The sequence below is a fragment of the Streptomyces sp. NPDC046203 genome, from assembly GCF_040646255.1.
In the GTDB taxonomy this organism is placed as follows: Bacteria; Actinomycetota; Actinomycetes; order Streptomycetales; family Streptomycetaceae; genus Streptomyces.
The window spans coordinates 1-55,123 of sequence record NZ_JBEYZX010000006.1 but is presented as its reverse complement, the minus strand read 5'-3'; the positions used below and the strand labels follow the sequence as shown (position 1 = coordinate 55,123).

The following is a 55,123-nucleotide window of genomic DNA, read 5'->3' as shown; positions in this document are numbered from 1 at the left end:
GGCCTGGCGGTGCGCCGCCTCGCGATCCCGGACACCCTCGACACGCCTGACATTTCCGGCGCATCCGACACTCCGGACGCGCCCGGCACGCCCGGCGCTCCGGGCACCTCCGCCACGCCGGGCCTCACCCGCCCCACTGGCCCCATTGGTCTCACCAGCCTCACTGGTCCCATTGGCCTCACTGTCGACGTGCTCGCCGCAGGCGTCGGCCCCGCGGCCGCCGCCGCCGCGACCGCCACGGCCCTGGCCGTCGCGGCCACCAGCGCCTCCCCCGCGAACAGCGGCCCCGACGGAGGCCTGAACGACGCTCCGGACGGCCGCCCGTACGACCTCGTGATCTCCGCCGGGATCGCCGGCGGCTTCGCGCCGCGCGCGCCCCTCGGGAGCGTCGTCATCGCGGACCGCGTCGTCGCCGCCGACCTGGGGGCCCAGACGCCCGACGGCTATCTCGCCGTCGAGGAACTCGGTTTCGGACGGTCCGCCCACCCCGTCGCGTCCGCGCTGACCGACCGGATCGCCCAGGCCCTCGCGGACGCGGGCCGGCCGGCCGTCGTCGGCCCGGTACTCACTGTCTCGACCGTTACCGGAACCGCCGCGCGCGCCGCCGAGCTGGCGGCCCGTCACCCGGGTGCCGCCGCCGAGGCCATGGAGGGCTTCGGGGTGGCGGAGGCCGCCGCCGCGTACGGCGTGCCCGTCGCCGAGATCCGCGCCGTGTCCAACGCCGTCGGCCCGCGCGACCGCGCCGCCTGGCGGATCGGCGAGGCCCTGGCCGCGCTGCGCGACGCCTTCCAGCTGCTCAGCCGCACCGTCTTCGTGGACCCCGAGGGAATCCCGCAGTGAACCTGAAGATCGCCTACTCGCCCTGCCCCAACGACACCTTCGTCTTCGACGCCTGGGCCCACGACCGCGTCCCCGGCGCGCCGCGCCTCGACGTGACCTTCGCCGACATCGACCTCACCAATGGGTGGGCCGAGCGCGGCGACGGGGCATATGACGTACTGAAGGTCTCGTACGCCGTCCTGCCGTGGATCCTCGACGAGTACGCGCTGCTGCCCTGCGGCGGCGCGCTGGGCCGGGGCTGCGGACCGCTCGTCCTCACGCGCGAGACGACCGATCCGGCGGAGCTGGCAGGGAAGACGATCGCGGTGCCGAGCGAGCGCTCGACCGCGTATCTGCTGTTCCGGCTGTGGGCCGCCGACACCATCCCCGGCGGGGTCGGCGAGATCGTGGTGCTGCCGTTCCACGAGATCATGCCGGCCGTACGGGACGGCAAGGTGGACGCCGGGCTCGTCATCCACGAGGCACGGTTCACCTATCAGGATTACGGGCTGCACGCGCTTGCCGACATGGGCGCGCACTGGGAGCTGACCACCGGCCTGCCGATCCCGCTCGGCGCGATCGTGGCCCGGCGCTCGCTGGGCGAGGACACCCTGCGACTGCTCGCCGACTCGGCGCGCGCCTCGGTCCGGATGGCCTGGGACGACCCGGCCGTCTCCCTGCCGTACGTACTGGAGAACGCGCAGGAGATGGACCCCAAGGTCGTCGATCAGCACATCGGTCTCTACGTCAACGAGTTCACCGCCGACCTCGGCGAGCACGGCTACGCCGCCGTCCGCGGGCTCCTCACGCGCGCGGCGGCCGAGGGCCTCGTCCCGGCACTCGCCCCGGACGCGCTCCGCTTCCCGTAGGGGACACCTTCCCGTAGGGGACATCCCCTCGGGCGGTCCCCCTACGGGAAGCCCCGGGGACGGCGAAGGGCGCACACCCGTAGGGGTGCGCGCCCTCGCGTCACAAAAAGGGGAGCCGGCAGGATCCGTGGAATCGGTGGTGCCGGCAGCGCCGGTGGCGTGTGAACCCCCAGGTCACCAGCCCGTACGGGTCACACGTCGAGCTGGTCGGCGACCGCCCGCAGCAGGCCGGCGATCTTCGCGCCGTGCGCCTTGTCGGGGTAGCGGCCGCGCTCCAGCATCGGGGTGATGTTCTCCAGGAGCGTGGTCAGATCCTGGACGATGGACGCCAGTTCGTCGGGCTTGCGGCGCTGCGCCGCGGCGACGGACGGGGCCGGGTCGAGGATGACCACGGAGAGCGCCTGGTCACCGCGCTGACCCGCGACGACACCAAATTCCACGCGCTGCCCCGGCTTGAGGGCGTCGACTCCGGCGGGGAGCACCGACGAGTGCACGAAGACGTCGCCGCCGTCGTCACGGGAGAGAAAGCCGAAGCCCTTCTCACTGTTGAACCATTTGACCTTGCCGGTAGGCACGTCCGTCCTCGTCCTCGTACTCGATGGGGGCGCCGGGAGCCCGGCTCTACGGAAAAGTTCTTGTAAGAGACAGAGAGCGGGTCGCGATGACGACCCGCCGGGGACCAAGGCTAATGGCCTCAGGGCCGCTGACAAGACGCCACCGGCGCGTTCCACCCGGCCAGGGAACTACCCTGGCCGAATGCGTAGTGAAACCCCCTCGGCCCCGGCTCCGGCCCCGGCGGACGACAGCGCCGCCGGAGACGGTCTGGTCCGCGCCGGTGTGATCGTCTTCATCGTGGGCGCGGTCGCGACCCTCGTCACGGTGGCGCCGCTGCTGCTCGGCACCGCGCCGTTCCCGACGGTCGCCTACCTCGTCTCCATGCTGATGGGCGTCGGCTTCCTCGTCGCCGGCGCCGGCGTGCTGCGTTCGATCGCCGTGCAGCGCCGCCGGGCGCGGGCCGTCCAGGCCGCCGCCGCTCAGCCCCGGTAGCCCTCCCACCAGGCACGGAAGTCCGTCAGGTCGCTCAGCACGACCTGCGCGCCCGCGTCCCGCAGCTCCTCCGCGGCGCACGGTCCGGTGGCCACCGCGACCGACAGGGCGCCGGCCGTGGCCGCGCCGCGCACGTCGCCTATGTGGTCGCCCACGTACACCTTCGCGCCGTGCGCGCGCAGGGCCTCCGCCTTGCCCTCGGCCCACAGTCCGCCGACGACCTCGTCGGCCTCGATGCCGAGGTGGGACAGGTGCAGCCGCGCGAGCGGCGCGTTCTTCGCGGTGACGACGATCGCCCGGCCGCCCGCCTCGCGAACGGCTTGAATCGCATCCTTCGCACCGGGCAGCGCCGGGCTCGGCTCGATGGCGTGCACCGGGTACAGCGTGCGGTAGCGCTCCGCCATCTCCGTCACCCGCTCCGCCGGGAACCACTCCGCCAGCTCCCGCTCCAGCGGCGGCCCGAGCCGGGAAACCGCCAGGTCGGCGTCGATCGGAACGCCGGTCTCGGCGGCGATCACCAGGTAGGTCGCCTTGATGCCGGGGCGCGAATCGACGAGCGTCATGTCGAGATCGAAGCCGACGGTGGGTGCCGCGTACATGCTCTGCATAGGGCCCATTGTGCCCGCGTACGCGAAAACACCGGGGTCTAGACTTAGCCAAGCCTTACCAAACCTCCCCCTCTTTTCAGCCCTGCGCGGCCCCACCCGGCCGTGGACCGTCGCACCATCGAACGGTCCGCCAGTTCGTCTGTCCGCAAGCTTCACCAGCCTGTCTGTTCGTCAGTCCCGAGCCTCCGGTGGGTGCCGATGACCGCCACGTCCCCCTCGTCCGCCATACGCACCCGGGGCGCGCCCCGGCGGGTCGTCGCGATCACGGCGGGGGTCGTCGCCCTGCTGCTCGCGGTCGTCCTCAGTCTCGCGGTGGGCGCCCGCGCCATCGCGCCGTCGACGGTGTTCGACGCCCTGACGCACAGCGGCCCCGGCGCGCTGAGCCCCGACGCCGAGGTCGTACGGGAGCTGCGCCTGCCCCGTACGCTCATCGGCCTGATGGTCGGCGCGGCCCTCGCCCTCGCCGGAACCGCCCTCCAGGGCATCACCCGCAACCCGATCGCCGACCCCGGCATCCTCGGCATCAGCCAGGGCGCGTCGGTCGGGGTCGTCCTCGCGATCGCCTTCGCCGGGGTGCACACCCTTACGGGTTACGTGTGGTTCGCCTTCGCGGGCGCCGCGCTCGCCTCCGTCGCCGTCTACGCCATCGCCGCCGCCGGACGCGGCGGCGCCACGCCGGTGAAACTGGCGCTCGGCGGAGCGGCGGTCAACGCGCTTCTGCTGTCGGTGACGACCGGCGTTCTGACGACGAAGGCATCGGCCCTCGACGAGTTCCGGTTCTGGCAGATCGGTTCGCTGGACGGACGGGACGCCCAGATCGTCGGCCAGGTCTGGCCGTTCCTGCTGCTCGGCGCGGTCCTGGTGCTGTCGGTGGCGCGCGGGCTCGACGCGCTCGCGCTCGGCGAGGACGTCGCCCGGGGGCTCGGGCAGCGGGTCGCCACGGTGCGGATCGTGGGCGGGCTCGGCGCGACCGTGCTGACCGGCGCGGGGGTCGCGGCGGCCGGCCCGATCGCGTTCGTGGGGCTCGCCGTACCGCACATCGCCCGCGCGGTCGTCGGCTCCGACCACCGCTGGGTGCTGCCGATGGCGGCGCTCATCGGGCCGGTGATGCTGCTGGTGTCGGATGTCGTCGGCCGGGTCCTCTTCCCGCCGGGCGAGGTGCCGGCCGGGGTGATGACGGCGCTGATCGGGGTGCCGTTCCTGGTGACGCTGGTACGGCGCAAGGCGGTGCCCGCGTGAGCGCCCCCGAGAACACCACCCCCGCCCCGGCGACCACCCCGGAGGCCGCCCCTGAGACCGCCCCGGCGACCTCCGCGAAGGCCGGGAGCGCCACGGCGAAGGCGGGAAGCGTCGGCGCCAGCGCCGATCCCCGCGCCCGCGACGACCGCCACGCCCCCGCGCGCGTACGTCCGTACGGCCACGCGCTGGTGCGCGCCGGCCGTTTCTCCTTCCTCCTGCACCGGCGTTCCGTCCTCGTCGGGGCGGGCCTGCTGGTCCTGCTGGCCGCCGCGTCGGTCGCGTACCTCTGCGTCGGCGAGCGGTTCACCGCCCCCTCCGAGGTACTGCGGATACTCCTGACCTCCGAGCGCTCGCCCGCCCGTTTCGCCGTCGAGGAACTGCGGCTGCCCCGGCTCGTGACCGGTCTGATGGTGGGCGCCGCGTTCGGGATCGCGGGCGCGCTCATCCAGACCGTCGCCCGCAATCCGCTCGCCAGCCCCGACGTCATCGGCATCAGCCAGGGCGCGGGCGCGGTGACGGTCGCCGCGATGACCTTCGGGCTCGTGTCGTACGACCTGATCCCCTACGTGTCGATCGCGGGCGGGCTGCTGGCCGCCGGCCTCGTCTACGCGTTCGCGTGGCGCGGCGGGCTGCACGCCACCCGGTTCGTGCTCATCGGCATCGGCTTCGCGATCGCGCTGCGCTCGCTGATCCATCTCTTCATGACGAAGGGCGACTACCTCGTCGCCCAGCAGGCCCAGATCTGGATGACCGGCTCGCTCAACGGGCGCGGCTGGGACGAGGCGGCGCCGCTGCGCTGGGCGCTGCTCGCGCTCCTTCCGGCGCTCGCGTGGGCGGCGCGGGCCCAGCGGACGGTGTCGCTGGACGACGACACGGCGACCGCGCTCGGCGTACGGCTCGGGCGGGTCCGGCTCGGCCTTGTGGCCGTCGGCGTGACGCTCGCGTCCGTCGCGACGGGAGTGGCCGGGCCGGTGGACTTCGTGGCGCTGCTCGCCCCGCAGATCGCCCGCCGCACCACCCGTACCGCGCAGATCCCGCTCTTCGCGTCGGCGCTGCTCGGCGCGCTGATCGTGGTGCTCGCCGACCTGCTGGGCCGGCGTTTGTTGTCCCCCACCGAACTGCCGGTGGGTGTCCTGACGGCGGCGGTCGGCGCCCCGTACCTGATCTGGCTGATCGTGCGCGGCCGTGGAGTGGGAGGCAGGTCATGAGCGTTCGGACGGCACGGACGGCACAGTCCGTGGAGAAGACGGGCGAGGCGAGTGGGGCAGATGGGGCAGGCGGGACGAGCCGGCTCGCGGCGCGCGGGCTGACGCTCGCGTACGAGGAACGCACGGTCGTCGAGGAACTGGACCTCGCGATCCCGGACGGGCGGGTGACGGTGATCGTCGGCCCGAACGCGTGCGGCAAGTCGACCACCCTGCGCGCCCTCGGCCGGCTGCTCAAGCCGAAGGGCGGGGCCGTCCTGCTCGACGGCGAGGAGCTGGCGAAACTCCCGACGAAGCGGATCGCCCGCTCCATAGGGCTGCTGCCGCAGACCCCGGTCGCACCGGAGGCCATCACGGTCGCGGACTTGGTGGCGCGCGGCCGGCAGCCGCACCAGGCGTGGTGGAAGCAGTGGTCGGAGGAGGACGAGCGGGCCGTCGTCGACGCGATGGAACGTACCGATGTCACCGCCCTCGCCGACCGGTCGGTGGACGAACTGTCCGGTGGTCAGCGCCAGCGGGTCTGGATCGCGATGGCCCTGGCCCAGGAGACCGATCTGCTCCTCCTGGACGAGCCCACCACCTATCTGGACATCTCCCACCAGGTCGAGGTCCTTGACCTGGTCCGCCGCCTCAACCGGGTCCGGGGCCGCACGGTGGTCGTCGTCCTGCACGACCTCAACCAGGCCGCCCGGTACGCCGATCACCTGGTCGCCATGAAGGCGGGCCGCGTGGTGGCGGAGGGATCTCCGGCCGAGGTCGTCACGGCGGAGCTGGTACGGGAGGTCTTCGGCCTGGAGTCGGTGGTTGTCCCGGACCCGGTGACGGGGTCGCCGCTGGTGGTGCCGGGAGCGCCCTGGGCGGAGGAGGCCGAGGCGAGGGACGAGGACGACGGGCCCGGGGCCGGGGTCTAGGAGTGCCCGACGAACGAAGGCCGCCTGGCATATGCCGGGCGGCCTTCGTCGTACAAACAGGTCCCCCGCCCTCGGCTCGGGTCGGCTCGGGTCGGCTACGCGACCTTCAGCAGGAGCTTGCCCGTGCTCGTACGGGAGCCCATCAGGCGGTGCGCCTCGGCCGCGTCCGTGAGCGGGAACTCGGCGGTGACGGGGAGGACGACCGTACCGTCCACGACCCGGGCGAAGGCCTCTTCGGCGAGGGCGCGCAGGGCGTCCGGCGCGGTCTGGGCGAGGGACAGGACGGAGAAGCCGGAGACGGAGATCCCGGTCGGGTACAGCTCGGGCTGGCCGACCCGCCACGGCTCGGCGGAACTGGCGTTGCCGAAGGAGACCAGGCGGCCGAAGACGGCGAGGGAGGCGAGCCCGGCCTCGAACACCGCGCCGCCGACCGGGTCCAGGACCAGGTCGACGCCACGCCCGCCGGTCGCCTCGCGGACCGCCTTCTCCAGGGCGCCCGGGTCCTGCCCGAAGTCGCCGGTGAACAGCTCGTCGTAACCGTGTTCGCGCGCGTACGCGGCCTTCGCGGGCGAGGACACCGTCCCGTACACCGCGCCCGCGCCCGCCGCCTTCGCGAGCCGGCCGGCGACGGTGCCGATGCCGCCCGCCGCGCCGTGCACGAGGACGGTCTCGCCCGGCTGGAGCCGGCCGACCGCGTGGACCAGGGCCTGGGCGGTGGGCAGCACGGTGGGCAGGGTCGCGGCGGTCCGCAGGTCGATGCCCGCCGGGACGGGGAAGACGGTCGCGGCGTCGGCCACGGCCACCTCGGCGTAACCCCCGCCTCCCAGCAGGGCGGCCACCTCCTGGCCCACGGCCAGGCCGGTGACCCCCGCGCCGACGGCGCGGACCCGGCCGGAGACCTCCAGGCCGGGGCAGAAGGGCAGGGCCGCGACGCGGTAGCCCTCGGCACGGGCCTTGAGGTCGGCGAAGTTCACTCCGGCATATGCCACATCGATGCTCACCTGCCCGGCGCCCGGCTCGGGGACATCGGCGTCCACCGTCTTCAGCACCTCCGGGCCGCCGAACTCCCCCGCCTCGATCGCACGCATGACACACCTCCGGTTCGGCGGAGGGCATGCCGCCGACCACCTCGACTGTTCAACGAAAAGCGAACACTGCCGACTGTATGATCGCCATCGAACACTCCGCAACCCCTTGGATCCGGTTCGATCCGGCGGGTCGCCGGGGTCGACGAAATCGCCTGGCCGCGTCCGGCTCCGGGAGGACAGCGTGACGACAAGCAGCTCAAGCAGCCATCGGGCCGCGCCCGAGCACACCCACCCCGACGACGTCCCCGTCCTCACCGCCCTCGCGGCCCTCGCCGACCCGGTGCGGATCGCCCTCGTCCGCGCGCTCGCGGGCTCGGAGGAGTGGACGCGCGCGTGCGGCAGCTTCGACGTACCCGTCGGCAAGGCGGCGCTCAGCCACCACTTCGCGGTGCTGCGCGCGGCGGGGCTCGTCGAACAGCGCGACCAGGGGCCCAAGCGGGTCAACCGGCTGCGCCGCGCCGAGTTCGAGGCCCGCTTCCCGGGCCTGCTGCACCTCGTCCTGCGCGACGACGACGGCCGGCCGGACCCCACGGAGGGGTAAGGAGCGGGCGGGCCGCCACCCGGCGAGGACCGGGCGGCCCGGCAGAAAAGTCCGCCCGCCGGTCCGGACGGTCAGGCGGTCAGGCGGTCAGGCGGTCAGGCGGTCAGGCGGTCAGGCGGTCAGGCGGCCGGATAGAACCCGAACCGTACGGCCCCGGCCGGGACTCAGGCAGCCCTGCGGCGGGCCCGCCAAAGAAGGAAAAGCGCCGAGGCGACCGCCGCCATCCGCAGGATCCACGGCCAGCTGTCGCCGAGCGCCGTGCTCAGCCCCGCGTCCCGCGCACCGGCCGCGCCCTGCGTGAGCGGCTCGCCCCAGTGCCCCATCGCGCGCCCCCACAGCCAGACGAACCCGCCGCCCACGACCATGCCGGGCACCACGAGAGCGGCGCCCTTGCGTTCGCGGGAGAGGTACGCGAGGACCCAGCCCGCGGCGAGCGGGATGAGCGAGCCGAAGGCCGCGCCCACCAGGAGCAGGCCGGCGGCGGCCAGCAGGACCAGGGAGCCGGGGCCGAAACCGGTCCACCCCCGGCGTACCCGAGCGCCTTCCTCCGCGCCCTCCCCCGCCGCGTACTCCCCTGCGGCCTGCGCCCCGGACTCGGCGTCGTTCTCCTCGGAGTCCTCGTCGCCCTCGGTCTCCTCCGGGTCCTCAGTACGCGGCGGCCTCAGCAGATCGGCGATCTCCACGCCGCCCACGAAGCCCGGCACTCCGCCCGTCTCCCGGTCCCAGTCGCCGTCCGGGTCCGCGAACGTGGCGTTCTCACGCCACCACCCGCCCGGCACCCCCGGCGCCCCCTCCTCGCGCGGCGCGGGAACGGACGGCGTGGACGGCGCGGACGGCGCGGCACCGGCACCGTCCCCCCGGCGGGAAGCGGACGGCGCCTCGGACCCGCGGGGCCGGGGCAGCTCCACCGGCTCCGGTACGGGGCCGGTGGCCTTCGCGAGGCGCGAAGCCGAGCCCGCGCCCGAATCCCGGCCCGCACCCCGGTCCCGGCCCGCACCCGGGTCCTGCCCCGCGCCCGCACCCCGGTCCCGCCCCGCGCCCGTATCCGGGTTCGCGGCCGGTGCGACCCGCCCGACCAGCGCGTCCGGTTCCCCCAGCGCGCGCAGGATCCCCGGCACCCGCTCGCCCTTCACCGCGCGGCGCCGCTCGATCTCGTCCCGCAGCCCCGTGACAAGCTCACGGCGCTCGGCGGCCGGTACCTGGCGCTGCTGTGCCAGGTCGCCGACCCGGCTCAGATAGTCGAAGACCAACCGGTCGTTCTCGATCCCCTCGTTCCCCACGGCACGACGGTAGCGCCTGCGCAGGGGCTAACGTGGTGCGGATGGGGATCGGTGAGCTCGACCGGGAGGCGCACGTGCCCGTAGGAACAGACGGCGGCGACGCCGGCCAGGGGCCGCACGAGGCCCCTGGCCGGGGGCCGGGCGGCGCACCCGCGTCCGGTCAGACCCCGCGCACCCTCGCGGAGGCGCTGCGCGCCGGGGGCGACGACGCGCTCGGGGCCCTGCTGCGGGCCCGCCCTGACCTGCTCGCGCCGGTCCCGAACGATCTGACCCAGCTGGCCACCCGGGCCGGTACGCGCGCGTCGGTCGTCCGGGCCCTTGAACGGCTCGACAGGTTCGCCCTGCGTACCGCCGAGGCCCTCGCCGTGGCCCCGGACCCCGCGCCCTATCCCGTACTCCTCGGTCTGCTCGCCGGTGACACGCCGGACCCCGCCGTCGAACGGGCACTGCCCCGCGCGGTGGGCGTGCTGCGCGCGCAGGCGCTGGTGTGGGGCGACGACGAGCGGCTGCGGCTGGTGCGCACCGCGCGCGAACTCCTCGCGCCCTCCCCGCAGCACCCCTCGCCCACCGGCCTCGGCCCCACGGTCGCGGAGGCGACGGCCGGGATGTCGCCGGGCCGGCTCCAGGAGATCATCGCGGCGGCCGGGCTGCCCGCGACCCACGATCCGGTGTCGGCGGTGGCGGCACTGACGGACCTGTTCACGGACCGTACGCGGATGGCGGCGCTGCTCGACACCGCGCCGCCCGAGGCGCTCGCCGTACTCGACCGGCTGGTGTGGGGACCGCCGTACGGCGAGGTCACGGCCGACCCGGCGCCCCCGGTCCGGTGGCTGCGCGACCGGGGTCTGCTGCTGCCCGCCTCGACCCGCACCGTGGTCCTGCCGCGCGAGGCCGCCCTGCATCTGCGCGGCGGGCGGGCGCACCGCGCGGCGGAGCCGGACGCGCCGGTGGTGACGGCGGCCCGCGAGTACCGTCCACAGGTGGTGGACAACGCGGCGGCCGGTCAGGCATATGCCGCACTGGCGACCGTCGGCGAGCTGCTGAAGTCCTGGGACCTCGGCGGCCCGCCGGTGCTGCGCGCGGGCGGTCTCGCCGTCCGCGACCTCAAGCGCACGGCGGCGGCGCTCGACGTACCGGAGCGGATCGCGGCGTTCTGGCTGGAGCTGGCGTACGGGGCGGGGCTGCTCGCCTCGGACGGCGAGGCGGACGAGCGGTACGCCCCCACTCCGGCATATGACAGCTGGCTCGACCAGCCGCCCGCCGAACGCTGGGCCGGTCTCGCCACCACCTGGCTGGCCGCCACCCGTACCCCCGCCCTGGCCGGCGGCCAGGACGCCAAGGGCCGTACGCTCGCCGCCCTCGGCCCCGGCCTGGACCGCTCGGCCGTCCCCGAGGTCCGCCTCCGGGTCCTCGCCCTCCTCGCCACCCTCCCGCCGGGCGCCGCCGCCGATCCGGAGACGGTCCTCGCCCGGCTGCGCTGGGACCGCCCGCCGCGCGGTGACTCCGCCGGTGCGGCGCGGGCCATGGGAGGCGCGGGCGGTACGAGCGGTGCGGGAGGTACGGGAGGGGTGGCCGATCCTCGGGAGCAGCTCGCCCGCTGGGCCCTGGAGGAGGCCGAACTCCTCGGCATCACCGGCCGAGGCGCGCTCGCCGCCCCCACCCGCGCGCTCCTGAACCTTCCGCTCGCCGAGGCCGTACCCGACATCCCGGGTGCCCCCGGCGCTCCCGGCGCCTCCGCCGCGCCCGACCCGCTCGGCGTCCTGACCGAGGCCGCCCAGGCGTGCGAACCGGCCGTCGCCGCCTCGCGCGCCGCCACCCTCCTCGCCCCGCTGTTCCCCGAGGCCGTCGACCACGTCCTGCTCCAGGCCGACCTGACCGCCGTCGCCCCGGGACCGCTGCTGCGGCCGCTCGCCGACATGCTGTCCGTCCTCGCGGACGTCGAGTCCAAGGGCGGGGCGACCGTCTTCCGCTTCACGCCCGGCTCCGTACGCCGCGCCCTCGACTCCGGACGCACCGCCTCCGACCTGCACGCCTTCCTCGGCGCGCACTCCCGCACCCCGGTGCCGCAGCCGCTGTCGTACCTGATCGACGACGTGGCGCGGCGGCACGGCCATCTGCGGGTCGGCGCCGCCTCGTCGTACGTCCGCTGCGACGACGACACCGTGCTCGGCGAGATCCTCGCCGACCGGCGCGCGGCACCGCTGGGGCTGCGCCGGCTCGCGCCCACGGTCCTCGCCGCGCAGGCGGACCCGGCGGCGCTGCTCGACGGGCTGCGGGCGATGGGGTACGCGCCGGCGGCCGAGTCCGCCGAGGGCGACGTCCTGATCACCCGCGCCGACGCCTACCGCACCCCGCCCCGTACCGCCCCGACCCCCGTCCCCGAGGGCCCGCCCGCACCCGACGCGACCCTGCTCGCGGCGGCCGTCCGGGCGATCCTCGCGGGCGACCGGGCCGCGACCGTCGCCCGCAAGGAGCCGACGGGCGGGGCTGCGGACGCGGGCGCGGGTACGGGTACGGACTCTGCGGCCCCCTGGGCGGACGGCGGCCTCCCCCGCACCTCCGCCGCCGAGACCCTGGCCACCGTCCAGGCCGCCGCGATGACGGGCACGGCGGTCTGGATCGGCTACGTCAACGCGGAGGGCGCGGCCAGCCAGCGCGTGATCGCCCCGGTCCGCGTCGAGGGCGGCTTCGTGACGGGCTACGACCACACGGCCGACGAGGTCCGCACGTACCCCTTGCACCGGATCACGGGGGTGGCGGAGCTGGCGGAGGAGGACGTCTGACGTCTAGGGGGCGTCTAGGGGACGTCCGGGCGGTTCGTACGGTCCGTCCGCTGGGTGCGCGGGCGGACGAGCCGGCCCGGGTCGAGCTTCAGCGGGAACGGCGCCTCGATCGCCGTCTCCCGCCCCGCCTCGGCCACCGCGCGCTCGACGTACCGCCGCCCGTCGCCGCTCAGCTCGGAGACGATCAGCGCGGGTACGGGTCCGAGCTCCAGGCGCCACAGGTGCGCGATGCCCGCCTCGGCGTAGTACGGCGGCTTGAGCAGCCGGTCGGTGCGACGGCCGGAGGACGACGGCGAGACGATCTCGACAACGAGGAGGACCGCCTCGGAGTCGACGGCGATCGGATCCTCGGCGGCGGCGGATGCCTCGACCACGGCGATGTAGGGGACGAAGAGACCGTCGGGCAGGGAGACGTTCACCGCTCCGACACCTCGGCGGGCGCACCGGCCCGCCGCACGGCGTCGTCCAGCAGCCGCCGAAGGCGCGAGAGCGCCCGCTGGTGCGCGATCCCCGGGGCGGGCGAGAGCAGCAGCGCCTCGCCCACCCGCTCGCGCCGCTGCCCCCGGTCCTCGCCCAGGGCGAGCACGCGCTCGGTCGTCCAGGGTCCGGCATACGCATACGGTTCGCCATACGGCTCGTCCCAGGCGGCCATCCCGCCACCTCCCACTCGGCTCGGTTCGGTTCGGCGCGGCTCGGTTCGACTCGACTCGGCTCGACTCGGCGGTCCGACGTGCGTCGGCCGGCGCGCGCCGCCCGCCGTGCCGAGACTGGCAGAGCCGAGACTGGCAGAGCCGACCGACATCGCCCCGTTCCTCGCCCGACCCCGCCCCGTACCCCTCGCCCATCAGGCAAACTGGATGTTTGGCCGCGTTCGGCCGCGTGGAACGCGTGGAAGGGAAAACACGACACGTGAACGGTCCACTCATCGTCCAGAGTGACAAGACGCTCCTGCTGGAAGTCGACCACGAGCGGGCCGCCGACTGCCGGCGCGCCATCGCCGCGTTCGCCGAGCTGGAGCGGGCGCCCGAGCACATCCACACCTACCGTGTGACGCCGCTCGGCCTGTGGAACGCGCGTGCCGCCGGGCACGACGCCGAGCAGGTCGTGGACGCGCTCGTGGAGTTCTCCCGCTACCCCGTCCCGCACGCGCTGCTCGTGGACGTCGCCGAGACGATGGCCCGGTACGGGCGGCTGACGCTGTCCAAGCACCCCACGCACGGGCTCGTCCTGACGACCACCGACCGGCCCGTCCTGGAGGAGGTGCTCCGGTCGAAGAAGGTCCAGCCGCTGGTCGGCGAGCGGATCGACCCGGACACCGTGGTCGTTCACCCCTCCGAGCGCGGGCAGATCAAGCAGACGCTGCTCAAGCTGGGCTGGCCGGCCGAGGACCTCGCCGGTTACGTGGACGGCGAGGCGCACCGGATCGACCTCGCCGAGGACGGCTGGTCCCTGCGTCCGTACCAGCAGCAGGCCGTCGAGGGCTTCTGGCACGGCGGCTCCGGTGTCGTCGTACTGCCCTGTGGCGCGGGAAAGACGCTGGTCGGCGCCGGTGCGATGGCCCAGGCGAAGGCGACCACGCTGATCCTCGTCACCAACACGGTCTCGGCCCGGCAGTGGAAGCACGAGCTGATCAAGCGGACCTCGCTGACCGAGGACGAGATCGGCGAGTACAGCGGCGCGAAGAAGGAGATCCGGCCGGTCACCATCGCCACGTACCAGGTGCTGACGACCAAGCGGAAGGGCGTCTACCCGCACCTGGAGCTGTTCGACTCCCGTGACTGGGGCCTGATCGTGTACGACGAGGTGCACCTGCTGCCCGCGCCCGTCTTCAAGTTCACCGCCGACCTCCAGGCCCGCCGCCGGCTCGGGCTGACGGCGACGCTCGTACGGGAGGACGGACGCGAGTCCGACGTCTTCTCGCTCATCGGGCCGAAGCGTTTCGACGCGCCGTGGAAGGAGATCGAGGCGCAGGGCTACATCGCGCCCGCCGACTGCGTGGAGGTACGGGTCGACCTCACGGACGGCGAGCGGCTCGCGTACGCGACGGCCGAGGCCGAGGAGAAGTACCGGTTCTGCGCGACGACGGCGACCAAGCGCAAGGTCACCGAGGCGCTGGTGAAGAAGTTCGCCGGGCAGCAGATCCTGGTCATCGGGCAGTACATCGACCAGCTCGACGAACTCGGCGCGCACCTGGACGCCCCGGTGATCAAGGGCGAGACGTCGAACGCGCAGCGCGAGAAGCTGTTCGACGCCTTCCGCAGCGGGGAGATCAACGTCCTCGTCGTGTCGAAGGTCGCCAACTTCTCCATCGACCTGCCCGAGGCCACCGTCGCCATCCAGGTCTCCGGCACCTTCGGTTCCCGGCAGGAGGAGGCCCAGCGCCTCGGCCGGGTGCTGCGACCGAAGGCCGACGGCCACCAGGCGCACTTCTACTCGGTGGTCGCGCGCGACACCATCGACCAGGACTTCGCCGCCCACCGGCAGCGGTTCCTGGCGGAGCAGGGGTACGCGTACCGGATCCTCGACGCGAGCGAGCTGCTGAGCGGTGGGAACGGGGAGACGGGGGCGGAGGCCCCGTAGGGGGACTGAGGGCCGTAGGGGACCTGGGGCTGCCGGTCCCGTAGGGGACCTAGGGACCCGTAAGGGACCTAGGGGACCTAGGGGACCTAGGGGACCTAGGGGACCTAGGGGCTGTAAGGGACCTAGGGGTCCGTACGGCCCCTTACGGGCCCCAGGGGTCGCCGGTCCCGTAGGACCCGGAAGGGCCGTACGGGACCGACGACCCTACGGGCCGGCCCGTATCCGCCAGCCGCCCCGGCGTCAGTCCAGCAGGGCCAGCACCGGGGCGGCGAGAGCGAGAGCGTACTGGGCGATCAGCAGGGCCTTGCGGGGCAGGAAGAGGACGGCCAGTCCGGTGACACCGGACAGCACGAGGGCCCAGCCGGCGGCACTGGCGAAGCCCCCGGCGACACCGTCACCGCTGACGGCGTCGCCGAGGACGACGGCCCCGGTGCCGAAGGCGCAGACGAAGAGAAGAACGAACCCGAAGCCGGCGAACACCCGCAAGGCGCGCGCGTTCGCGGCAACGGTCCCGGCCCCCTCCCCTCCGGCCCCGGCCCCGTTCCCGGGCTGGGGTGCGGTCGCGGGGCCCTGCGGCTCGTTCTGCGGCGGCGTCGTCATCGAGGTCATGCCCTCATCACAGCAGCGCGGGCCGGGCCCCCGGAGGCGTCGCCGTACTCAACCCGCCCCCGCTCCCATACTCACCTCCCCCGCTCTCACCACCCGTCCGTACGCAGCCCCGCCCGCACCGCCCACACCCACCGCACACCCGTGCGCACCGCCTTCCCGCACTCACCCCACCCACCCCGCGCACCCCGCACGCCCCAGGGCTCCGCCCCGGAACGCGTTCGCCCCGACCCTTCGCCCGGCGCTACACTCGCCAGCTTCCCCGCCTCCCGCCCGGTCCCTGCCGCGGACCGTGTGAGGAGCGCGCCGCCGTCCGGTCGGAAACCGGCGGCCACTCGACGTGTCCGCGTACCCCTGCCGGAGGCAGCACCGTGTCCGTGTCCGTGTCCCCCACCGATTCCGACCCGATGTCCGACCCGCTCGCCCGCGAGCGCGCCCACCTCGCCGCGTCCCGCGCCGCGCTGCGCGCGATGCGCGAGGAGGCGGAGTCACTCGACATCCGCGACGTCACCGCGAACTGGGTCAACTCGCTCATCCTCACCGCCCAGATCGAGGAGCGCATCAAGGCGCTCGCCGATCTCTCGGACACGCCGCTCTTCTTCGGCCGGCTCGACTACCTGCACACCACGCAGGAGGGGCAGCGTTTCTACATCGGCCGCCGCCATGTACACGACGCGGCGGGCGACCCGATGGTGATCGACTGGCGTGCGCCGGTGTCGCAGCCGTTCTACCGGGCGTCGAAGCGGGATCCGCAGGACGTCGGGCTGCGCCGCCGCTTCGGCTACACGGGCGGCGACCTGACCGCGTACGAGGACGAGCACCTGTCCGACCCGGCGGAGCTGGAACACACCAGCCGTCTCCTCCAGGCGGAGATCGAGCGGCCGCGCGTCGGTCCGATGCGCGACATCGTGGCCACCATCCAGCCCGAGCAGGACGAGATCGTCCGCTCCGATCTGTCGGGCACGGTGTGCGTGCAGGGAGGCCCCGGTACCGGTAAGACGGCCGTCGGTCTGCACCGTGTCGCGTATCTGCTGTACGCGCACCGGGAGCGGCTGGCCCGGACGGGCACGCTGGTGATCGGGCCGAACCGTTCCTTCCTCCACTACATCGAGCAGGTGCTGCCCGCGCTCGGCGAGTTGGAGGTACGGCAGGCGACGGTGGACGACCTGGTCGCGCACGTCGAGGTACGGGGTGTGGACGAGGCGCCGACCGCCGTCGTCAAGGGCGACGCCCGGATGGCGGAGGTGCTGCGGCGCGCGGTGTGGTCGCATGTGAAGGTGCCGACGGAGCCGCTGATGGTGGTGCGCGGTTCGCGGCGGTGGCGGGTACCGGCGTACGAACTGGAGGAGATGGTCCGGGAGTTGAAGGACCGCGACATCCGGTACGGGGCGGCCCGCGAGGCGCTGCCGCAGCGGATCGCGCACGCGGTCCTGGTCCGGATGGAGCAGGCGGGCGAGGCGCCCGACGACCGGGTGCAGAACGCGGTCGCGCGCAACACGGCGGTCAAGGCGGTCGTGAAGGAGTGCTGGCCGGCCATCGATCCGGCGAAGCTGGTGCTGCGGCTGCTCGGCGATCCCGCGTTCCTGGCCGAGCATGCGGACGGGCTCCTCGACGAGGACGAGCAGAAGGCGCTGTTGTGGGCGAAGCCCGCGCGCAGTGTAAAGACGGCCAAGTGGTCTGCCGGGGACGCGGTGTTGATCGACGAGGCGCGGGACCTGGTGGAGCGGACGCATTCGCTCGGCCATGTCGTCCTCGACGAGGCGCAGGATCTGTCGCCGATGCAGTACCGGGCGGTGGGGCGGCGCTGTACGACGGGTTCGGCGACGGTCCTCGGCGACCTCGCCCAGGGCACCACTCCCTGGGCGACGGCGAGTTGGGCGGAGGCACTGAAGCATCTGGGCAAGCCGGAGGCGATCGTGGAGGAGCTGACGGCCGGTTTCCGTGTGCCGCGCGAGGTGATCGCGTACGCGTCGCGCCTGCTGCCGCACATGTCACCGGGGCTCGCGCCGGTGGAGTCGGTCCGTGAGAACCCGGGCTCGCTGGCCGTACGGCGGGTCGACGGCGAGGAGCGGGACGCGGCGGTCGTCGCCGCGTGTGTCGAGGCGCTGGCGCACGAGGGCTCGATCGGTCTGATCGCCGCCGACGCGCGCATCGCGCCGCTCGCGGAGGCGCTGGAGGCGGCGGGGCTCGCGTATCTCTCCCCCGGCGAGGAGACCACGGCCGAGTCGCGGCTGACGCTCGTACCGGCGTCGCTCGCGAAGGGTCTGGAGTACGACTACGTGGTCCTCGACGAGCCGGCGGCCGTGGTGGACGGCGAGCCGGACGAGCGGACCGGCCTGCGGCGGCTGTATGTGGCCCTGACGCGTGCGGTGTCCGGTCTGACGATCGTCCATCTCTCGGATCTGCCGGAGCAGTTGGCGTAGCGGCCCGCCGCACGGTGATGGTGCGCGCGGACCGGACCGGCCAGAGTGGCGCGGGGCGGGCCGGGCCGGGGCGGCACGAGGCGGGCCTCGCCGGATCGGGTCGGAGCGGGTCCGGGCTCTAGACGATCTCCCCGAGCCACTCGGCGCAGGTCGTGACCTCGATGCCCCGGCTGGGGAAGACGACGTCCATGAAGAAGTCGTGCACGGCCGGGTCGCCGTCGCCGCAGCCGTCGCGGAGCACCGTCAACTGGTAGCCCCGGTCCGCCGCGTCGTAACAGGTGGCGGCCACCATGGCGCCGGTCGCGACGCCGGCGACGACGAGCGAGGTGACACCCCGCGAACGGAGCACGAGGTCGAGATCCGTGCCGGCGAACGCGCCGGCACGGCGCTTCGCGACGACGACGTCCTCCTTCGCGACCGGGAGGGCGATCTCCGTCCCGGGCGACCCGTCGTGGAAGGCGTCCCCGGCGGCGTGGAACATCCGGTACAGCTCGTTCTCCGGCGGCAGGTCGGCCCCGTTGCCCCGCATCGCGAAGTGCACGAAGACGACCAGGACCCCGGCCACCCGCGCCCTCGGCAGCAGTTCGGTGAGCGTCGGCACGATGCGCTGGACGAACGGGTAACTCCCCGTGATTCCCCGCTGAATGTCGCCGATGATCAATGCGGTGGTCACGACGGACTCCTCTCCGGTCTCCTCCCTCCGCAGGCTACGGACGCCCGCCCCCGCCGTCACGCGATTCCCCACACCCGGCCGCCGCGTCGTTCCTCATTCCTCCCCCACCGAGATCCGCAGCTCGCCGACCAGCGCCTCGGCGAGCGGCCATGGCACTCCTTTCGGGCCGATGGGGCGACCGCCCCGCCCCCGCGAAGTTCGCCCCATCGGCTGAGTCAGGACTTCTCGCTCCAGTTGTCCCACGTCGGACGGAGCAGGGGCTCAGTACGCGGCCTGGACATTGTCGGCCGCCGCCGTCCACTCGATGCCGTTCGCCGCACGGATGTACGCGATGCGCACCACCCGCCCGTCACCGTGCAGTTCATGCCTGACGGCGGTCAGCTCACCCTCGGCGCCACTGGCGGTGTCCCGCACCCGCGTACGAATCAGCGGATGCTCTTCGAAGCCGTCCGCCGCGACCGGATACACCCCCGTCACCCCGGCCCGGCCCACGAACCGCTCCCACCCGGCGGCGGCCCGGACGCGCAGCTCACGGCTCGGAGCACCCGGGGGCGATGCCTCCGCAGGGGCGGAATCCCTCGGTTCGGTCACAGACCGGCGAGGTACTTCTTCCGAGGTATTCATGCGTCGACTCCCGTTCGGGTGGGTGATGTTCAGTCAACCGATCGGCACAGAGTGTGAGTACGGTTGAAGAAGCACGGGTCCGTGAAAGCCGTGAAAGTTCAGGGGGCAGCCATGCCGACACGCACTCCGAACCGCGCCTTGGCGGCACTCTTCGATGAAACGGGCTGGTCACGTGGGCAGTTCATGCGTGCGATCGAACGCGTGGGGGCCGAAGTCGGCATCCCGTTCCGGTACGACGAGTCCGCCGTGCCGCACTGGCTCGCCGGGAGCATGCCGAGGAAGGCCGTACGGCCACTGATCCTGGAAGCCCTCTCCCGGAAGCTCGGCCGGCCTGTCGGCGCGTACACGGCGGGATTCTCGAAGTCCCCTGATCCGTCCGGAGATACACCGGACACAGTGGTCGGACTGGCGGATCTCGGGAGCGCGGACATGGATCCCTCGCGCAGAAGTGTGCTGGGGGCCGGGCTCTTCTCGGCGGCTGCCGTCGTGCCGGGATGGCCGGACGTGCGGGACCGTCTGGAGAAGATCCGCGTCGACCCGTACACACGGATCGGGCAGGCCGAAGTCGAGGCGATCGCCGCGATGACCGAGCACGTCAGCGATCTCGACGACCGGTTCGGCGGTCGGATGGCCCGGCCGATGGCGGCCGCCTTCCTGGTGAACACCATCGTCCCCGCACTGCGGGCCACTGCCTCCGACGAGGTGAGGAACGCCCTGCGGTCGGCCGCCGCCGACCACTGCTATCTGACCGGGTACATGGCGATGGACGAGCGCGAAGACGGCCTCGCCCAGCGCTACTACATCAAGGCCCTCGAACTGGCCGGTGCGGCGGGCGACCATCTGACGTACTGCACCACGCTGCGCGGGATGAGCGTGCAGGCCGTCGACCTCGGCCACGGCCCACTCGCGCTGCGTCTCGCCGACGCTGCCGCCGCCGCGTCGCCGCAGGCGGGCCCGCGCATGCGCGCGTTCCTCGCCGGGCAGCAGGCGCACGCCGCCGCGCGGACCGGGGACCGGGTCGGCGCGCTGCGGCGCGTCAAGGAGGCGGAGACGGCGATGGAACAGGCCGAATCACGGGCGAAGGCGTTCGGCTCCTACGATCCGTCGGCTCTCAACTACCACATTGGACAGGTGCGTTACGAGCTCGGCGACCCGGTCGGCGCGGTCACCTCGCTGACGCTGGCCGACCGGCTCAGGGAGCCGGTGTACCGCCGCACCCGGGTCCGGTACAACGCCATGCTCGCGGAACGGAAGCTGGAGACCGGGCACTTGGAGGAAGCCTGCGCCGACTGGGACCGGGTCCTGGACGACTACCCCCACGTACAGTCCGGCCGCTGCGACGACCGCGTACGCGTCATGCTCTCCGTACTCCGCCCCCACCTCGGAAACGCCCACGCCCGGAGGGTCTTCGAGCGCGGTCGCCCGCTCCTGCGGGCGAGTTGATCCCGGGGCTCAGTACGCGGCCTGGACATTGTCGGCCGCCGCCGTCCACTCGATGCCGTTCGCCGCGCGGATGTACGCGATACGCACCACCCGCCCGTCACTGTGCAGTTCATGCCTGACGGCGGTCAGCTCACCCTCGGCACCACTGGCGGTGTCCCGCACCCGCGTACGCAGCAGCGGATGCTCTTCGAAGCCGTCCGCCGCGACCGGATACACCCCCGCCGCCCCGGCCCGACGCACGAACCGCTCCCACCCGGCGGCGGCCCGGACGCGCAGCTCACGGCTCGGAGCGCCCGGGGGCGGGTCAATGCTGGTCATGTACTCGTTCCTCTCGCCGGAAACCGGAGGCATGTCCGAGGTCATGCCTGGCGTGGGGATCACCCTGTCGGGCGGTGGGCGAGTGCATCCAGCTCGCGGCCCTATAGGGCCGTCCTATATTTCAAGAATGGAGCCGGATCCGGAACCGACTGTCTGGGCGCACCCCGAACTGCGCGCCGCCGCCGCTGTGGAGGACTGGCCTCGTGTGCTGCGGACTTGGCGAGCCCTGACCCGCAGCAGCCAGAGCCGGCTCGGAGCGCTCGTCGGCCTGGCCCAGTCCGACGTGTCCGCGATCGAGAACCGGCGCCGGGCGGTGACCTCCGTGGAGGTTCGACAGCGGATCATCGAGGGGCTGGGCGTCCCGGCCGAGGTGCTTGGACGGCATCGGCCCGAGCCGCCGCTGCCCTCTCTGGTCCTTCCCGAGGTCGTCTCGGATGCCGCCGCCGACCGGCTGCGGCGGGTGCGGCAGGGCGGGCTCCGGCTCGATGTCGCGTCGCTGGACGAGATGGACCGCCTGCTGGCGGTTCATCGCAGGGCCGAGGACACGCTGGGTTCCCGGGTGATGAACGGTGTGGTCGCCGCGCAGTTCGACGCCGTCCACGAGTTGTACGGACAGGCGCGCGGTCCGCTCGCGGACCGCGTGGTCAGACTGCTGGCCGAGTACGCCCAATTCCTGGCGTGGTTGGCTCAGGACCAGGACAAGTCGCCTGCCGCACAAGGATGGTTCGATCTCTCCTACGACTGGGCTCTGGAATCCGGGTACGGCGACATGGCAGCCACCACCCTCAGCATGAAGGCGCACATGGCCTGGTCGAACGGCCGGGGAAGGCGGTGCGTCGGGCTCGCGCGGGCGGCCTCGGCGACCCCGGGGGCGTCGGAGACGACCAGGGCGATGGCCCTCCAGATGGCCGGGCGCGGTCACGCCCTCGCGGGCGAGGCCACGGAGGCGTACCGGCATCTGGACGAGGCCCAGCGCCTCATCGCCGGAGCCGCCGATGCCCCGCCCTGGCTCTACTTCTACGGCGAGTCCTGGTTCGCGGCCCAGCGGGGCATGGCCGACGTGCATCTCGGGGAGTGGGACCGGGCAGTGGAGAACCTGCGCGTGGGCCTCTCCGGCTTCGCCCCGTCGTACCGCCGGGACCGTGCCTGGTACGGGGCGTGCCTGGCGCACGCCTACGCGGGCGCCGGCGAGCCGGGAGCCGCGTACGAGACCGCGCGGGGAATCATCCAAGACGCCGCCGAGGTGGGCAGGCCGCACGCATGGCACGAGCTGCACAAGGTCGCGGCACTGCTGCTGCGCCATCGCGCCCCCGAGGGAAGGGAACTGTTCGACGCGCTCGCGGTACTCGACTGACACGGCGGCACTCGACTGACATGAAGGCGATTCGGGTCCGCGGCAGCGGTGCGGACACTAGGTTGTCCGTGATCGCACGCGCCTTGGGAGGTCACCGCATGGCAGACGACACCGCGTACGCCGAGGGCACGGCCGGCTTCATCTTCGAGATGGGCGTGCTCAAGAACGCCAAGCGGACCGGCTGGTGGTTCACGGGCAACAACAACCCCGAGTCGATCGCCGAGCATTCGTTCCGCGTGGGGGTCGTCGGGGCCGTGCTGGCCATGATGGAGGGAGTGGATCCCGCGAAGGTCGCGCTGCTGTGTCTGTTCCACGACACGCAGGAGACGCGGATCGGGGACATCCCGCACATCGGCCGCCGCTATCTCGATGCCGCCGCCAACGAGACCGTCACCGCGGACCAGGTGTCCGCCGCGCACCCGGCGGTGCGGGACGGGGTGCGGCGGGTGGTCGCGGAGTACGAGGCCAAGGAGACGCCCGAGTCGGTCGTGGCGCGGGACGCCGACAAGCTGGAGTGCCTGGTGCAGGCCGTGGAGTACCGGGCGCAGGGATACACCCTGGTCCAGGACTGGATCGACACCTCGCTCGGCAGCCTGAAGACGGACTCCGCAAGGGAGTTGGCCGAGGCCGCGCTGAGGATGTCACCACTGGAGTGGCGGAAGACCTTCCTGAATCCCTGAACCCCAGCCCCGCCGGCACCCCGCCCCGCCGGCATCCCGCCGCATCAGCCCCGCATCAGCACTGCCACAGGAACAGCGCCTTGCCGCACGGTTCGCAGGTGAAGGCGTAACCGCAGCCCCCGCCGCCGAAGTTCATCGCCGTGCGGTGGTCGGGGCCCTCTTCGAGCTGGACGGCCAGGGGCATCGGGCGGGCGCACGCGGGGCAGGTGGGGGTCTCGTCGCCCTGGATCCAGGCCGGGTGTCCGCCCAGCTGGCCGAGGACGGCGGGCTTCCCGGCGCCTTCGCCCTCCTCGGGCTCCTCCCCGTCCTCCCCCTCTTCCTCGTCCCCCGTCCAGGCCGCGCGGGCCTGGTCGTAGTCGGCGCCCGGCACCCGCTCCAGCGCCACGGTCCGGACCGCGCCCAGCGTGAACGCCCCCTCGCCGTCAGCCCCGCCCGCCGCCTCCGGCGCCGGCAGCGGCGCGAGCCCGTCCCGCGCGAACAGCAGGGCCCGGTTCCCGCCCGCGTACGGGTCCCAGTCCTCGCACATGCCCGGGTCGTTCCCGCAGGCGAACAGGGCGAGGACGGCCCGGCCCGCGCCCGACCCGCCGGCGTCCTCCGGGAACACCTCGGCCAGGAACGTCATCGGCCCCTCGCACGACGCGCAGTGCGGCCACGCCGTGCCCGCCGGGGCCAGGGGAACGCCACCCGTCCGGGTCACCGGGGCGTCCGGGGCGGCGGGGCCGGCTTCGATCATCAGCGTGGTCGAACTGCTCACAGTGCTCATGACCAGGAACTTTAGGCCGCCCCCGCGAACGCCCGGCCCGGGCTACGCGTCGATCGCCTCGCGCCAGGTCCGTACCGCCGCCTCCGACAGCGGTGCCGCCCAGCCGTCTGGGCGGGCCGCGCCGCCGATGTGGAAGGCGGTGAGGCCCGCAGCGCGCAGCCGCGGCAGGTGGTCGAGGCGCAGGCCGCCGCCGACGAGGATCTGCGGCTCGTAGCCGGGTTCGCCGGTGCGCGCGGCCTCGGCCGCGAGGACGTCCAGGCCGTCGTCGACGCCGGTGGCGGCGCCCGCCGTCAGATAGGTGTCGAGCCCGGGCAGGTCCGCGAGCAGCCGGCGCAGTCCGTCGCGGTCGGCGGCGCGGTCGATGGCGCGGTGGAACGTCCAGTGGCAGCCGTCGAGGACGGCGATCAGGCGTTCCACGGCGACCAGGTCGGGCTGTCCGTCGGGGGTGAGGAAGCCGAGCACGAACTCGTCGGCCCCGGCCGACCGCAGCGCGACGGCGCGCCGTACGAGGTCGGTCATCTGGCGGGTGTCACCGGCCGAGAAGCCGTCCGTCAGCCGCAGCATCACGCGCAGCGGGATGTCGACCGCCGCGCGGATCGCCTTGAATCCGGCCTGGGACGGCGAGAGTCCGTCCGCCGCCATGTCGGTGACCAGTTCCAGGCGGTCCGCCCCACCGGCCTGGGCGGCGACCGCGTCGGCCTCGTCGAGCGCGATCACCTCCAGCACTGCACGGTCGCTCATCGAGCCCATTCCTCCACGGATCGCACGGTCGCGGCCGCACCTACGGCCACGGCTACAGGTCTAGTCCAATGCCCCGTCACCAGACTAGCCGCGCGCGGGGCCGCCCGCATCGTGCGAACGGCCCCCTCGCCACGCGATCCCCACGCCGCACGACCCCCGCACCCCAGGCCTTAGGTCCTCAAAACCCCGAGACCCGAGGCCCGGCACCCGAGCCCCGAGGCCCGGCACCCGGGCCCCGAGGGCCACGACCGGATCCGCGCCCCGAGCCCCGAGCCCCGGCACCCGACAACCGGCACCCGAGGCCGGCAGCCCCTACGACCCCGCACGGACCGTGAACGCCGCCGTGTGCACCTTCCCCTCGTGCTGGAAGTCGAGGAAGAGCCGGTACGTACCGGCGCTCGGCGCGGTCGCCGTGAAGGAGACGTCCGGGCCCGGACCGCCCTCGTTCGGGTGGACGTGCAGGTACGCGAGGTCGCCGTCGCGGAGCGCGACGAGGTGTCCGTACGCGCCGAGGTACGGCTCCAGGTTCGTGACGGGCTTGCCCCCCTTGCCGATGGTGAGCTTCAGCTCGCCCGGCTTGCCCGGGTCCAGGGTGCCGCCGAGGCGGACCTGGTAGCCGTCCACGTCGGCGGTCGCCTTCACGGCTGGCATGGCCTTCGGGGCGTACGCGCCCGGCACCGACAGGTCCGCGCCGAGGGTGATGTTCTTCGCGCCCGCCGCGGCGGGCTTGAAGTCGGCGAACGCCTTGTACGCGCCCGCGGCCGGCAGGTCGGCGTCCGCCGTCCAGGAGCCGTCGGCCGCCTTGACCGGGTGCAGGTGGTGGTACGTGGTCAGATCGCGCGAGGCGACGATGAAGTGCAGTTCCTTGTCGTGCTCCTTGGTGAAGGCGGTGACCTTCTTACCGCCGGGGCCCTTGATGGAGAACTTCAGCGTGCTCTTGCCGGCCTTGGCGGTCGGCGCGTCGAGCGCGAGGGTGTAGCCGTCCTCCGAGACGGTGAGACCGCCGGCGACCGGCGCGTTCGCCTCCTCGCCGTGCCCCTCGTGCCCCGCGTGACCGCCGGGCGCCGCCCCCTCGGACCCCTTGGAAGCGCCCGCACCCTCATGCCCCGCGTGCGCACCCTCCCCGGACCCTGCCCCGGCCCCGCCCTCCGCCTGGGCCGTGTGCCCGGCGTGCTCCGCCTTCGCGGGCTCGCCGATCGGTCCGACGCCCTTGCCGACCCCGTACGCCGTCCCGAAGGTCGCGGCGAGCGCGGCGGCAAAGGCAGTGATCTTCACTCCGGTGTTCATGACTGCTCTCCCGTACTGGACGCGTACGCGACCTCGACCTTCGTGACCCCGTGACCTCGGTGGCCCGGGCGACGTCAGGGACGTACGTACCTGGTGATGGCGCGGATGCGCCGGTCCTTCCGCGGCACGCCCGTTCCTTCCTTGCCTTCCCTGCACCTCACGATACCCCTGGGGGGTATCAAGTCAAGTCGCGTCGACACTTGCGTCCGATACCACCGGGGGGTATACATGAACCCATAAGCGATACCCCCCGAGGGTATCGAAGCCACCACAGCCCCCTCGGGGCGCATCCGACACGGAGGACGACGACATGGGTTCCTGCTGCACCCCTGACAACAGCTGCTCGACCGGCGCCGACGCGGCGACGGCCACCGCGGTCGCCGAGGGCACCAGCACCGTCTACGCGGTCACCGGCATGACCTGCGGTCACTGCCGTACCGCCATCACCAACTCCGTCAGCGCGCTCGACGGCGTCATCTCCGTCGACGTCGACGTGACCGCCGGCAAGGTCACCGTCGTCACCGGCGGCGAGCCGGACGACGCCGCGATCGCCGCGGCGGTCGACGACGCGGGTTACGAGCTGACCGGCCGCGCCTGACCGGCACGACCGGCGCCACCGGCCGCCGGGGCTCGCCCACCACGCCCGGGCCCCGGCCCCGAACCCCGCGAACCGCACGTCACCGCTGCGGGCCGCCGAGGCAGCACACCGAGCCTCACAGAAAGAGGAGCAGTTTCATGACCACGACCACTCCGGGCACAGCCCAGGTCGAGCTCGCCATCGGCGGCATGACCTGCGCCTCGTGCGCGGCCCGTATCGAGAAGAAGCTCAACCGCATGGACGGGGTCGAGGCCACCGTCAACTACGCGACCGAGAAGGCGAAGGTCACCTTCTCCGCCGACATCCCGGTCGGCGACCTGATCGCGACGGTGGAGGCCACCGGCTACACCGCCAAGGAGCCGCAGCCGGAGCGTCCGGCCGGCGGCGCGGGCGGGGACGGCGGCGAGGGGCCGTCCGAGGAAGAGGAGGCCGCCGCCGAGCTGCGGCCGCTGCGCCAGCGGCTGACCGCCGCCGTCTGGCTGACCGTGCCGGTCATCGCGATGGCGATGGTCCCGCTGTTCCAGATCGACTACTGGCAGTGGCTGAGCCTGACGCTCGCCGCGCCGGTCGTCACGTACGCCGCCTGGCCGTTCCACAAGGCCGCGTGGACGAACCTCAAGCACGGCGCCGCGACGATGGACACGCTGATCTCGGTCGGCACGATCGCCGCGTTCCTGTGGTCGCTGTGGGCGCTGTTCCTCGGTACGGCCGGCACGCCCGGCATGACGCACCCCTTCGAGTTCACGATCGCCCGCACCGACGGCGCCGGGAACATCTACCTGGAGGCCGCGGCCGGCGTCACCACCTTCATCCTGGCCGGCCGCTACTTCGAGGCCCGCTCGAAGCGCAAGGCGGGCGCCGCGCTCAAGGCGCTGATGCAGCTGGGCGCCAAGGAGGTCACGGTCCTGCGCGACGGCCGCGAGGTCACCGTGCCGACCGCCGAACTCCAGGTCGGGGACCGGTTCCTGGTCCGCCCGGGCGAGAAGATCGCCACTGACGGCACCGTCGTCGAGGGCTCCTCCGCCGTCGACGCCTCCATGCTCACCGGCGAGTCCGTGCCCGTCGAGGTCGGGGTCGGCGACTCCGTCACCGGCGCCACCCTGAACGCCGGCGGCCGCCTGGTCGTCGAGGCCACCCGCGTCGGCGCCGACACCCAACTGGCCCGTATGGCCAAGCTCGTGGAGGACGCCCAGAACGGCAAGGCCGCCGCCCAGCGCCTCGCCGACAAGATCTCCGCCGTCTTCGTCCCGGTCGTCATCGCCCTCGCGCTCGGCACCCTCGGCTTCTGGCTGGGCACCGGTCAGGGTCTGACCTCGGCGTTCACCGCCGCCGTCGCCGTCCTGATCATCGCCTGCCCCTGCGCCCTCGGCCTCGCCACCCCGACCGCCCTCATGGTCGGCACCGGCCGCGGCGCCCAGCTCGGCATCCTCATCAAGGGCCCCGAGGTCCTGGAGACCACCCGCAAGGTCGACACGATCGTCCTGGACAAGACCGGCACCGTCACCACCGGCCGGATGACCCTGATCAAGGTGCACACCGCCGACGGTCAGGACGAGACCGAGGTCCTGCGTCTCGCCGGCGCCCTGGAGCACTCCTCCGAGCACCCGATCGCCCAGGCCGTCGCCACCGGCGCCGCCGCCAAGGTCGGCACCCTGCCCACCCCCGAGGACTTCGCCAACATCCCCGGACTCGGCGTCCAGGGCATCGTCGAGGGCCACGCCGTCCTCGTCGGCCGCGAGAAGCTGCTCGAAGAGTGGGCGATGGAACTCCCCACCGCCCTCAAGGAGATCAAGGCGACGGCCGAGAAGGCCGGCAAGACCGTCATCGCGGTCGCGTGGGACGGCAAGGCCCGCGCGGTCCTGGAGGTCGCCGACGCGATCAAGGAGACCAGCACCGAGGCCATCCGCCGGCTGCGCGCGCTCGGCCTCACCCCGATCCTGCTCACCGGTGACAACAAGGCGGTCGCCGAGTCCGTCGCCGCCGAGGTCGGCATCGACGAGGTCTTCGCCGAGGTCATGCCGCAGGACAAGGTCGACGTGGTCAAGCGCCTTCAGGACGAGGGCCGTTCGGTCGCCATGGTCGGCGACGGCGTCAACGACGCCGCCGCGCTCGCCCAGGCCGATCTGGGTCTCGCGATGGGCACCGGCACGGACGCCGCCATCGAGGCCGGCGATCTGACGCTGGTACGGGGCGACTTGCGCGCCGCGGCGGACGCGATCCGGCTGTCCCGCAAGACGCTCGGCACCATCCGCTCGAACCTGTTCTGGGCCTTCGCCTACAACGTGGCCGCCCTGCCGCTCGCCGCGGCCGGACTGCTCAACCCGATGATCGCCGGCGCGGCGATGGCGTTCTCCTCGGTCTTCGTGGTCGGCAACAGCCTCCGCCTGCGGGGCTTCCAGTCAGCCGACAAGTGACCATCCGCCACCGCTTGCTGTAACTGCCCGACAAGGAGGCCGCCGTGGCCGGTTACGTACAGCACAAGGAAGACATCATCCGGCGCCTGCGCCGCATCGAGGGCCAGGTCCGGGGGGTGCAGCGGATGGTCGACGAGGACACCTACTGCATCGACGTCCTGACCCAGGTCTCGGCCATCAACGCGGCACTCCAGTCCTGTGCGGTGGCCCTCCTGGACGAGCATCTGAGCTGCTGCGTCACCGAGGCCATCGAGCACGGCGGGGACCAGGCGAAGGAGAAGGTCGGCGAGGCGTCGAAGGCGATCGCCCGGCTGATCCGCACCTGATCCGCACCTGGCCGGCAGCACCGGCCCGCACCACGCACCACACATCAGGCACCACGCACCACGCATCGGGGCCGGGTTCCGACGGAGAGAATCTCCGCCGGAACCCGGCCCCGAGCCGTTTCCCGCGGGAAACAGCCGGTGAACCGGCCGGCGAACCGTCCACCGCCCGGACCATCGAACTGGCCAGAGAAGGGGCCGGATTATCAACTTCCCTTGTTTCCGGGGCACTCCACCGCCAGCCTGACACTCACCCGAAGACACAGACCGAGCACATGCCGGAGGAGGACAAGCTCCGCCGAACCGGGCAGACCAGGGACACAGACCTTCGCGCAAGGGCGCCGTTCCATGAGGGCAGTCATTCCCTGATCGTACCCCCAGGGGGTATACCTGGTCGGGTTCGGCGGCCCTACGATGAGCCGCCCGTGAGCGGGAGCGGGAGGGGATGCGCGTGCGCCGGCTGGGAGAGCTGGAGGCGGAGATCATGGACCGACTGTGGAGCTGGCAGCGGCCGGCCACGGTCCGGGAGGTCGTCGACGACATCAATCGGGGGCGCCGGGTCGCCTATACGACGGTGATGACCGTCGCCGACATCCTTCACCGCAAGGGCTGGCTGCGCCGCGAGAAGACCGGCCGGGCCTGGTTGTACGAACCGGTCCGCAGCCGCGAGGAGTACACCGCCGGGCTGATGCAGGACGCGCTCGGCGACAGCCTGGACCGGCCGGCGGCGCTGCTGCGGTTCGTGGAGACCATCTCCGACGAGGACATGGAAGCGCTCGACGCGGCCTTGCGCACCGCGCGGCGCGGAGCGGGCGAGGAACGATGAACCATCACGTCCTGCCTCCGCTCGCGTTCGTCCTGTGCACCGGTCTCCTGATCCCCTGGCTGCTCGTCCGGGCCCGTTGGGCCCAGCAGGTGCCCAGGCTCGCGCTCGCGGTGTGGGCGGTGAGCGGAGTGCTGTTCGCCGGTTCGGCGGCGCTGCTGCCCGCCCAGCTGATCCTGCCGAGCAGCGCCGGACACCGGTTGAGCGACGCGCTGTTCACCTTCAGCCTCCCGCACGCCGACACCCTCGGGCGGCTCAGCGCGCAGGAGAGCGTGGCGGCGGTGGTCGCGCTCGCCATCGCGTCCGTACCGCTGGGCGCCTTCGCCCACGCGCTGGTCCGGGCCCGGCGGGACCGGCTCCGGCACGCGCGGACGCTGAGTCTGGTCGGACGGTACGACGCGACGCTGCGCGCCACCGTCCTGGACCACCGACGCCCGGCCGTCTACTGCCTGCCGGGCCGGGTACGCCGGGTCGTGGTCTCCTCCGGCGCCCTCGACACCCTGACCGCACCGCAGTTGGACGCGGCGCTCGCGCACGAGCGGGCGCACATCGCGGGACGGCACCATCTGCTCGTGGCGGCGGTGGAGTCCTTCGCGACCATCTTCCCGCACCTCCCGCTCGCCCGGCACGGCCGCACCGCCGTACCGCTGCTGCTCGAAATGGCCGCGGACGACCGGGCGTTGCGCCGCTGCTCGCGCGACGCCCTCGCGACGGCGCTGTACGCGCTCGCCTCCGGACGGGCCCCGACCGAGGCGTTCGGCGCGGGCGGCCCCTCGGCCGCCCTGCGTATGCGCCGCATCCTCGCCCCGCACAGCAACGGGCACCCGATCCTCTGGGGGATGCTCACGATCGCGTCGGCGGCCCTCGCGGCGGCACCCCTGATCATCGCGTGCTGCTCGTTCCCGAATTGAATACTAAGGGAATTCGTAGATTTGCCATCGGCCACACCTGCTCGAATTCCCGGCTATTGTGGGGGAGTTGGCGCTCGGCTCGGCACGTCGGAGGGTACAAAACCAATGCAGCTGGTCGACGTGCGAGGGGCGGAGGCCGCCGAGGCGACGAAGATATCCAGACTGCTCGCCGACTCCATTCGGGACAGCTACACCGAAATCCTCGGAGAAATCCCCACCCGGCGCCTGGTCTCCACGCAATGCTCACTTCCCCGCATCCGCGCCGAAATTGAAATTCCCGGCGGCGCCCCCGGCTGGCTCGGCTGGCTGGTGGCCACGGGCTCCGACGACGAGCTGCTCGGCGTGGCCGCCGGCGGCGTTCCCGTCCCGGGCGAGGGCGAGGTCTACGCCCTCGCGGTGACCCCCGACGCCCGAGGCACCGGAATCGGCGAGGCCCTCCTCACCGCGGCCAGCGCCCGCATGCGCGCCTTCGGCGCGACAGAACAACGCGTCACCCTGGCCAGCGACCAGGACCCGGCACTCCCCTTCTACGCCCACGTGGGCTTCACCCCACTGCCACCGACCCGTCTGACGGCGATCCGCCTCAGCCGAGTGATCTAGCAGAGGGCCCCACAGCAACCCTCCCTCCCCTTTCCATTCTCTTACCCCACAACCCCACAACGCCCAGCCGCACCCCACAACAACCACCCCCACCCACCTCCCCTCCCCCCCACTCCCTCCCACCAGAACACCAAGGGACGCCCCCTCCTCCCCCTCCCACCCCAGCGGGGCGGGGTGGTGCGCGCGAGACGGCGGCGGGAGCGGGGGCCGGGGAGGGGGTCGTGTTCGGAACGTAAAGCGTGATTTGTGGCGCGGGAAAAGAGACGCCTCGCGCACAGCACAGGTCACCCGCGCCGTAAATCATGCAGTGCAGAACACGAGCCCCCGGACCGGCCCACGCGCCCCACCCACGAACCCCCAGCGCACCACCCCGCACCCGCGCCCCACGCCTCGCGCCCCCACCACGCACCCCGCACCACGCGCCCCACCGCGCGCCCCGCACCCCACCGCGCGCCCCGCACAAGCGCCCCCCGCACCCACCCGCAGCGCGCAGCGCCTGGCAGAGACACGCCATCGCGTGTTCACGCCCCCCGATTCCCTGGAATCCCCTTCCCTCCCCGTCCACGATGGTCCAAGCGGCGTGATCCCGGCGGCACGGGTTCCCCGCCCGGACGGCATGGACCGGCGAGCCCCTGGAGGAGCGATGCACACATCAAGCGGCACTTCCCTGCCCGTCGTGTCTGCCGTGCCACTCGTGCCCGCGGTACTCACGCCGGTCCTGCCGTCCCGATACGAGTGCCCGCCCCCGACCACCCACCCGCTCCAGAGCCCGCACCCGCTCCAAAGCCCCCCACCGAGCCCCCACCCCAGCTCACACCAGACCCCGCACCCGCACCAGACCCCCCACCCGAACCGCACCGCCTTCCACCGCCCGCACCTGCCCACCCCCCTCCCCCTCGAACTGCCCGCCCCCGGCGCGGGCGTCCGGCTGTCTCCCGACACTCTTCCCGGTCTGGAGTCGGTCGCCGCCGGCGACGAGGATTCGGTCTGGCTCCGCGACGCGCTCCTCGGCCCACACAGCGCCGACATCGTCCGGTTCCTCGGTCTCGCCCGGTCCATCGGCGGCCCTGTTCTCGATCTCGGCTCCGGCGCGGGGCGGCTCGCCGTCCCGTTCGCCCGGCACGGCTTCGCCGTGGAGGCCGTGGACCGGGACGGCCCCGCCTTGGAGCGCCTCGAGAACTGGGCCCGGCGCATCGGCCCGCAGGTCGCCGAGCTGATCGTGACCACCAGGTCGGACCTCACGGAGTTGCGGCTCGCGGGCGACTACCGGCTCGCGCTGCTCGCGGGCGCGATGGTCTCCGCCGTCGCGCCGCACGCGCGGCCCCGGCTGCTGCGCGAGATCGCTTCGCACCTGGGGGCGGGCGGAGCGCTCGCGCTCGACTACACGTCGCATCTGGTGTCCGGTCTGATCGCGGAACCGCGCCGGACCTGGGCTTTCCAGGTGCCCCGGTTCGACGGGATCGACGAGTGGGTGGTCGCGCGGCAGGACTTCGATCTGTCGTCGATGCGCGAGCGGATCACGTACTACTCGACGCGGACCGGGAAGGTGTCGGTCGAGCGGGTGGTGCAGAGCACCGAGAAGTGGATCGTGGACGGTGACTGGCTGGCGGCGGATCTGCACGCGGCCGGTCTTCATATCGAGGGCCGCCGGCGGCATCGGATCGACGAGCGGACGGAAAGCGTTCTGCTCGTATGCCGGACAGACGACTGAGACAGTCGCTGACGGCCAAGGCGGCCGGACGGTACGATGCCGACAAAGGTTTGGGCCGACCAGGTGGGCGGAGAACATGGCAGTCGTGGAAGACCTGACCGGCCGCGAGGCGGTGATCCAGCGCCTGCGCGATGTCGGCCTGCGAGTCACCGGACCGCGCCTGGAGGTGCTCACGGTCCTCGCCGCCGGCGGCCATCTCGATGTCGAGGCGATCACCGCGACCGCGCGTGAGCACCTGGGGACGCTGACGAGCCAGGCCGTGTACGAGATGCTCCGGCATTTCCAGGAGACGGGTCTGGTCACCAAGTTCGACCGGCCCGGGATGCCCGCCGTGTTCGAGGTCTCCGGTCCGCCGCACCAGCACGCGCTGTGTCTGTACTGCGGCCGGGTGGAGAACGTGACGGCGACCGCCCCCGCCCCGCCCCGCGACAGCCTGCCGGAGTGGCGGGTCAGCGACGCCGAGGTGGTTTTCAAGGGCCTGTGCCCCGATTGCGCCGCGGAGACGCCCACGCGCTGAGAGCGCCTGAACACCGTGCGGCCTGTTCGAATCTGTGGCAGGGTCTAGCGGGGCGTTTCAACGGGATCGACGTGATCCGAGGGGAGTCTGCTGCGCCGTGTCCAAAACCTCCGCGGGTGCACGCATGGGTGACGACCAGGCCCTCGCTCTCTACCAGGAGCTCCGCGGCACCCTGGGTGAGACATTCGACGGCGCCGCCGCCCGGCTGGAGCTGACGGAGGCCGAACGGGAGCACTGCCGCGCGGAGTTGGTGGCCCTGGGCCTGATCGAACAGACCGCCCCGACCGCTCCCCCCGCCCCGGCCACTCCCGTCGACCCGACCGCCGGCCCGACCGCTTCCCCGGCCGCCGCCGCGACCGCCCCCACCGTGGTCCCCCCGGATGTCGCCCTGCTGCGGCTGCTCCAGCACGAGCGCGACCGCCTGGAGAACCGGCTCGCCGAGACCAGCCGCGCCCAGACCACGCTGGAGACTTTGGCAGGACCGTTCCTGCGGGCCGGTCTGGAGCCGGCCACCGAGGTCGCGGTGGAGATCGTCGACGATCCGGCCCGGGTGCGCCGCGAACTGGCGGAGGTGACGACGTCCGTACGGAACTCCGTCCAGTCGATGCTGACGGGGTCGGTACGGCGCGAGGAGATGGCGTACGAACTGGACCGCGACCGCGAGCAGATCGAGCGCGGCGTCGCCGTCCAGGCGATGTACAGCCACCGGGTCGCCCAAGTACCCGAGATGAGCCAGCACTTGGCGGAACGCTCGGCGCTCGGAGTGGAGATCCGGCTGTCGCCGGTCGTCCCGATGAACATGGTGCTCGCCGACGAGAGCTTCGCGCTGCTGCCGACCGATCCGCGCGATCCGGAGTCGGCGGCGATCCTGGCCCGGGGGCCGGGCCTGGTCCGTTCCTACCGCGCCCTGTACGCGTACTGCTGGCAGGCGGCCACCCCGTACGGCGAGGAGGAGCCGCTGGAGACCGGCGGCGACGGGCTCACCGAGCAACAGCGGGCCGCGCTGCGGATGCTGGCCTCCGGAGTGAAGGACGAGCAGGTGGCCCGCAATCTCGGGGTCTCGCTGCGCACGGTCAGCCGGCTGATCTCCGAGGTCATGCAGGAGTTGGGCGCAGCCAGCCGCTTCGAGGCGGGAGTGAAGGCGGCGCGACTCGGCCTGCTGGACGGCGAGCCGGCCGACCAGCCGGCCTGACCGCCCTCCCCCTCCGCGCCCCCACCCCTCGCCACCCACCCCCGCACCCCCTCCCCCCGTACCGGAATCCACACCCGCACCTCACCTCACCCCACGCAACTGGCCTTGTCCTCCGCGTAATCTGACGGTTTCGATATCCGGACCGGATCGACGACGAGCGGGGGAGCATCGCCATGAGTGCCACGAGTACGACGGGTGAGGGCACGGGCGCCGGCGGGGCGGACCGCCGTCTGGTGCCCCTCTACCAGGAACTGCGCCGGCGCGGGGTGTCGGACTTCGCGGAGGTGGCGACCTCGTTCGGGTTCACGCCCGAGGAGTACGAGCGCTCGCGCGCCGAACTGGTCGCCCTCGGGCTGATCGTCCCCACCTCCGGGACCCACGCGGCCCACCCGGCGCCCCAGGACGTCGTGTGGCGGCCGGACACCGACACGGTCGCCTCGGTCGGTCCCGAGATCGCGCTCCTGCGCGCCATCGACCGGGAGCGGGCGCGGCTCCGGGAGCATCTGGCGGAGGCGGACCGGGCGTACAGCACCCTGGAGACGCTGGCGGCGACCCTGCTGCGGCCGGGGTCGCTGGCCGGTGCCCCGATCCAGGTCGAGGCGATCACCGACTACCGCCGCATCCAGCAGGCGCTGGAGGACATCATCGACGCCACCCAGCAGAATTCCTGCTCGATGTATCCGACCGGCCCGGCCCGGCAGGACCCCGAGCGGATCCTGCGGCGCGACCGCCGCAAGCTGGATCAGGGGATGCGGATCCGTGCCATCTACCGCAGTCGGGACGCCACCCTTCCGGAGTCGGCGGACGTCCTCAACCGGCGGGCGGAGTTGGGCGTCGAGGTCCGCGTGGCGCCGGAGTTGCCGCTCACGATGGTGATCGCCGACGACCAGTACGCGTTGCTCCCGCTCCGACCGGACGCGCCGGGCGAGGGGGCGATCCTGGCCAGTGGGCCCGTGCTGGTGCGGGGGTTCCTGAGCCTCTACGAGCACTGTTGGCACACGGCGGCGCCGTTCGGGGACGACGTGGCGCCGGAACGGGGCGGGGACGGCCTCTCGGGGCAGCAGCGGAACGCGCTGCGGCTGCTCGCCGACGGCATGAAGGACGAACGGATCGCCCGGCACCTCGGGGTCTCACTGCGCACGGTCAGCCGGCTGATCTCCGAGGTCATGCAGGAACTCGGGGCCGGCAGCCGTTTCGAGGCCGGGGTGCGCGCGGTGCGCCTGGGCTGGCTCGACTGAACACCCTTTACGCCAAAGCCCATTCATCCACCTCGGAAAGAAAACGAAGGGGTGCCCGGGCATGAGAATTCCCCGCGATCACGAGGGAATGATCGCGGGGAATTCCTTTTCCTGAGCGGCCGAAGGGGTACGTCAGCCGGCGCGGAGCAGCGCGGCCCGCGGGGCCGGCCAGTCGTCCCCCTCGCCGGACTGCCACCGCGCCCCGGCGCGCACCCTGGCCGGCGTCCCGGCCAGCACCCCGCCACCACGGTTGACCAGGGCCGGATGCGTCACGACGGCCGAGGGGGCCATCGACGCGCCGGTGGACCGGCGAGCGGCCCGGCGGGTTCCGAATACGTACGCGACTGACATGGTTCCTCCAGGAGTGGGGGTGCGAATGCGCCTTCCTTCGGGGGTCCGTGCCGCCGGACTCTCCCTGAAGGCCTCCCAATTCTGTCGACGCTCCACTACCCGATCCAGAGAATAGCGATGCGTGGTCCCGCCATGGCGCGAGTGCGTCAATGCGAAGACAAATGAGGGAAGTTGGGAAAGTCGCAGAGGAGCCACGGGGGTCGATTGACGGGACCCGGATGACGGGCCCACCCACCCCTCCCGGACGACTCCCCCGCCCCGCACAAGGATTAGCCTGACGGTCCGGATCCGCCCGGGGCGCGCTCCGGCCGGCCGGCAACAGCGACTGCCACAGCCACAGCCACAGCACAAGGGTCGTCGCGAGGGCCGTCGCGAGGGTCGGGGAAGCACGAGGGGCGAGGGGGACCACTCCATGAGCGTGATCGTGAGCGTGACCGACAGCGGCGCGGGAAACCTGGACGACCAGCGACTCGTCACCCTCTACCAGGAGTTAAGGGCGCGCGGGGTGTCGGGATTCGCCGAGGCATGCGCCCAGGCGGGGATCTCCCCCGAGGACTACGAACGGTGCCGGGCGGAGCTGATCTCCCTCGGGCTCATCGTGCCGACGGGCAGCGCGCACGCCCCGATCGGCGATCTGCGCGACGCCACCTGGCGGCCGGACGCGGACACGGTGGCCGCCGTCGACCCGGAGATCGCCCTGCTCCGGCTGCTCGACCGCGAACGGGAGCGGCTGCGCGCCCACTTGGCGGAGGCCGACCGGGCGTACGGCGCGCTGGAGACCCTGGCGGGCGGCTTCCTGAAGAGCGGCGCGCGGCCCCGGCACGAGACGGTCTTCGAGGTGATCACCGACTACCGCCGCATCCAGCAGACGCTGGAGGACTTCACCGACACCACCCGGGAACACGCCTGCTCGATGCACCCGGCCGGGCCCAGCCGGGAGGTACCGGAGCGGCTCCTTGAGCGGGACCGGCGGCGCCGGAAGCACGGGGTACGGATCCGGGTGATGTACGAGGCCGAGGACGCGACCCGGCCGCACATCGCCGAAGTCCTCCGGGAGCGCGCCCGGTTGGGGGTCGAGGTGCGGATAGCACCGGTCATCCCGATGAACATGGTCATCGCCGACGAGCGGTTCGCGCTCGTTCCGCTGCACCCCGAGGCGCCCCGCGAGGGCGCGATCCTGGCCCGGGGCCCGCTTCTGGTCCGCTCGTTCCTCCACCTGTACGAGTACTGCTGGCACGCGGCGACGCCGTTCGGGGGCACGGGGATCCCCGACCGGGGCGGCGACGGCCTCTCGGAGCAGCAGCGGGCGGCGCTGCGCATGCTCGCCTCCGGCATGAAGGACGAGAAGATCGCCCGAGGTCTCGGCGTCTCCCTGCGTACGGTGAGCCGGATCCTCTCCGATCTGATGCAGGAACTGGGCGCGTCGACCCGATTCGAGGCGGGTGTGCGGGCCGTCCGTATGGGCTGGATCGACTGAGGACAACGCCGGGCGTCCCGCCCAAGCGAACTCGCTTATGAATAAGCCCTTTTCACTCTCCCCTTCACCCTCACCGCCGCGAATCGAATATGCCAATCGGCCGGTTGCCGGACCTCCCGGGAGGAATGCGCCCCGGCCCGATCGCGGCGACGAAGGCGACCGGGCCGCGGAGTGGCCGTACCGCCACCCTCACCCCAACACCACTCCCCCTGAAGGGAGTCGAGCACAACCCGATCCCCTTCCAACCTTTGGCTAGACCAAAAGAAATGCTAGGCTCGCACTACGGCCTTCTCGTTCCTCCAGGAGAGAGAGGCCGGCGGGGCAGGGGCGTGCCGCCGCCCTTGCCCCACCCCCCGCGCGTACCGCTCCCGCCGTCCCGCCAGCGTCCGCTCGTAGACCTCGACCGTCCGCGCGGCCGAGGTGCGCCAGCTCATCCCCGACGCGTGCCGCACCGCCGCGTCCCCCATCGTCCGTACCGCCCGAGGGTTGCGGGCCAGCCACAGCAGCCGGCGCGCGTACTCCACCGGGTCGTGGCCCCGTACCAGCATCCCCGTCACCCCGTCCCACACCGCCGTCGACAGCCCGCCCACCCCGGCCGCGAGCACCGGCGTCCCGCACGCCTGCGCCTCCGCCGCCACCAGGCCGAACGACTCCGAGCGCGAGGGCACCACAAGCACGTCCGCGGCCCGGTACCAGTCCGCGAGCCGGGCCTGCGGCACCGGCGGGCACGGCAGCAGGACATCGGCGACGTCCAGCTCCTCGGCGAGCCGCCCGATCTCCCCCGCCCGGCTCGCCCCCGAGTGACCGCCCACCACCGGCACGATCAGCCTCCGGCGCAGGTCAGGGGCCATCCGCAGCAGCTCGTCGATCGCCCGCACCAGAATGTCGGGCCCCTTCAGCGGCTGGATCCGCCCCGCGTACAGCGGGATGAAGGCGTCCTCGGGCAGCCCGAGCCGGGCCCGCGCCGCGCGCCGCCCGTCGGCCGGCGAGAAGGTATCGAGCGCCACGCCCGGCCGTACCACCTCGGTCCGCGCCGGGTCAGCGCCGTACAGCAGCCGCAGCGCGTCGGCCTCGTCGTCCGTGTTGGCGATCAGCCGGTCGGCGTCGCCGGTGACCAGCCGCTCGCCGTGGATCCGTACCTCCGGCTCGGGGGTGTCGCCGGCGGCGAGGCTGGCGTTCTTCACGAGGGCGAGGGTGTGCGCGGTGTGCACCAGCGGGACGTCCCAGCCGAAGGCGGCGATCCGCCCCGCCTGCCCGGACAGCCAGTAGTGCGAGTGGACGAGGTCGTAACGGCGCCGCTCCTTGAGCAGGGCCAGCGAGAACTCCACCACCAGGTCGGGCATCGCCTCCTTGGGCAGCTCCTCGCGCGGCCCGGCCTCCAGATGCCGCACCCGTACGCCGGGCACGCCGGGTACCAACTCCACGAGTCCGGGCAGCCCCTCGCCCCGGCAGCGGGTGAAGAGGTCGACCTCGACGCCGTGGGCGGCGAGCGCCCGGGACAGCTCGACCATGTAGACGTTCATCCCCCCGGCGTCGCCGGTGCCGGGCTGGTGCAGCGGGGAGGTGTGGACGCTGAGCATGGCGACGCGCAGGGGGAGCGGGGACACGGGGAACTCCTGTGGGGAGGGCCGCGCGCCCCCGCGCGGGGCGGGCGGACGCGCGACGGGTGGGGACCGGCGGCGGTGTGCGGACGGCGGAACAGGAGGTGCGGGTGGGGCAGGCAGTACGGGCGGTACGGGTCGGGTACGGGCGGCATGGGTGAGGTGCAGGCGTTACGGGTGAGGTGCGGGCGTTACGGGGATGCGCGGACGTACGGGTGGGGATACGGGCGGACCCCGGGGGCGGCTCTTCCCCCGAGGCCCGGACCCGGGACCCGAGGCCCGCGGTGCGGTGCGTGTAGTGCGGTACGGGTCGTGCGTCGTGGCGCCGCTCCAACAGGGGCTCGAAGTACGCGACTTCTTAGCGGCTTAGAAGTCGGCACCCGCGTAAAGGACCGGCTAGAACCCGAAAACCGGCCCCGACGGCGGCGCGAGCCGCGTCCCCGCCGCCGGCGGCAGCAGCGACGACCAGTCCACCGGCCGTCCCGGCTCCGCCTGGAGCGCCGCGGCCAACCGGTCCGCGCCCTCCGGCATCACCGGCCGCGCCCAGGCCGCGAGGGCCGAGGCGACCGCCAACTGGGCGGCGAGCGCCCGGTGATGACCACATTCGGTCGTCGGCCGGCAGCGTTCGTGCGCGTTGACGTAGCCGAAGTCGGCCACCGAGCGGACCATCTCGTCGAGGATCGCGACCGCGCGCCTCGGGTCGAAGGCGTCCGGGCCGTACGCCTCGCGCAGATCCTCGATCCCCCGCCGCAGCCGCCGTTCCAGGACGTGCCAGCCGGTGCCGCCGGGCAGCGCCTGCGGGGCGCGCCCGTCGCACTCCTCGCGGACGGCGGCGAACAGCCGGCCCAGCCAGCCGTTCCAGTTCTCGTCGAGCTCCTGGCGGGCGGCGACGAGCCGGTCGCGCTGGAAGACGGTGCGCCGGCCGTGCGGGCGGGTCTGGAGGACATGGCGGCGCAGGCTGTCGGAGCCGTACTCGGTGAGCAGGTCGAGCGCCCACACATGGCCCTCGCCGACGCCCTCCTCCACCACGTACGACTCGTTGACGTCGAACTCCTGCGGCAGCTTGACGTCTTGGGCGAGCAGCAGCACCGGCAGCAGGACGGCGTGGCAGAAGGAGTGCCCGAAGCCGGAGAAGTGCAGGGCGCGGCGCGGCAGCGGGCCGGTGACGTCGTAGCCGAAGAGGTGCATCGCGGCGGTCTCGAAGCAGGCGTCGATCCGGTGCTCCGGGAAGCCCTCGACGGGAACGGTCAGGCCCCAGCTCGCGGGGTGGCCGACCGCGATGTCCGGCAGCCCGTCCTCCACCAGCGACTCGCACAACGCGGCGAGTCGGGGCGGCAGTTCGACCATGTTCCAGTAGCTCGACAGCTGGTCACGGAACGGCTCCAGCGGAATGTAGAGCCGGCGGCAGCGCTTCGCCACGGCGGGGGTGTCGCAGATCGCGCAGCGCGGCGCGAGCAGGTCGCCGCCGTCGTTGGGACGCGCGCACTCGTGGCACATGCCGGCGTCGCTGACCGCGCCGCAGTGCGGGCAGGTGCCGGTGGCGTGGGCGCCGTGCAGCCAGCGTTCGCACGGTTCGCAGTACGGCAGGAGCCGGGTGCGCGGCGCGATCACGCCCCGCGCGTACAGCCGGCTGAACAGGTCCCGCACCCAGCGTCCGTAGCCCCGGTCCTTGCGCGGTCCGACGATGTGGTCGAACTCGACTCCGGCGCGCTGCCAGTCCGCGACCATCGCCGCGCGGTAGCCCTCGGCGACCTCCTCGGGCTTGCGGTGGTGGCGCAGCGCGCGGACCTCGACGGAGCCGGCGTGGTCGGCGGTGCCGGTCGTGAACCGGACGGCCTCGCCGTCCGCGCGCAGGAAACGGGTGAGGACGTCGGCCGCGACGTACGGGCCGGCGAGGTGGCCGATGTGCAGTTCGCCGTGGGTGGCCGGAGGGGTCGCGGTGATCCATACGGGGGTGTTCATGGGACCTCCTTGACGCTGGCGTGCGGTGGTGCTTCAGCGAGGTTCGAAGTGGAAGGAGCGGATGAAACAGTCGCGTGGCTGCTCGACGGCGTAGACGACGCACTCGAACAGCGCCTGCGTCGTGAGCTTTTCGTCGGGCGCCAGGCCGTCCGTCTTCACGCCCTCCCATTCCGCGAAACGCGGATCGGAGGTGGAGAAATCGGGCGGGTAGAGCGAGAACACCCGCACGCCGCTCGGCCGCAGCCGGCGGGAGAGGATGTCGGCGAAGCCCGCCTGGGCCGACTTCGCCGTCCAGAAGGCCTCGTGCGCGACGGACGCGGTGGCGGCGGACGCCCCCTCGGCGTCCCGCACCGCGACCATGTTGACGATGTCCGGCCGCGCCGAGCGGCGCAGCAGCGGCAGGAAGTGCTTGACCATGAGGACGGTGCCGCCGGCCGTCGACTCGATGGTCTCGACGATCGACTCGTCGCTGGCGGACTCCAGGTCCATACCGTCGAGCCAGCGGGCGCCGTTGTTGACCAACAGGTCGACATGGTCCGTGTGTTCGCCTACCTGGGCGGCGAACTCCCTGATCTCGGCGGGCCTGCTCAGGTCGCAGCCGAACGCGTGGATGCGGTCGCGGGCCGAACCCATGACTTCCGTACGCGTGCGTTCGGCGGCTTCGACCGTCCGTGCCGAGACGTAGACCTCGGCCCCGAGATGGGCGAATCCGATGGCGAGCGAACGGCCGAAGTAACGGGACGCCCCGGTCACGACGACCCGCAGATTCTCGAATGACATGGGTGCCTGATCTCCCCCCACGGATCATGGATCCACGGAATCGGATGCCGGATGCCGGACGTTGCCGGTGGTCGGGCTGGCGTCGCCGGTCGCATGCCAGCCTGACAGAGGAATCAGGACCAACAGGGGTCTCACGGGTGCGCGTTCACGCCGTTGCGTGGATACGCCACGGCAGGTCGAGCCGGGCGATCGGGCGGGCCCGCTTGTCGTGCACCCGTACGCGGTCGGGCGCGGCCGACACCCTGACCGGCCCGCCGGGCGTCGTGACGGCCCCGACGGGCCCCGGCACGACCGTCCCGGCCAGCGCCCCGGCGGCGGCGAGCGCCGCCGCCCCGGTGAGCGCGAGCCGAGGATGCCAGCCGCCGACGGTGAGCGCGCGGACGGCCAGGCCAGTGCCGTCGGGGGTACGGGAGAAGGTCGCGATCTTGGGCAGTGGCGCGAGCGGGGACCAGGGCGCGTAGCCGAGCAAGCTGGCTGCCTGGGCCCGGAGTTGGAGCATGCGGGCGCGGCGGGGCGGGTCGGCGGGCGGGAGGTGGCGGGCGTCCACGAACACGTACGGATTGCCGTAGCGCACGATCGACACCGGCACCCCGTCGATCACGTCGACCGGGCGGCCGGTGGGGAGCGTGCCGGGGGCGGTGGGCGGGCGCAGGAAGTCCAGGGTGTACGCGCCGTCCGGCGCCGGCGGGGCCCCGGCGGTGCCCTGCGGGGGCACGTCCAGCGGGGGCATGTCCAGCGGGGCCCCGGCGGTGCCCTGCGGGAGGACGCGGATGGTGTCGCCGGTCGTCAGGGCGCGCACGGTGACGGGGCCCGCTCCCGGCCCGGGGCGGCGGCCCGGCCCGGGTCCCGGTCGCCGCCCCTCGATCTGCTGATCCGCGACGACGCAGGCGAGGAGCGAGTGCCCGCAGCCGGTCCGGAAGTCGAAGCTTCCATCGGGCAGGGCCTGCACGAACCGGTAGTCCAGGTCGACTCCAGGGTGCGCCGAACTCCCGTACACCGCGATCTTGTTGAGGTCGCGGTACGGGGTGCGGGCGAGCGCCCGGCGCAGCCCGGCCAGCTCACCGGCCAGGGCGAGGGCGCCGGCGGGGAGGTGGTCGAGGGGCAGGACGAGGGTGGGCCCGGGGGCGTCGTCGGCGCGGACGACGTAGCCGGTGACGGACCCGACCGGGCCGCTCTCGAACGTACCGCCCGCGCCCCCGTCCGCGTTCCAGTCCCAGGCCGCGAGCAGGCCGTCCCGGTCCGCGACCGCGACGCTCCCCTCCGTACCGCACCCGTCCGTACCGCACCCGTCCGTACCGCCGCCGTCCGTACCTCCCCGGGGCGGGTGGCGCGGCTCAGGCAGCACAGCCCACCGGGATCCGCATGCCCTGCACGACCTCCGTCCACAGCTCGTGGACGGCCAGCGCCCACAGGGTGAGCGCGGCGTGCTGGTTCGGGCGGGCCAGGTGCCGTTCGAGGAGCCGTTGGACCCGGTCCGCGCGCACCTTGCCGCCGAGTACGAGGCGGGCGGGCGAGAGGAGTTCGCGTACGGGTTCGAGGAGCGGACCGCCGGGCGCGATCATGGCGGCGATGGGCAGGGTGAACGGCTGCTTGGGCCGGTTCAGCACCGCGGCCGGCAGCAGCTCCGCGCCGGCCTCGTACAAAGCCCGCTTCCCGTGCCGCGCCTCGGCGGGCAGCTGCCGCGCGTGCGCGACGACGGACGGCTGACAGAACGGCATCCGGGCCTCCACCGCCCACGCCATCGACAGATGGTCGACGCGCCGCAGGTGGTACGCGGGCAGCCGCCACCGGGTCTCGAACGCGCTCGCCGCCGTGGCCCGGTCGGTCCCCGCCGCCTCCGCCGACCGCAGTTCCTGCTCGATCCGGTCGGCCGCCGAGCCCTGTTCGGCGATGTAGGCGGCGTACCCCGGGGTGTACAGGTGCTCGCGCAGCAGCCGGGGCGCCGCCGACAGCGCGTCCGCGTAGGCGCCCGCCCAGTCGAGGCCGGGCGGCGCGGCGACGGCCGCCCGCATCCGGTCGTACCCGCCGAAGAGTTCGTCCGCCCCGTCCCCGGTCAGCGCGACCGTGAAGCCGCTCTGCCGGACGGCCCGGAAGAGGGCGTAGGTGGAGAGCGCGATCGGGTCGGCGTTCGGCTGCCCGAGGTGGCGCACGGTCCGGGTGAGCAGCGAGGGGATCTCGGAGGGTGCGATGACCACCTCGTGGTGCACCGTACGGGCCCGGCGGGCCACCGAACGGGCGTACACCGCCTCGGAGTCGGGCCACTTCCCCCGGTAGGTGAGATGGAAGGAGTGCAGCGGCGGGGCGTCGGTCTCGCGGGCGTACTCGGCGGCCAGCGCCGTGACCAGACCGGAGTCGAGACCGCCGCTCGTCACCACGCACACCGGCATATCGGCGGTGGCAAGCCGGCGTACCTCGTGCCGCAGTACGTCCTGGGTGTCGCCGGCCGGCCGGGGCGCGGTGTGCGGGGCGCGGCGCCGGACGACGGGCGCGCGGCCGGGCCGGACGACGGCCGTCGCGCCGGGCGGCAGGACGGTGATGCCGTCGAGGGCGGTCTGCGCGGTGTACGGGGTACGGGTGGCGAGCACGCTGTCGAGCGCGTCCTCGCGCGGGGCGATCCGCACGCCCTCGAACGCGAGCAGCGCGGGGATCTCGGAGGCGAAACGGGTGGAGCCGTCACGCGGATCGTGGTGGACGTGGACCGGCTTCATACCCATGTCGTCGACGGCCAGCACGAGTTGGGTGTGGCCGGGGCGCAGATCGAGGACGGCGACCGCGAACATGCCGTCCAAGTGCTCGGCGAACGCCGGGCCGTACTCCGCGTACAGCGCGGGCAGCAGGGTGCCGTCACACCGGTCGGGGAAGCGGTGGCCGCGGGCGGAGAGCGTGCGCCGCAGCGAATCATGGTTGTAGATCTCGCCGTTGAGGACGGCGAGGATGCCGGGGAGATGCGGCAGCCGGTAGGGCTGGTGGCCGCCGCACGGGTCGGTGACCGCGAGCCGGTCGCAGCCGAGCGACCAGCCGGGGCCGCTGAGGATGTGGTGCTCGTCCGGGCCACCGTGCCGCTGGCGGGCGGAGACCGCCGCGAGTTCGGCCGGGTCCGGGCGGTCCGCCCCCGCGGCGAAGGAGCCGAGGATCCTGCACATGCCGGTCGCCTCCGGATCTCTGTTCCGTTCCCACACTCACGCGCCGAAACCAATAATTTGAATGTACCAAGTTTTTGGATGGCGCGTAAGTGCCATGTCCGGTTCACGCCAGCGAGATGACCTTGCGAGGCCCCCGGGGCCCCAACAGGCTGGCCTCATGGAGGACTTCGCGCTCGACCCGACGATCCGTTCCGCACCCGAGTCCCTGCTGGTGGTGGCAGCCCACCCGGACGACATCGAGTTCTGCGTGAGCGGCACCGTCATGCAGTGGATCGCACGGGGCACCCGGGTCACGTACTGCATCGTGACCGACGGCGACGCCGGCGGTTACGACCCCCGGCTCCCCCGCCAGGCCATGGCCGACCTGCGCCGCGCCGAACAGGTCCACTCCGCGAAGGCCAGCGGCGTCGCCGACGTCCGCTTCCTCGGCTACCCCGACAGCTTCGTGGAGGCGAGCGTCGACCTGCGCCGCGATCTGTGCCGGGTGATCCGCGAGGTGCGGCCGCAGCGCATGATCATCCCGTCCCCCGAGATCAACTGGGCCCGCGTCGCCGACCTCCACCCCGACCACCGCGCCGTCGGCGACGCCTCGCTGCGCGCCATCTATCCCGAGGCCCGCAACCCCTTCGCCCACCCCGAACTGCTCAAGCAGGAGGGCCTGGAGCCCTGGATCGTCCACGAGTTGTGGCTGATGACCGGGCCGACCCCGAACCAGTACGTGGACGTCACCCCCGTCTTCGACCGCAAGGTCGAGGCCCTGCGCATCCACACCTCGCAGACCGCCCACTTCGACGACCTGGCCGGCCTGTTGCGCGACTGGCTCACCGAACACGCGGTGGCGGGCGGCCTGCCGGCGGGCCGGATGGCGGAGGCGTTCCAGATCGTCCACATCGACTGAGCCCGGGCTCTCCTCTTCACCGGGCCGGTTCCCGTACCCCCACCGGGGCGCCCAGCTCGCACCACACCGTCTTCCCGGACGGCCCCTGCTCGACCCCCCATTGCAGGGCCACCGCGTCCACCAGCGCCAGCCCCCGCCCCGACTCGGCCCCCGCCGTCGCCTCGCGCAGTATCGGCCAGGCCCGGGGGTCGGGGTCGCTCACCCCGACCCGCAGCCGCCCGGTGGGCGACGCCACCGCCCGCACGGTGACCGGGGTCCCCTCCCCCACGTGCCGGATGACGTTGGTCAGCAACTCGCTGACGCACAGCCGCACATCGTCCCCCTCGAACATCCGCCGCACCTCCCCCACCGCCTTGGGCAGCGCGAGAAGTTCGACCGCGAAGGGCAGCATCATCCGTCCGCCGCCTTCTTCAGCGCCTCGGTGAGCCGCCGCGCGTTCCCGACCGTGCAGTTGCCGAGCGCGACGAGCGGCGGCCGCACGGCCGTCCCCGCGAGGGTGACGACGTCCACCCCGAGGGAGGGAAGCGTGATGCCGTGCGCGGCGAGCGCGGCGCCCAGTACCTCAACGTGGGCCTGGGTGTCTTCGTTTTCTTCGACCATGAGGGTCAGATCACCTTTCGTTGCGTCGTGTGACGAACGCCTCACAGCCTGCTGTCTTGACCTCTACCTTGGAAGCGTTTCCCGCTCCACGACATACGGTGCGAAAGGCGGTCACCGGTGGCTACGCGCAAAGAGATCGACGGTTCGGCTGGAGTCCCGCAGTTCTACGGGAAAGAGCTGCGCTACAAGAGGGAGGAGGCCGGCCTGACCCTGGAGAGGCTGGTCGAAGGCAGCTTCTACGGCATCACGTTCCTGAGCGAGATCGAACACGGCAAGCGAAGCATGCCCGTCGACCTCGCCCGGCACGTGGATCGTCGGCTGGGGACGGACGGCTTCTTCGAACGGCGGTGTGGGGAGGCCCGCGAGGCGCGTCTGAAGGGGCATACGCCTTACTTCGGGCGGGTGCTGGAGGCTGAGCAGCGCGCGACGACAATCGGGGAGTGGGCGCCGACCGCCCTTCCTGGGCTGCTTCAGACAGCCCCGTACATGCGCGCCCTGTTCCGTGGAGAGTGGACGCCGGAGCTTCCCGAGCAGATCGAAACGAAGATCACGGGTCGTCTTGCACGAGCCGAACTCTTCGCGAAAGACCACGGGAAGCCCGAGTACGCGGTCGTTCTCCACGAGTCCCTGGTGCGGCTGTCAGTCATGCCCGGCCCCGAGATGGCGGAACAGCTCGACCACATCGCCGCCCTCGTCAAGCGCGGTCGCGTGTTTGCGCAGATCCTTCCGTGGAACTCCGGGCCGCACCCCCTGATGCTGGGCAACGCCATGCTCCTCGACTTCAACGACGCGCCACCGCTCGTCTACGTGGAAAGCCAACACCACGGCCACACCGTCGACGATCCGCGCCTCGTAAAGCAGTACCGGAGGTCGTACGATCTGCTGAGGGCCGCTGCCATGCCGCTGGACGCGTCCCTGGCCCTCATCGAAGATGCGGCAGAGGAATTCCGAAATGGCAAGCACCCAGATCGACTTCAGCGCCGCGACCTGGCGTAAGAGCAGCTACAGCAATACCTCGGGCGGCAACTGCCTCGAAGTCGCGGACGACGCGTCCCCCGACCTCGTCCCCGTCCGCGACTCCAAGCAGCCCCACGGCCCCGTCCTCCTCATCGCCGCCGCCGCTTGGGCCCCGTTCATCACCTCCGTCAAGGCGGGCTGAACAAGGTCACGGCAGACGGCCTGGGTCGCGTACCGGCTCCGTGGCACCCGGCCACGGAGCCCGCGCCCACACCCTCGCCTCACCCCCCGCGAAAACCTGTTGGTGGTCCACGGCCGTCGCTGCTACCTTTCGCGAGGCCGTGCGAGAGAACAAGGAGGTGGTACCCGTGAACGCAGTTTCGACATGGGTGCTCCCCTCCGGGGTCACGGTCGGGCGATAGGTCGTCCGGGAGCGCCATTCAAGAGCACTCCCGAAAGGCACGACCATGGACTTCACTTCTGAGCAGCGTTTTGACGACGGTGTCCTCGAACGCGCATTCACGCTTGGCGAGATCCCCGGCATCCTGTGGACGCCCGCATCCGCGTCCGCGTCCGCTCCGGCGCCGCTGATCCTCATCGGCCACCCCCCGCTCGGGCTGGACAAGATCTACCCCCGCCTTGTGGCGCGGGCTCGCTACTACGCGGCGGAGTTCGGCTTCGCGGCGGCGACCATCGAACTCCCCGGCAGTGGCGTACGGCCCCGTTGGGAAGAGGCCGAGCAGGCCCGAGCGAACCTGCGCCGGGCCATGCAGGCCGGCGAGCCGGTCGGCGACGAGATCATCGACCCGCTCATCCTGCCGCTCGTCGCGAAGGCGGTCCCGGAGTGGCAGACCGCCATGGACGCCCTCCTCGCGCTGCCCGAGATCGGCGACCGGGTCGGGTTCGAGGGAGGAATCATCTCCATCGGTGTCCGACTGGCAGCCGTCGATCCGCGCATCGCGGCGGCCAACCTGTTCGCCGGAAGCTTCGTGCCCAACGCCGTGCTCCACCAGGCCCGCGAGGTCACCATCCCGCTCCAGGTTCTGCTCCAGTGGGACGACGAGGGGAACGACCGCCAGGCGTCCCTGAACCTGTACGACGCCTTCGGCTCCAAGGAGAAGACGCTGCACGCCAATCTCGGCGGGCACACCGGCGTCCCGCAGTTCGAAGTCGAGGCCGGGGCCCGGTTCTTCACCCGTCACCTGAAGTGACACCGGGCCGCCCTCGCCAGGGCGGCACCGGACGGTAGCCGGGGCGGGTCGGAACCACCCTCATCGGGGGCAGGTCCCGGCCCTCCTCGGCTCTTCCGCACATTGCGGGCCCTGCCGACTCGGCAGGGCCCGTAGTACGTGAAGTAAGCCTGGCTCAAAGGGCGTTCGCGTCTGGCACCCCTTCACCTTCTCCCTCAAGATGGGCTGACACGGTCGCGCCGGGCGCGGCATCCACATCAGCGGGAGGAAGACGTCGAAATGGCCTACGTCTTAATCGACTTCAGTACCGCGACCTGGCGCAAGAGCACCCACAGCAACACCTCCGGCGGCGATTGCCTCGAAGTCGCCGAGGGCTACACCGCCTGGCGCAAGAGCACCCACAGCAACACCTCGGGCGGCAACTGCCTCGAAGTAGCGGACGACTCCTCCCCCGACCTCGTCCCCGTCCGCGACTCCAAGCGGCCCCACGGCCCGGTCCTCCTCATCACCGCCACCGCATGGACCCCCTTCATCACCTCCGTCAGAGCGAGGTGAGAACGAGCACGGACGCCGACGCCCGCGAGAGGAAGGGATCGAAATGGCAGACATCCTCACCGGCCTCACTGCCGCGACCTGGCGAAAGAGCAGTTACAGCAACAGCTCGGGCGGCGACTGCGTCGAGATCGCCGAGGGCTACTTCGCCTGGCGCAAGAGCACCCACAGCAACAGCTCCGGCGGCAACTGCCTCGAAGTAGCGGACGACTCCTCCCCCGACCTCGTCCCCGTCCGCGACTCCAAGCAGCCCCACGGCCCCGCCCTCCTCATCACCGCCACCGCATGGACCCCCTTCATCACCTCGCTCAAAGCGAGCTGACCGCGTCCGTAACCCCAAATGGCGCGCCGTGAACCGGAGGGGGGTACTCAACGCCCGGCCCGTGCGCGGTGGATGACCTCCTGGACGCCGTCGTCCCTCCGCCACGCCTCAAGCTCCCGGGCGGCCTGCGGCAACCACGTGCGCGCCGACGCTCCGACCGGGCGGTAAGGGGGTGGTGTCAATGCCGGAGGGCACAAGGACTGACCGGCATCTCCGTGACGCGTTGTCGCTGATCGCTGACGGGGCCGTCGATACGCTCCCCGAAGACGGGCGACCGGAACAGGACTTCGGGATCGACAGCCTGACCCTGGCCGAACTCGTGGCCGAACCGGAGCAGCGGCTGTCCGTCACCATCCCGGACGAGGAGACCGGCCGCCCGCGCACGATCGCGGACCTGCGCGGGCTCCTCGCCCGCCTCGTACCGAGCGGAACGGACACGCCATGAGCACGCGCCAGATCGAGCCGAAGCAGCGGGGATTCCTCCTCGTGAACTCCCACCCCGAGGGCGCCGCTGCCACCGTCCGCCGCACGTGGGAGGAGATCCCGGCGCGCACCGACGGCCGCGAGCCGGTCGCGCTCGTGCTGGGCCACTCCGCCGGGTACGGCCTGGCCACGCTCCTGGCCGGACTGCGGCAGCACGGGATCCGCGGCGTGGGGGTCGCCTTCGAGGGGGCGGACAACGGGCGGCGGACCGCGACGGCCGGCTGGTACCGCACCGGGGCCGTCGCCGACCTCGCCCGCGAGGCCGGACACGACGTCCGCTTCGTCAACACCGACGCCTTCTCCGACGCGGGAAAGGCGGAGGTACTGGACACGCTGGCCCAGCACTACGGGTCCGTCGACTACCTGATCTACAGCCTCGCCTCCCCACGCCGGACCGACCCGGCGACCGGCGTCACCCACCACTCCGTGATCAAGCCGCTCACAGCCGCCTACGAGGCCCCCGCGCTCGACTTCTCGGGCGCCGAGCCCGCCGTGTCCCGGATCCGCCTGGAGCCCGGCACCGATGAGGAGAAGCGGGCGACGGTCGCCGTCATGGGCGGTGCGGACTGGTCCCGCTGGGTCGACGCCCTGCACGAGCGCGAGCTGCTCGCCGACGGATTCACCACCGTGGCACTGACGTACGTCGGTTCCGAGGTCACCGCGCCGGTGTACCGGCAGGGCACCATCGGCGCGGCCAAGGAGCATCTGGAGGCCACCGCACGGGAGTTGGCCACCTCGCCCGGGGTACGGGCGGCCGAAGGACGGGCCTTCACCGTCGTGGCCGGTGCCGCCGTGACCCAGGCGTCCAGCGCCATCCCGTCCATCGCCCTCTACACCGCCTTCCTCCACACGGTCCTGGGCGACGACGCGTTTCTCAGCCCGGCCCGGCAGGCCATGGATCTGTGGGACCAGTTGGAGGGCCGCACACCCCTGCGGCTCGACGACGCGGGCCGGATCCGCCTCGACGGCTGGGAACTCGACGACGAGGTCCAGGCCCGGGTGCGAGAGCTCTGGGAGGACCCCGACAGCGGCTTGCTCAAGGCACGGTCCGGCGCGGAGTGGTTCATGAGCCAGGTCCGGGAACTCTACGGATGGGGAGTCGAAGGCGTGGACTACGGCCGGCCGGTGGAAACCGACCTGGCCTGGCCCGCGCGGGGATGACTCCTCGCCGAGGGCGACTTGCTGTTGCACCGAGACCGCCAACCAGCAAGGAGAGAAACCGACATGAGGGACCGAGTCCGTGCCGTCCTCGTTACCCCTGACGACACGATGCTGGTCATCCGCCGTACCAAGCCCGGGATCCCCGCCTACTGGGTGCTGCCCGGCGGCGGTGTCGAAGCGAGCGACGCCTCCCTGGAAGCCGCTCTGCACCGGGAGATCCACGAGGAGATCGCCGGGAAGGCCGACATCGTCCGCCTTCTCCACACGGTGGAGTCCGGCACCGGGCGCCAGATCGTCTACCTCGCCCGCATCACGACCTGGTCCTTCGAGGACCGCACCGGGCCCGAGTTCAGCGCCGAGGGGCGCGGCGAATACGCGCTGGAGGAGATCCCGCTGACCGTGGAGGGAATCGACGGCATCGACCTGAAGCCGGAGGAGATCGCCCGCGTGCTGCGGGACGCCATCCGGGCCGGAGCCCTCGGGACGGACGCGCTGCCGTCAAGGTGAGCCGACATCGCCCCTCGCTCCGGTGACGTGCCGAGGGCCCGCCGGTGTTCCGGCGGGCCCTCGGCACGTCAGCACACCGGCGGTGTCAGCCCACCGGCGGTGTCAGTCCCGCTCGGGCGCGAGCGCCAGCTGACCCGACGCACGGGCCAGCAGGTCGATCAGCTGCGCGCGTTCCTCGGGGCTGAAGCCGTCGGCGATCCGTCGTTCGATGGCGACGGCCTTCGCGTCGGCCTGCGCGAGCAGCCGGCTTCCCTCGTCGGTGAGGAGCACCTCGGTCACCTTGCGGTGCCAGGGGTGCGGCCGGCGGGTGATCAGGCCCTTCGTCTCCAGGTTGGCGAGCACGGTGGCGATGGTCTGCGGGGTGACCAGGCAGGCACGGGCGAGCGCGGCGGCGGAAAGGCCCGGCTTGTCGTCGAGCGTGTACAGCACGACGTACTGCGGAACCGTGAGTCCGAGCGGCCGGAGCGCCGCGTGCTTGGCCGCCATCAGCTCCTGTTCCACGCGCTTGATGTGCAGCCCGAGGCGTTCCGTGACCGGCATCTCCATGAGGGCGATCGTACGCCACCAGATCGCGTTCTGGCATGTAACAGGGTTCTGCCACATGCCAGACCTCTGCTACCTTGGCGTCGCTCAGTCACTCACCACTGATGGAGGCACCCCATGACCAGCCCCGCACCGCTTGATCACGTCGCCGCCGGGTCCGGCCCGGGCCTGGTCCTGCTGCATGGCACCGGCGCCGACGCGGCCGGGAACTGGGGAACCCTCATCGAGGCGGTACGTGACCGGTACACCGTCGTCGCCCCCAACCTGCCCGGCGCCGGCGCCACCCCCGTCGACCCCGGCCCCATCGACCTGGACTCGCTCGCCGACCGCGTCGTCGCCACCGCCCGGGCCGCCGGACTGGACCGGTTCCACCTCGTCGGCCACTCGATGGGCTCCGTCGTCGCCACGGCCGTGGCCGCCCGCCACCCCGAGACCGTGACCTCGCTCGTCCTGCACGCCGGATGGGTCAGGACGGGCCCGCGCGAAGCATTCATGTTCGACCTGTGGGCGCGCCTGCTGCGTACCGACCCGGCCCTCCTGGCCCGCCAGTTGATCCTCACCGCGATGGGGCCCGGGCTCCTCGACCACCTCGACGAGGCGCAGTTCGCCGAACTGGCCGCGGGGTTCACGGCCATGCTCGACGAACGCGTCCTCGGGCAGATAGAACTCGACGCCCGCGTCGACCTGCGGGACGCGGTCGGCCGGATCACCGCGCCGACGCTCGTACTGGCGAGCGCCGACGACCGGATCATCCCGCCCCACCACCAGCGTGAACTGGCCGCCGCCCTCCAGCGGGCCGACTACCTCCTCGTGCCCGGCGGCCACGGCCTGCCGTTCGAGGACCCGGCACGGTTCGTCTCGCTCATCACCGAGTACGTGGACAGGCTCCAGGCGCAGGTGCAGGCCCAGGCGCAGGCCCGAGTCCAGGTCTGAGTCCAGGTCTGAGTCCAGGTCTGAGGCAACGCGCCGCCGGAACAACCGTGTTGTTCCGGCGGGTCCTCGGATGAGTCACCATGGATGAGTCATCTCGAAGGGGCGGTCGCGCCGCGCCTTCGGCTCACACCCGGCCCGGGGTGCCGACCTCCCGCTCGCGAAGTTCCCCGCCTTCCGGAACGCCGGCCTCTTCGCGGCCCGGCTCCGGTGCCGATGCCGATGCCGATGCCGGCTCCGGTGCCGATGTCGGCTCCGGCTCCGGTGCCGATGTCGGCTCCGGCTCCGCTTCCGTCTCCCGTACCGGCCTCTTCTCCCCTCCCCCGGCGGGCAACGCCATCAGCAGCACCACCGCCCCGAGCAGGGCCACGGCCGCGATCCAGCCCGCACCCACATGCATGGCGTGAAGAAACGCGTCGTCGGCCGCCCGCGCGAGAGCGGGCCGGTGGAGGGCGGTGGCGGCGTGGCGGGCCTGTTCGGCGGAGACGCGTGCCTGGTCCCGGACCGGGGCGGGCATGCCCGCCAGCGAAGGTTCGATCGCGCGCCGGTACACGAGCGACATGATCGTGCCACCCACCGCGATGCCGATCACGCTGCCCGTCTGCCGCACGGTGTTGGTGACCGCCGATCCCGCACCGGCCTGCTCCAGCGACAGGTCGCCGATCAGCGCGGCCGTCACGGGCCCGATCGCCATGCCGACCGAAAGCCCCTGGATCAGCAGGAGGAACTCGATCCAGAGGAGGGGAGTCTGGAGGCCGAGGAACCCGTAGCCGCCCATGCTCAGCCCGGCCACGACCAGCGCCGGCACGGCGACACGGCGCAGCGACAGGCGGCGGACCAGACGGGCGGCGAGAGGGGCCGCCGCGAGCGCGCCGAGTGCGGTCGGGATGGTGGCCAGGCCCGCCCGCATCGGCGTGAATCCGAGCGCGCCTTGCAGATAGAAGGCGTTGAGGAAGGTGATGGCGGCGACACCGAAGAGCAGCAGTCCGAGCGCCAGATTCCCGCCGCCGAATACCCGCCGGGCGAGAAGCCGCGGATCAAAACCGGGCGCTTTGACGCGCATTTCGACGATCACGAAGACGGCCAGCAGAACCAGACCGGCGGCGATCGGCGCCCAGACGTCGATACGACTCCACTCGGCCACCTGCCCGGCCCGGATCAGCCCGTAAGCCAGCGTCACCAGCCCACCGGCCGACAGCAGCATTCCCGCCGGGTCCAGTGGCCGCCGGGCGGGGCTGCGGAAATTCGGAACCAGTACGGCGAGCCCGACCAGTGCCACGACCACGACCGGGACATTGACCAGAAAGACCGATCCCCACCAGAAATGGTCGAGCAGGAATCCGGCCAGTACCGGTCCTGCCGCCATTCCGACCCCGGCCGAGGCCGAGAAGACGCCGATCGCGGCCGCCCGCGCGGGGCCCGTGAAAATCCACATGAGGATCGCCATCATGGCGGGC

General features: G+C 72.6%; 57 protein-coding genes (1 of these 57 cut by a window edge). 34 read left to right on the top strand and 23 right to left on the bottom strand.

What is annotated here, in order from left to right; all coding sequences use genetic code 11:
• On the top strand, nucleotides 1-840 hold the 3' portion of the coding sequence (locus tag ABZ990_RS07140) for a futalosine hydrolase (RefSeq protein WP_361226993.1). Its footprint begins 135 nt before the window's first position; the window shows 840 of its 975 coding nt (coding positions 136-975); the start codon falls outside the window, past its left edge; the stop codon is at nucleotides 838-840.
• Entirely contained in the window at nucleotides 837-1,688 is an 852-nt protein-coding gene (locus ABZ990_RS07135; RefSeq protein ID WP_361226567.1) for a 1,4-dihydroxy-6-naphthoate synthase, read from the top strand. Before ABZ990_RS07140 ends, ABZ990_RS07135 begins: the two co-directional genes overlap by 4 nt.
• Nucleotides 1,689-1,879: 191 nt before the next feature.
• Here ABZ990_RS07135 and ABZ990_RS07130 read toward each other — a convergent pair whose 3' ends face one another.
• Nucleotides 1,880-2,263: a cold-shock protein gene (locus ABZ990_RS07130; RefSeq protein ID WP_361226564.1), complete on the bottom strand. Its 384-nt coding sequence runs from the start codon at nucleotides 2,261-2,263 to the stop codon at nucleotides 1,880-1,882.
• 181 nt (nucleotides 2,264-2,444) lie between these two features.
• Between ABZ990_RS07130 and ABZ990_RS07125 the strand changes: the two genes are divergently transcribed.
• Nucleotides 2,445-2,735, top strand: a complete 291-nt coding sequence (locus ABZ990_RS07125) for a hypothetical protein (RefSeq protein WP_361226562.1) — start codon at nucleotides 2,445-2,447, stop codon at nucleotides 2,733-2,735.
• On the opposite strand, the gene ABZ990_RS07120 is transcribed toward ABZ990_RS07125, so the two are convergent.
• The gene (locus tag ABZ990_RS07120; RefSeq protein WP_361226560.1) at nucleotides 2,723-3,352 is read right to left on the bottom strand and encodes an HAD family hydrolase; all 630 of its coding nucleotides are present in this window, start codon (nucleotides 3,350-3,352) and stop codon (nucleotides 2,723-2,725) included. The two genes, ABZ990_RS07125 and ABZ990_RS07120, sit on opposite strands and share 13 nt — an antisense overlap.
• A gap of 189 nt (nucleotides 3,353-3,541) precedes the next feature.
• Here ABZ990_RS07120 and ABZ990_RS07115 point away from each other — a divergent pair, with 189 nt between their 5' ends.
• The 3 genes from ABZ990_RS07115 to ABZ990_RS07105 all read left to right on the top strand — a co-directional run bounded on the left by ABZ990_RS07115 (nucleotide 3,542) and on the right by ABZ990_RS07105 (nucleotide 6,698).
• Nucleotides 3,542-4,582, top strand: coding sequence for an iron chelate uptake ABC transporter family permease subunit (locus ABZ990_RS07115; RefSeq protein ID WP_361226557.1), 1,041 nt, complete (start codon nucleotides 3,542-3,544; stop codon nucleotides 4,580-4,582).
• A 185-nt stretch (nucleotides 4,583-4,767) separates the two neighbouring features.
• A complete protein-coding gene (locus tag ABZ990_RS07110; RefSeq protein ID WP_361226990.1) occupies nucleotides 4,768-5,790 on the top strand; it encodes an iron chelate uptake ABC transporter family permease subunit in 1,023 nt (340 codons plus the stop codon).
• Nucleotides 5,787-6,698 (top strand): ABC transporter ATP-binding protein, encoded by a 912-nt coding sequence (locus ABZ990_RS07105; RefSeq protein WP_361226554.1) that lies wholly within the window; start codon nucleotides 5,787-5,789, stop codon nucleotides 6,696-6,698. Before ABZ990_RS07110 ends, ABZ990_RS07105 begins: the two co-directional genes overlap by 4 nt.
• Nucleotides 6,699-6,793: 95 nt before the next feature.
• Here the strand turns inward: ABZ990_RS07105 and ABZ990_RS07100 are convergent, their stop codons facing one another.
• The gene (locus tag ABZ990_RS07100) at nucleotides 6,794-7,786 is read right to left on the bottom strand and encodes a zinc-binding dehydrogenase (RefSeq protein ID WP_361226551.1); all 993 of its coding nucleotides are present in this window, start codon (nucleotides 7,784-7,786) and stop codon (nucleotides 6,794-6,796) included.
• 181 nt (nucleotides 7,787-7,967) lie between these two features.
• On the opposite strand from ABZ990_RS07100, the gene ABZ990_RS07095 reads away from it, so the two are divergent.
• Nucleotides 7,968-8,327 (top strand): ArsR family transcriptional regulator, encoded by a 360-nt coding sequence (locus ABZ990_RS07095; RefSeq protein WP_361226548.1) that lies wholly within the window; start codon nucleotides 7,968-7,970, stop codon nucleotides 8,325-8,327.
• Between the two features lie 164 nt (nucleotides 8,328-8,491).
• Here ABZ990_RS07095 and ABZ990_RS07090 read toward each other — a convergent pair whose 3' ends face one another.
• Nucleotides 8,492-9,607: a hypothetical protein gene (locus ABZ990_RS07090; RefSeq protein WP_361226546.1), complete on the bottom strand. Its 1,116-nt coding sequence runs from the start codon at nucleotides 9,605-9,607 to the stop codon at nucleotides 8,492-8,494.
• A 41-nt stretch (nucleotides 9,608-9,648) separates the two neighbouring features.
• Here ABZ990_RS07090 and ABZ990_RS07085 point away from each other — a divergent pair, with 41 nt between their 5' ends.
• Entirely contained in the window at nucleotides 9,649-12,390 is a 2,742-nt protein-coding gene (locus ABZ990_RS07085) for a helicase-associated domain-containing protein (protein WP_361226544.1), read from the top strand.
• Nucleotides 12,391-12,404: 14 nt separating this feature from the next.
• Here the strand turns inward: ABZ990_RS07085 and ABZ990_RS07080 are convergent, their stop codons facing one another.
• Nucleotides 12,405-12,809: a Uma2 family endonuclease gene (locus ABZ990_RS07080; RefSeq protein ID WP_361226541.1), complete on the bottom strand. Its 405-nt coding sequence runs from the start codon at nucleotides 12,807-12,809 to the stop codon at nucleotides 12,405-12,407.
• Nucleotides 12,806-13,042, bottom strand: coding sequence for a hypothetical protein (locus tag ABZ990_RS07075; protein ID WP_361226539.1), 237 nt, complete (start codon nucleotides 13,040-13,042; stop codon nucleotides 12,806-12,808). The genes ABZ990_RS07080 and ABZ990_RS07075 overlap by 4 nt, the downstream gene beginning before the upstream one ends.
• Before the next feature lie 257 nt (nucleotides 13,043-13,299).
• Here ABZ990_RS07075 and ABZ990_RS07070 point away from each other — a divergent pair, with 257 nt between their 5' ends.
• Nucleotides 13,300-14,970, top strand: a complete 1,671-nt coding sequence (locus tag ABZ990_RS07070; RefSeq protein WP_361226536.1) for a DNA repair helicase XPB — start codon at nucleotides 13,300-13,302, stop codon at nucleotides 14,968-14,970.
• A gap of 240 nt (nucleotides 14,971-15,210) precedes the next feature.
• On the opposite strand, the gene ABZ990_RS07065 is transcribed toward ABZ990_RS07070, so the two are convergent.
• A complete protein-coding gene (locus ABZ990_RS07065; protein WP_361226533.1) occupies nucleotides 15,211-15,579 on the bottom strand; it encodes a hypothetical protein in 369 nt (122 codons plus the stop codon).
• Between the two features lie 404 nt (nucleotides 15,580-15,983).
• Between ABZ990_RS07065 and ABZ990_RS07060 the strand changes: the two genes are divergently transcribed.
• Nucleotides 15,984-17,999: a UvrD-helicase domain-containing protein gene (locus ABZ990_RS07060; protein WP_361226987.1), complete on the top strand. Its 2,016-nt coding sequence runs from the start codon at nucleotides 15,984-15,986 to the stop codon at nucleotides 17,997-17,999.
• Between the two features lie 118 nt (nucleotides 18,000-18,117).
• Here the strand turns inward: ABZ990_RS07060 and ABZ990_RS07055 are convergent, their stop codons facing one another.
• Entirely contained in the window at nucleotides 18,118-18,672 is a 555-nt protein-coding gene (locus tag ABZ990_RS07055) for an isochorismatase family cysteine hydrolase (RefSeq protein WP_361226530.1), read from the bottom strand.
• 261 nt (nucleotides 18,673-18,933) lie between these two features.
• A complete protein-coding gene (locus tag ABZ990_RS07050; protein WP_361226527.1) occupies nucleotides 18,934-19,263 on the bottom strand; it encodes a hypothetical protein in 330 nt (109 codons plus the stop codon).
• 144 nt (nucleotides 19,264-19,407) lie between these two features.
• On the opposite strand from ABZ990_RS07050, the gene ABZ990_RS07045 reads away from it, so the two are divergent.
• A complete protein-coding gene (locus ABZ990_RS07045; protein ID WP_361226524.1) occupies nucleotides 19,408-20,739 on the top strand; it encodes a tetratricopeptide repeat protein in 1,332 nt (443 codons plus the stop codon).
• A 9-nt stretch (nucleotides 20,740-20,748) separates the two neighbouring features.
• Here ABZ990_RS07045 and ABZ990_RS07040 read toward each other — a convergent pair whose 3' ends face one another.
• A complete protein-coding gene (locus ABZ990_RS07040) occupies nucleotides 20,749-21,057 on the bottom strand; it encodes a hypothetical protein (RefSeq protein ID WP_361226521.1) in 309 nt (102 codons plus the stop codon).
• A 127-nt stretch (nucleotides 21,058-21,184) separates the two neighbouring features.
• Between ABZ990_RS07040 and ABZ990_RS07035 the strand changes: the two genes are divergently transcribed.
• Entirely contained in the window at nucleotides 21,185-22,411 is a 1,227-nt protein-coding gene (locus tag ABZ990_RS07035; protein ID WP_361226519.1) for a helix-turn-helix domain-containing protein, read from the top strand.
• Nucleotides 22,412-22,509: 98 nt separating this feature from the next.
• Nucleotides 22,510-23,091, top strand: coding sequence for an HD domain-containing protein (locus ABZ990_RS07030; RefSeq protein WP_361226516.1), 582 nt, complete (start codon nucleotides 22,510-22,512; stop codon nucleotides 23,089-23,091).
• A 55-nt stretch (nucleotides 23,092-23,146) separates the two neighbouring features.
• On the opposite strand, the gene ABZ990_RS07025 is transcribed toward ABZ990_RS07030, so the two are convergent.
• From ABZ990_RS07025 to ABZ990_RS07015, 3 genes are all read right to left on the bottom strand, one after another.
• Nucleotides 23,147-23,854, bottom strand: coding sequence for a hypothetical protein (locus tag ABZ990_RS07025; RefSeq protein WP_361226513.1), 708 nt, complete (start codon nucleotides 23,852-23,854; stop codon nucleotides 23,147-23,149).
• A gap of 42 nt (nucleotides 23,855-23,896) precedes the next feature.
• Complete coding sequence (locus tag ABZ990_RS07020) at nucleotides 23,897-24,595, bottom strand: copper homeostasis protein CutC (RefSeq protein ID WP_361226510.1); 699 nt, start codon at nucleotides 24,593-24,595, stop codon at nucleotides 23,897-23,899.
• Between the two features lie 312 nt (nucleotides 24,596-24,907).
• Nucleotides 24,908-25,882, bottom strand: coding sequence for a hypothetical protein (locus ABZ990_RS07015; protein WP_361226507.1), 975 nt, complete (start codon nucleotides 25,880-25,882; stop codon nucleotides 24,908-24,910).
• Nucleotides 25,883-26,192: 310 nt separating this feature from the next.
• Between ABZ990_RS07015 and ABZ990_RS07010 the strand changes: the two genes are divergently transcribed.
• The 10 genes from ABZ990_RS07010 to ABZ990_RS06965 all read left to right on the top strand — a co-directional run bounded on the left by ABZ990_RS07010 (nucleotide 26,193) and on the right by ABZ990_RS06965 (nucleotide 36,209).
• On the top strand, nucleotides 26,193-26,480 hold the full coding sequence (locus ABZ990_RS07010; RefSeq protein ID WP_361226504.1) for a cation transporter: 288 nt from the start codon (nucleotides 26,193-26,195) through the stop codon (nucleotides 26,478-26,480).
• A 137-nt stretch (nucleotides 26,481-26,617) separates the two neighbouring features.
• The gene (locus tag ABZ990_RS07005; protein WP_361226501.1) at nucleotides 26,618-28,894 is read left to right on the top strand and encodes a heavy metal translocating P-type ATPase; all 2,277 of its coding nucleotides are present in this window, start codon (nucleotides 26,618-26,620) and stop codon (nucleotides 28,892-28,894) included.
• A gap of 44 nt (nucleotides 28,895-28,938) precedes the next feature.
• The gene (locus ABZ990_RS07000; protein WP_361226498.1) at nucleotides 28,939-29,220 is read left to right on the top strand and encodes a metal-sensitive transcriptional regulator; all 282 of its coding nucleotides are present in this window, start codon (nucleotides 28,939-28,941) and stop codon (nucleotides 29,218-29,220) included.
• A gap of 448 nt (nucleotides 29,221-29,668) precedes the next feature.
• Nucleotides 29,669-30,043, top strand: a complete 375-nt coding sequence (locus ABZ990_RS06995) for a BlaI/MecI/CopY family transcriptional regulator (protein ID WP_361226495.1) — start codon at nucleotides 29,669-29,671, stop codon at nucleotides 30,041-30,043.
• Nucleotides 30,040-30,951: a M56 family metallopeptidase gene (locus tag ABZ990_RS06990; RefSeq protein WP_361226492.1), complete on the top strand. Its 912-nt coding sequence runs from the start codon at nucleotides 30,040-30,042 to the stop codon at nucleotides 30,949-30,951. Before ABZ990_RS06995 ends, ABZ990_RS06990 begins: the two co-directional genes overlap by 4 nt.
• A 105-nt stretch (nucleotides 30,952-31,056) precedes the next feature.
• Complete coding sequence (locus ABZ990_RS06985) at nucleotides 31,057-31,551, top strand: GNAT family N-acetyltransferase (protein ID WP_361226490.1); 495 nt, start codon at nucleotides 31,057-31,059, stop codon at nucleotides 31,549-31,551.
• A 694-nt stretch (nucleotides 31,552-32,245) separates the two neighbouring features.
• Nucleotides 32,246-33,262 carry a class I SAM-dependent methyltransferase gene (locus ABZ990_RS06980; protein WP_361226488.1) on the top strand — a complete coding sequence of 339 codons (1,017 nt, stop codon included), beginning with the start codon at nucleotides 32,246-32,248 and terminating at the stop codon, nucleotides 33,260-33,262.
• Between the two features lie 76 nt (nucleotides 33,263-33,338).
• The gene (locus ABZ990_RS06975) at nucleotides 33,339-33,779 is read left to right on the top strand and encodes a transcriptional repressor (protein WP_361226485.1); all 441 of its coding nucleotides are present in this window, start codon (nucleotides 33,339-33,341) and stop codon (nucleotides 33,777-33,779) included.
• 124 nt (nucleotides 33,780-33,903) lie between these two features.
• On the top strand, nucleotides 33,904-34,971 hold the full coding sequence (locus ABZ990_RS06970) for a helix-turn-helix domain-containing protein (protein WP_361226482.1): 1,068 nt from the start codon (nucleotides 33,904-33,906) through the stop codon (nucleotides 34,969-34,971).
• A gap of 173 nt (nucleotides 34,972-35,144) precedes the next feature.
• Complete coding sequence (locus tag ABZ990_RS06965; protein WP_361226479.1) at nucleotides 35,145-36,209, top strand: helix-turn-helix transcriptional regulator; 1,065 nt, start codon at nucleotides 35,145-35,147, stop codon at nucleotides 36,207-36,209.
• 132 nt (nucleotides 36,210-36,341) lie between these two features.
• Here ABZ990_RS06965 and ABZ990_RS06960 read toward each other — a convergent pair whose 3' ends face one another.
• Nucleotides 36,342-36,560, bottom strand: coding sequence for a hypothetical protein (locus ABZ990_RS06960; RefSeq protein ID WP_361226476.1), 219 nt, complete (start codon nucleotides 36,558-36,560; stop codon nucleotides 36,342-36,344).
• Between the two features lie 412 nt (nucleotides 36,561-36,972).
• On the opposite strand from ABZ990_RS06960, the gene ABZ990_RS06955 reads away from it, so the two are divergent.
• Nucleotides 36,973-38,037 carry a helix-turn-helix transcriptional regulator gene (locus ABZ990_RS06955; protein WP_361226474.1) on the top strand — a complete coding sequence of 355 codons (1,065 nt, stop codon included), beginning with the start codon at nucleotides 36,973-36,975 and terminating at the stop codon, nucleotides 38,035-38,037.
• A gap of 269 nt (nucleotides 38,038-38,306) precedes the next feature.
• Here ABZ990_RS06955 and mshA read toward each other — a convergent pair whose 3' ends face one another.
• The 5 genes from mshA to asnB all read right to left on the bottom strand — a co-directional run bounded on the left by mshA (nucleotide 38,307) and on the right by asnB (nucleotide 45,523).
• Nucleotides 38,307-39,617: a D-inositol-3-phosphate glycosyltransferase gene (mshA, locus tag ABZ990_RS06950; protein ID WP_361226984.1), complete on the bottom strand. Its 1,311-nt coding sequence runs from the start codon at nucleotides 39,615-39,617 to the stop codon at nucleotides 38,307-38,309.
• Nucleotides 39,618-40,034: 417 nt separating this feature from the next.
• On the bottom strand, nucleotides 40,035-41,600 hold the full coding sequence (locus tag ABZ990_RS06945) for a class I tRNA ligase family protein (protein WP_361226472.1): 1,566 nt from the start codon (nucleotides 41,598-41,600) through the stop codon (nucleotides 40,035-40,037).
• Between the two features lie 33 nt (nucleotides 41,601-41,633).
• A complete protein-coding gene (locus tag ABZ990_RS06940; RefSeq protein WP_361226470.1) occupies nucleotides 41,634-42,380 on the bottom strand; it encodes an SDR family oxidoreductase in 747 nt (248 codons plus the stop codon).
• A 145-nt stretch (nucleotides 42,381-42,525) separates the two neighbouring features.
• Entirely contained in the window at nucleotides 42,526-43,725 is a 1,200-nt protein-coding gene (locus ABZ990_RS06935) for a PrpF domain-containing protein (RefSeq protein WP_361226467.1), read from the bottom strand.
• A complete protein-coding gene (gene asnB, locus ABZ990_RS06930) occupies nucleotides 43,715-45,523 on the bottom strand; it encodes an asparagine synthase (glutamine-hydrolyzing) (protein ID WP_361226464.1) in 1,809 nt (602 codons plus the stop codon). The genes ABZ990_RS06935 and asnB overlap by 11 nt, the downstream gene beginning before the upstream one ends.
• A 157-nt stretch (nucleotides 45,524-45,680) precedes the next feature.
• On the opposite strand from asnB, the gene ABZ990_RS06925 reads away from it, so the two are divergent.
• Nucleotides 45,681-46,421 (top strand): PIG-L deacetylase family protein, encoded by a 741-nt coding sequence (locus ABZ990_RS06925; RefSeq protein WP_361226462.1) that lies wholly within the window; start codon nucleotides 45,681-45,683, stop codon nucleotides 46,419-46,421.
• A 16-nt stretch (nucleotides 46,422-46,437) separates the two neighbouring features.
• On the opposite strand, the gene ABZ990_RS06920 is transcribed toward ABZ990_RS06925, so the two are convergent.
• On the bottom strand, nucleotides 46,438-46,815 hold the full coding sequence (locus ABZ990_RS06920; protein WP_361226460.1) for an ATP-binding protein: 378 nt from the start codon (nucleotides 46,813-46,815) through the stop codon (nucleotides 46,438-46,440).
• Nucleotides 46,812-47,021 (bottom strand): hypothetical protein, encoded by a 210-nt coding sequence (locus tag ABZ990_RS06915; protein WP_361226455.1) that lies wholly within the window; start codon nucleotides 47,019-47,021, stop codon nucleotides 46,812-46,814. The genes ABZ990_RS06920 and ABZ990_RS06915 overlap by 4 nt, the downstream gene beginning before the upstream one ends.
• A gap of 117 nt (nucleotides 47,022-47,138) precedes the next feature.
• On the opposite strand from ABZ990_RS06915, the gene ABZ990_RS06910 reads away from it, so the two are divergent.
• The 8 genes from ABZ990_RS06910 to ABZ990_RS06875 all read left to right on the top strand — a co-directional run bounded on the left by ABZ990_RS06910 (nucleotide 47,139) and on the right by ABZ990_RS06875 (nucleotide 52,193).
• The gene (locus ABZ990_RS06910) at nucleotides 47,139-48,017 is read left to right on the top strand and encodes a helix-turn-helix transcriptional regulator (protein WP_361226452.1); all 879 of its coding nucleotides are present in this window, start codon (nucleotides 47,139-47,141) and stop codon (nucleotides 48,015-48,017) included.
• Nucleotides 47,974-48,180: a DUF397 domain-containing protein gene (locus ABZ990_RS06905; protein WP_361226449.1), complete on the top strand. Its 207-nt coding sequence runs from the start codon at nucleotides 47,974-47,976 to the stop codon at nucleotides 48,178-48,180. Before ABZ990_RS06910 ends, ABZ990_RS06905 begins: the two co-directional genes overlap by 44 nt.
• 265 nt (nucleotides 48,181-48,445) lie before the next feature.
• Nucleotides 48,446-49,189 (top strand): alpha/beta hydrolase, encoded by a 744-nt coding sequence (locus ABZ990_RS06900; RefSeq protein WP_361226446.1) that lies wholly within the window; start codon nucleotides 48,446-48,448, stop codon nucleotides 49,187-49,189.
• 258 nt (nucleotides 49,190-49,447) lie between these two features.
• Entirely contained in the window at nucleotides 49,448-49,723 is a 276-nt protein-coding gene (locus ABZ990_RS06895) for a DUF397 domain-containing protein (protein WP_361226443.1), read from the top strand.
• A gap of 43 nt (nucleotides 49,724-49,766) precedes the next feature.
• The gene (locus tag ABZ990_RS06890; protein WP_361226441.1) at nucleotides 49,767-50,042 is read left to right on the top strand and encodes a DUF397 domain-containing protein; all 276 of its coding nucleotides are present in this window, start codon (nucleotides 49,767-49,769) and stop codon (nucleotides 50,040-50,042) included.
• A 223-nt stretch (nucleotides 50,043-50,265) separates the two neighbouring features.
• The gene (locus tag ABZ990_RS06885) at nucleotides 50,266-50,487 is read left to right on the top strand and encodes an acyl carrier protein (protein ID WP_361226438.1); all 222 of its coding nucleotides are present in this window, start codon (nucleotides 50,266-50,268) and stop codon (nucleotides 50,485-50,487) included.
• The gene (locus ABZ990_RS06880) at nucleotides 50,484-51,686 is read left to right on the top strand and encodes an enoyl-[acyl-carrier-protein] reductase FabV (RefSeq protein ID WP_361226435.1); all 1,203 of its coding nucleotides are present in this window, start codon (nucleotides 50,484-50,486) and stop codon (nucleotides 51,684-51,686) included. The genes ABZ990_RS06885 and ABZ990_RS06880 overlap by 4 nt, the downstream gene beginning before the upstream one ends.
• Before the next feature lie 63 nt (nucleotides 51,687-51,749).
• Entirely contained in the window at nucleotides 51,750-52,193 is a 444-nt protein-coding gene (locus ABZ990_RS06875) for an NUDIX domain-containing protein (protein WP_361226432.1), read from the top strand.
• A 102-nt stretch (nucleotides 52,194-52,295) separates the two neighbouring features.
• On the opposite strand, the gene ABZ990_RS06870 is transcribed toward ABZ990_RS06875, so the two are convergent.
• On the bottom strand, nucleotides 52,296-52,739 hold the full coding sequence (locus ABZ990_RS06870; protein WP_361226429.1) for a MarR family transcriptional regulator: 444 nt from the start codon (nucleotides 52,737-52,739) through the stop codon (nucleotides 52,296-52,298).
• Nucleotides 52,740-52,853: 114 nt separating this feature from the next.
• Between ABZ990_RS06870 and ABZ990_RS06865 the strand changes: the two genes are divergently transcribed.
• Nucleotides 52,854-53,669, top strand: coding sequence for an alpha/beta fold hydrolase (locus tag ABZ990_RS06865; RefSeq protein ID WP_361226426.1), 816 nt, complete (start codon nucleotides 52,854-52,856; stop codon nucleotides 53,667-53,669).
• A 124-nt stretch (nucleotides 53,670-53,793) separates the two neighbouring features.
• Here the strand turns inward: ABZ990_RS06865 and ABZ990_RS06860 are convergent.
• Nucleotides 53,794-55,123 (bottom strand): MFS transporter (locus tag ABZ990_RS06860; RefSeq protein ID WP_361226423.1); only part of this gene is annotated, 1,330 nt, incomplete at its 5' end.

Coding starts and splice junctions, on each gene's coding strand:
- ABZ990_RS07065 (WP_361226533.1), bottom strand. CDS start 15,579: ATGACCTCGATGACGACGCCGCCGCAGAACGAGCCGCAGGGCCCCGCG.
- ABZ990_RS07075 (WP_361226539.1), bottom strand. CDS start 13,042: ATGGCCGCCTGGGACGAGCCGTATGGCGAACCGTATGCGTATGCCGGA.
- ABZ990_RS06970 (WP_361226482.1), top strand. CDS start 33,904: ATGGGTGACGACCAGGCCCTCGCTCTCTACCAGGAGCTCCGCGGCACC.
- ABZ990_RS06985 (WP_361226490.1), top strand. CDS start 31,057: ATGCAGCTGGTCGACGTGCGAGGGGCGGAGGCCGCCGAGGCGACGAAG.
- ABZ990_RS07100 (WP_361226551.1), bottom strand. CDS start 7,786: ATGCGTGCGATCGAGGCGGGGGAGTTCGGCGGCCCGGAGGTGCTGAAG.
- ABZ990_RS07045 (WP_361226524.1), top strand. CDS start 19,408: ATGCCGACACGCACTCCGAACCGCGCCTTGGCGGCACTCTTCGATGAA.
- ABZ990_RS07035 (WP_361226519.1), top strand. CDS start 21,185: ATGGAGCCGGATCCGGAACCGACTGTCTGGGCGCACCCCGAACTGCGC.
- ABZ990_RS06890 (WP_361226441.1), top strand. CDS start 49,767: ATGGCAGACATCCTCACCGGCCTCACTGCCGCGACCTGGCGAAAGAGC.
- ABZ990_RS07085 (WP_361226544.1), top strand. CDS start 9,649: ATGGGGATCGGTGAGCTCGACCGGGAGGCGCACGTGCCCGTAGGAACA.
- ABZ990_RS06955 (WP_361226474.1), top strand. CDS start 36,973: ATGAGCGTGATCGTGAGCGTGACCGACAGCGGCGCGGGAAACCTGGAC.
- ABZ990_RS06915 (WP_361226455.1), bottom strand. CDS start 47,021: ATGGTCGAAGAAAACGAAGACACCCAGGCCCACGTTGAGGTACTGGGC.
- ABZ990_RS07040 (WP_361226521.1), bottom strand. CDS start 21,057: ATGACCAGCATTGACCCGCCCCCGGGCGCTCCGAGCCGTGAGCTGCGC.
- ABZ990_RS07010 (WP_361226504.1), top strand. CDS start 26,193: ATGGGTTCCTGCTGCACCCCTGACAACAGCTGCTCGACCGGCGCCGAC.
- ABZ990_RS07125 (WP_361226562.1), top strand. CDS start 2,445: ATGCGTAGTGAAACCCCCTCGGCCCCGGCTCCGGCCCCGGCGGACGAC.
- ABZ990_RS06895 (WP_361226443.1), top strand. CDS start 49,448: ATGGCCTACGTCTTAATCGACTTCAGTACCGCGACCTGGCGCAAGAGC.
- ABZ990_RS06870 (WP_361226429.1), bottom strand. CDS start 52,739: ATGGAGATGCCGGTCACGGAACGCCTCGGGCTGCACATCAAGCGCGTG.
- ABZ990_RS06875 (WP_361226432.1), top strand. CDS start 51,750: ATGAGGGACCGAGTCCGTGCCGTCCTCGTTACCCCTGACGACACGATG.
- ABZ990_RS06900 (WP_361226446.1), top strand. CDS start 48,446: ATGGACTTCACTTCTGAGCAGCGTTTTGACGACGGTGTCCTCGAACGC.
- ABZ990_RS06865 (WP_361226426.1), top strand. CDS start 52,854: ATGACCAGCCCCGCACCGCTTGATCACGTCGCCGCCGGGTCCGGCCCG.
- ABZ990_RS06905 (WP_361226449.1), top strand. CDS start 47,974: ATGGCAAGCACCCAGATCGACTTCAGCGCCGCGACCTGGCGTAAGAGC.
- mshA (WP_361226984.1), bottom strand. CDS start 39,617: ATGCTCAGCGTCCACACCTCCCCGCTGCACCAGCCCGGCACCGGCGAC.
- ABZ990_RS06965 (WP_361226479.1), top strand. CDS start 35,145: ATGAGTGCCACGAGTACGACGGGTGAGGGCACGGGCGCCGGCGGGGCG.
- ABZ990_RS07005 (WP_361226501.1), top strand. CDS start 26,618: ATGACCACGACCACTCCGGGCACAGCCCAGGTCGAGCTCGCCATCGGC.
- ABZ990_RS07120 (WP_361226560.1), bottom strand. CDS start 3,352: ATGGGCCCTATGCAGAGCATGTACGCGGCACCCACCGTCGGCTTCGAT.
- ABZ990_RS06945 (WP_361226472.1), bottom strand. CDS start 41,600: ATGAACACCCCCGTATGGATCACCGCGACCCCTCCGGCCACCCACGGC.
- asnB (WP_361226464.1), bottom strand. CDS start 45,523: ATGTGCAGGATCCTCGGCTCCTTCGCCGCGGGGGCGGACCGCCCGGAC.
- ABZ990_RS06925 (WP_361226462.1), top strand. CDS start 45,681: ATGGAGGACTTCGCGCTCGACCCGACGATCCGTTCCGCACCCGAGTCC.
- ABZ990_RS06990 (WP_361226492.1), top strand. CDS start 30,040: ATGAACCATCACGTCCTGCCTCCGCTCGCGTTCGTCCTGTGCACCGGT.
- ABZ990_RS07115 (WP_361226557.1), top strand. CDS start 3,542: ATGACCGCCACGTCCCCCTCGTCCGCCATACGCACCCGGGGCGCGCCC.
- ABZ990_RS06975 (WP_361226485.1), top strand. CDS start 33,339: ATGGCAGTCGTGGAAGACCTGACCGGCCGCGAGGCGGTGATCCAGCGC.
- ABZ990_RS06880 (WP_361226435.1), top strand. CDS start 50,484: ATGAGCACGCGCCAGATCGAGCCGAAGCAGCGGGGATTCCTCCTCGTG.
- ABZ990_RS07060 (WP_361226987.1), top strand. CDS start 15,984: ATGTCCGACCCGCTCGCCCGCGAGCGCGCCCACCTCGCCGCGTCCCGC.
- ABZ990_RS07015 (WP_361226507.1), bottom strand. CDS start 25,882: ATGAACACCGGAGTGAAGATCACTGCCTTTGCCGCCGCGCTCGCCGCG.
- ABZ990_RS06920 (WP_361226460.1), bottom strand. CDS start 46,815: ATGATGCTGCCCTTCGCGGTCGAACTTCTCGCGCTGCCCAAGGCGGTG.
- ABZ990_RS07030 (WP_361226516.1), top strand. CDS start 22,510: ATGGCAGACGACACCGCGTACGCCGAGGGCACGGCCGGCTTCATCTTC.
- ABZ990_RS07020 (WP_361226510.1), bottom strand. CDS start 24,595: ATGAGCGACCGTGCAGTGCTGGAGGTGATCGCGCTCGACGAGGCCGAC.
- ABZ990_RS07025 (WP_361226513.1), bottom strand. CDS start 23,854: ATGAGCACTGTGAGCAGTTCGACCACGCTGATGATCGAAGCCGGCCCC.
- ABZ990_RS06940 (WP_361226470.1), bottom strand. CDS start 42,380: ATGTCATTCGAGAATCTGCGGGTCGTCGTGACCGGGGCGTCCCGTTAC.
- ABZ990_RS06960 (WP_361226476.1), bottom strand. CDS start 36,560: ATGTCAGTCGCGTACGTATTCGGAACCCGCCGGGCCGCTCGCCGGTCC.
- ABZ990_RS07105 (WP_361226554.1), top strand. CDS start 5,787: ATGAGCGTTCGGACGGCACGGACGGCACAGTCCGTGGAGAAGACGGGC.